Raw genomic sequence first — 57,671 nt, 5'->3', positions numbered from 1 at the left:
GTATGCAGCAGTTTCTTCACCTGCGGCCACTGGTGGCTGAGGCTGATCAATGCCAGCATGAAAAAGAACGACCAGATCACGCGATGGGTCAGGATTTCATCGGCGGGAACATAGTAGATAAGTTTGAAATAGGCTGGTGCGATGCCCCAGATAAAATAGGCGGCAAGAGCCAGAATAATCCCCAGCCGCGTTTGTTTTGCATCCATCGGTAAAATCCGTTACGCCAAAACAGCGATGTTACTCGATTTACGCCGATCAACCCACCATATACGTCGCCGTGGCGCTGGCGATATAAACCTGCTCTTCGTTATGTAATTCTACGCGGGCGACCGCCACTTTATTCCCGGCGCGCAGCAGGCTGCTGGTGGCGGTGAAGTGCTCTCCGCGGCCCGGCCGCAGGTAGTCGACGCGCAGGTCGATGGTGCCCATACGCGACAGGCGCTGGCGCAGCTCTTCTTCGTTGATGGTCTCATGGCGGGTCAGCGTACTGCCGACGCACACCAGGCCGGCGGCAACGTCCAGCGCCGAGGCGATCACGCCGCCGTGCAGAATGCTTTGCGCCCAGTTGCCGACCATCATAGGCTGGTTTTTAAAGCTCAGCTGGGCGAACTCTTTTTCGTAACGCTCTAACTTCAGGCCTAAGGCGCGGTTGAAAGGCATGTGGTCGACAAAAATTTCGCCTACCAGCTTAAGGGCGGCTTCGGCAGTAAGTTCAGACATGACGATGATATCCATTCGTTAATGAGATGTTGATTTTATGCTTCTAAAACGGTGATTACCACTTTCAGAACGGATAACCGGGCAGGGCGGTTATAAACAGGTAGAATGGGTCCGGGGTAAAACAGAAATAAAAATCACTCATTCAGGAGAACAGCAATGCGTATCTCTTTGGCCTGGCTGCTGGCGCTGGTTGCGCTCCCGGCCGGCGTTTTGGCGCAGGACGTGCCGATTAATCATCAGGTCCACGATACTCCCGCGGTGCGCGGCAGCATTATCGCTAACCTGCTACAGGATCATGATAATCCGTTCCTGCTCTATCCCTATGAGAGCAACTACTTGCTCTATACGTGGAGCAGCGATATCAACAAGGAAGCGATATCCAGCTATGACTGGGCGGAGAACGCCCGCAAAGATGAAGTGAAATTCCAGCTCAGCCTGGCCTTCCCGCTGTGGCGCGGGATCCTCGGTGATAATTCGCTGCTCGGTGCCTCCTATACGCAGAAATCCTGGTGGCAGCTCTCAAACAGCAAGGAGTCCGCGCCGTTTCGCGAAACGAACTATGAGCCGCAGCTGTTCCTCGGCTTTGCGACGGATTATCGGCTTGCCGGCTGGACGCTGCGCGATATTGAGGTAGGCTATAATCACGACTCCAACGGCCGCTCCGATCCCACCTCCCGCAGCTGGAATCGCCTGTATACCCGCCTGATGGCGCAAAACGGCAACTGGCTGGTGGAAGTGAAGCCCTGGTACGTTATCGGCAGCACCGATGATAACCCGGATATCACCAAATATATGGGCTATTACCGCCTGAAGGTCGGCTATCAGCTCGGTGAGGCAATTCTGAGCGCCCAGGGGCAATATAACTGGAACACCGGTTACGGTGGCGCCGAGCTGGGCGTGAGCTATCCGATCACCCGCCACGTGCGTTTCTACACCCAGGTCTACAGTGGTTATGGTGAATCGCTGATTGACTATAATTTTAACCAGACGCGTGTTGGCGTCGGTGTAACGCTCAACGATCTGTTTTAATCGTTGCACTCTGGCTCACGGGCGCTGAAAATAGCGCCTGTTTTCTTTTCAGGCAGGTGGGGTCAACGTGGCGCAGGCGGAAGTATTGAATCAAACAGTGCTGGCAAAGCAGGTTTTACAGGAAACCTTCGGCTACCAGCAGTTTCGCCCTGGCCAGGAAACCATTATCGACACGGCGTTGGGCGGGCGTGACTGCCTGGTTGTCATGCCCACCGGCGGCGGTAAATCGCTGTGCTATCAGGTACCGGCACTGGTACTGGGTGGCCTGACCGTCGTCGTGTCGCCGCTGATCTCGCTGATGAAAGATCAGGTCGACCAACTGCTGGCCAACGGCGTGGCCGCCGCCTGTCTTAACTCGACGCAGAGCCGCGAACAGCAGCAGGACGTGATGGCGGGCTGTCGCAACGGCCAGATCCGCCTGCTGTATATCGCCCCTGAGCGATTGATGCTGGATAACTTCCTCGAGCATCTCAGCCACTGGAACCTGGCGATGCTGGCGGTGGATGAAGCCCACTGTATTTCCCAATGGGGGCATGACTTCCGTCCGGAGTATGCCGCGCTGGGCCAGCTGCGTCAGCGCATGCCGCAGATCCCGTTTATGGCGTTGACGGCGACCGCCGATGACACCACCCGCCGCGATATTGTGCGCCTGCTGGGGCTGAACGACCCGCTGATTCAGGTCAGCAGCTTCGATCGCCCCAACATCCGCTATATGCTGATGGAGAAGTTTAAACCTCTCGATCAGCTGATGCGCTACGTGCAGGACCAGCGTGGCAAATCGGGCATCATCTACTGCAACAGCCGTTCGAAAGTGGAAGATACCGCCGCCCGTCTGCAAAGCCGGGGTATCAGCGCCGCGGCCTATCATGCCGGGTTGGAAAACGACATCCGGGCGGACGTGCAGGAAAAATTTCAGCGCGACGATCTGCAAATCGTCGTCGCGACCGTTGCCTTCGGCATGGGGATCAACAAACCCAACGTCCGCTTCGTGGTGCACTTCGACATTCCCCGCAATATTGAATCCTATTACCAGGAAACCGGGCGCGCCGGGCGCGATGGCCTGCCGGCAGAAGCGATGCTGTTTTACGATCCGGCCGATATGGCGTGGTTACGCCGCTGTCTGGAGGAGAAACCCGCCGGGCCGCTGCAGGATATTGAACGCCATAAGCTCAACGCGATGGGCGCGTTTGCCGAAGCGCAAACCTGCCGCCGCCTGGTGTTGCTGAACTATTTTGGCGAGGGGCGTCAGGAGCCGTGCGGTAACTGCGATATCTGCCTCGACCCGCCAAAACAGTACGACGGCTTAATGGACGCGCGTAAGGCGCTGTCGACCATTTACCGCGTGAATCAGCGCTTCGGGATGGGCTATGTGGTTGAGGTGCTGCGCGGGGCCAATAATCAGCGCATTCGCGAGATGGCCCATGACAAGCTGCCGGTGTACGGCATAGGTCGCGATCAGAGCCACGAGCACTGGGTGAGCGTGATTCGCCAGCTGATTCATCTCGGCCTGGTGACGCAAAATATTGCCCAGCATTCGGCGCTACAGCTGACCGAAGCCGCCCGTCCGGTACTGCGTGGCGAGGTGCCGCTGCAGCTCGCCGTGCCGCGTATCGTGGCGCTCAAACCGAAGGCGATGCAAAAAACCTTCGGCGGCAACTACGATCGCAAGCTGTTCGCCAAGCTGCGCAAGTTACGCAAGGCTATTGCCGACGAAGAGAATATCCCGCCGTATGTCGTCTTTAACGACGCGACGCTGATTGAAATGGCCGAGCAATCGCCGATCACCGCCGGTGAGATGCTGAGCGTCAACGGCGTGGGCACGCGGAAACTGGAGCGCTTCGGTAAAGAGTTTATGGCGCTGATCCGCGCCCATGTCGATGGTGAAGATGAGTAGTCAGCCGGGCCAAAAAGTGCCAGGATAGTTTCGGTCTTCACTATATTCCTGCTAGTAAAATAGCCTGTTAAGTAGGGTTCAATCATGCTGATGCTTTTCCTGACCGTCGCGCTGGTGCATATCATTGCGCTGATGAGTCCTGGCCCGGATTTTTTCTTTGTTTCTCAGACCGCCGTCAGCCGCTCTCGTAAAGAGGCGATGATGGGCGTGCTGGGCATTACCGTTGGCGTCATGGTCTGGGCGGGCGTGGCGCTGCTTGGCCTGCACCTGATTATCGAAAAAATGGCCTGGCTGCACACCATTATTATGGTCGGCGGCGGCCTGTATCTGTGCTGGATGGGGTATCAGATGCTGCGCGGCGCGCTGAAGAAAAGCGACGTCACGGCGGCGGAACCGCAGGTTGAACTGGCCCGCAGCGGGCGCAGCTTTTTGAAAGGGCTGCTGACAAACCTCGCCAACCCGAAGGCGATCATTTACTTCGGTTCCGTGTTCTCGCTGTTTGTCGGGGATGATGTTGGCGCGGGCGAGCGCTGGGGTATTTTCCTGCTGATCGTCCTTGAAACCCTGGCCTGGTTCACCGTCGTCGCCAGCCTGTTTGCGTTACCGACGATGCGTCGCGGGTATCAGCGCATGGCGAAATGGATCGACGGTATTGCCGGTACGCTGTTTGCCGGTTTCGGTATTCATCTGATTATTTCACGCTAAGCAGATATGTCCCGGTTCGCCTGAGGTAAACCGGGACGCACTTCTCAGGCATGGCGTGCGGAAGCCAGCAACGCCCCTACCAGCATAAATAACGATCCGAACACCTTGTTCAAGGCCTTCATCTGCTTTGGACCTTTAATCCATGCCGCAATCCGCTGCGCCAGCGTTGCGTAGCCAATCATGACGATGATATCCACCACGACGGTCGTGACGCCCAGCACCAGATACTGCATGAGCTGGGGCTGATCCGGCGTGATGAACTGTGGGAACAGCGCGGCCAGGAAGACAATGCTCTTCGGGTTGGTGAGGTTAACGAACACCGCGCGCTGGAATAGTTTCCCGCGCGTTTGTGCCTTCGCCAGGGTGTTGAGGTTGAGGGAACCCGCCGCCCGCCACTGCTGAATACCCAGCCAGATAAGATAGGCTGCCCCGGCCCATTTCAGCACTTCGAAGGCCAGCACAGAACGGGAAAACAGCGTTCCCAGCCCAATCCCGACGAGTACGATATGAATGGCCAGCCCGGCCTGTAAACCAGCAATAGAGGCGGCCGCGCCACGGTAGCCGTGGTTGATTGAGGTCGTCATGGTATTAATCGCCCCGGATCCCGGCGACAGGCTGAGAATGATAGATGTCAGCAGATAGGCGAACCACCACTCGAACGTCATGAGAAACTCCCTGATTGTCTGTTTTTATGCCACAATACGCTATTGTGTAAGCATTGTCTGATGCGCGATAAAAAAACGATTTTCAGTGGTTAACAGGGGTGTAAACCCGATGTTCAAGCAGCAAAAGGAGTGGGACACGCGAGAAAACGCGTTTGCGGCTTTTACGATGGGGCCACTTACCGATTTCTGGCGTCAGCGGGAAGAGGCGGAATTCAGGGGCGTAGATGATGTCCCGGTTCGCTTCGTGCGCTTTTGCGTCAAAGATAACGATCGGGTGGTGGTGATTTGCCCGGGGCGTATTGAAAGCTATGTGAAATACGCCGAACTGGCTTATGACCTGTTCCACAGCGGCTTTGACGTGATGATTATCGATCATCGCGGCCAGGGACGTTCCGGACGCATCCTCAACGACAGCCATCGCGGTCACGTGGTGCGCTTTAGCGATTATGTCGACGATCTGGCTGCGCTCTGGCAGCAGGAAGTCGCTCCCGGTCACTGGCGAAAACGGTTTATACTCGGCCATTCGATGGGGGGCGCGATCGCCACGTTATTTTTGCAGCGTCATCAGCCGCATTGTGATGCGATTGCGCTGTGCGCGCCGATGTTTGGCATTGTCATGCGTTTCCCTGACTGGATGGTGCGGCATATTCTCGACTGGGCTGAGGGCCATCAGCGCATTCGGGAAGAGTACGCGCTCGGTACCGGGCGCTGGCGGGCGTTGCCCTTCTCGGTCAACGTGTTGACGCACAGCCGTCAACGCTACCAGCGTAACCTGCGATTTTATGCCGATGAACCGCAGCTGCGCGTTGGCGGGCCAACCTATCACTGGGTACGTGAGGGCGTGCTTGCCGGCGAAGAAGCGCTGGCGGGCGTTGAGAAAGACACCACCCCGACATTGTTATTGCAGGCCGAAGAAGAACGGGTTGTCGATAACCGCATGCACGAGCGCTATTGCGAACGTCGTGCTGCAGCAGGTCATCCCTGCGAGGGTAATAAGCCGCTTGTCATAGAAGGGGCATACCATGAGATCCTTTTTGAAAAGGACGCCATGCGCTCAGTCGCGCTGAATGCCATCGTCGATTTTTTCACTCGACACAATTAGAGTCTGCCAGGACAGGCTCTTAATCCGGCGAAATGCTCGTCGCCCTGCTTAGAGGTTAAAATTTTTATGTACCAGGTTGTTGCATCTGACTTAGATGGCACGCTGCTTTCTCCCGATCACTACTTAACCCCCTACGCAAAAGAGACGCTGCAGCTGTTGACCGCGCGCGGTATCAATTTTGTCTTCGCAACCGGTCGCCATTACATCGATGTCGGGCAGATCCGCGATAATCTCGGTATTAAATCCTACATGATCACCTCCAACGGCGCGCGCGTGCACGATAGCGACGGGCAGCAGATCTTTGCGCATAACCTTGACCGCGATATCGCGGCCGATCTGTTTGAGATGATGCGTAACGACCCGAAAGTGGTGACCAACGTCTACCGTGAAGATGAGTGGTATATGAACCGCCATCGTCCGGAAGAGATGCGCTTTTTCAAAGAAGCGGTCTTCAACTACAAGCTGTATGAAGCGGGCGAGCTCGATCCGCAGGGGATCAGCAAAGTGTTCTTCACCTGCGAAGATCACGAGCATCTGCTGCCGCTGGAGCAGGCGATCAACGCGCGCTGGGGCGATCGCGTCAACGTCAGCTTCTCGACCCTGACCTGCCTGGAAGTGATGGCCGGCGGCGTGTCGAAGGGACATGCGCTGGAAGCGGTTGCCAAAATGCTCGGCTACCATCTGAAAGACTGCATCGCCTTTGGCGATGGCATGAACGATGCGGAAATGCTGTCGATGGCTGGCAAAGGCTGCATCATGCTGAACGCGCACCAACGGCTGAAAGACCTGCATCCGGAGCTGGAAGTGATCGGCAGCAACGCCGACGACGCGGTGCCGCACTACCTGCGCAATCTCTACCTCGGCTGATAAAGATTGACGACTGTTCATCTATTGTTCAGTTGTCAACCGAACTCTCCGCTACAATGAGTGCTCTTCTTCCTGAGAGACATTCATTGTGGCGCTACTGATTATCACCACTAACCTGTGGGCCTTTTCCTTTAGCCTGATCGGCGAATACCTGGCGGGTAGCGTCGATAGCTACTTCTCCGTGCTGATGCGGGTGGGGCTGGCGGCACTGGTGTTCCTGCCGTTTCTGCGTACCCGTGGGCAATCGCCGCGGACCATCGTGCTCTACATGCTGGTCGGCGCGATGCAGCTGGGCATCATGTATCTGCTGGCCTTCCGCGCCTATGTGTACCTGACGGTCTCTGAATTTCTGCTGTTTACCGTCTTCACGCCGCTCTATATCACCCTGATTTATGATCTGATCAGCGGGCGTAAGCTGCGCTGGGGATACCTGCTGAGCGCCGGGCTGGCGGTGCTGGGCGCGGCGATTATTCGCTATGACAAAGTGAGCGATCATTTCTGGACCGGCCTGCTGCTGGTTCAGCTGTCGAACCTCAGCTTTGCGATCGGCATGGTGGGCTATAAGCGGCTGATGGAGCTGCGTCCGATGCCGCAGCATAACGCCTTTGCCTGGTTCTATATGGGGGCCTTGCTGGTGGCGGTGGCGGCCTGGCTGATGCTCGGCAATCCGCAACGGCTGCCGACCACGACGCTACAGTGGAGCGTGCTGGTGTGGTTGGGCGTGGTGGCGTCGGGACTCGGCTACTTTATGTGGAACTACGGGGCGACGCAGGTGGATGCCGGCACGTTGGGCATCATGAACAACGTGCATGTGCCGGCCGGGCTGCTGGTTAACCTCGCCATCTGGCAGGAGCAGCCTCACTGGCCGAGCTTTATTATTGGGGCTCTGGTGATCCTGGCCTCACTGTGGGTCCATCGCCGTTGGGTCGCTCCGCACTCCGGACAAACGGCAAATGATCGCAAGCGTGGTTCCGCGCTGAGCGAATAAACGCTTCGGTGACCGGCTGACGCTGCTCGCCGTCGCGCACCGCGGCGTACAGTCGGCTCCACAGTCCTTCGCCCAGGGTTTTGGTGACCACCAGACCCTGGCGCTCAAAACTTTCTACGACCCAGTGCGGCAGGGCGGCGATGCCCATGCGTGCAGCAACCATCTGAATCAACAGCAACGTATTGTCGACGCTCTTCAGCTGCGGGCTGATCCCGGCCGGTTGCAGGAAATGGCGCCAGATATCCAGGCGACCACGCTGAACCGGATAAATCAGTAACAGCTCTGTCGCCAGGTCCTCTGGCGAAATGCGGGTTTTCGCTGCCAGCGGATGCTCCGGCGCGAGGACCAGGCGCACTTCATAATCAAACATCGGTGAATAGTGCAGGCCGCTGCGCGGCAGGATATCTGAGGTCATCACCAGATCCAGCTCGCTTTGCTGGAGGGCCGGCTGCGGGTCAAAGGTGACGCCAGAATGGAAATCCACTTCGACCTGCGGCCAGCGGGCGCGGAAATTCTCCAGCGCCGGGGTGAGCCACTGAATACAGCTATGGCACTCGATGGCGATGCGCAGGCGCGTTTGCAGCGGCTCGTGGCAATCCTGCAGCGCGCGGGTGATTTGCGGCAGCACCTGGTTTGCCAGCTGCAGCAGGATTTCCCCCTGCGGCGTGAAGCGCAGGGGCTGACTTTTACGCACAAACAGGCGGAAGCCAAGGCGTTGTTCCAGATCGCTGAACTGGTGGGACAGGGCGGACTGGGTTTGATGCAGGGCCGCCGCAGCGCCTGCCAGCGACCCGCTGTTCCGCAACGCCTGTAGCGTTTTCAGGTGTTTAATTTCGATCATGAAAGTCCTTCACTTCGGCATGAAAATGTTGCGCTTGAGGAAGATACAGTAACCTTCAATTATAGATGTGTAAACATCTGGACGTCTAAATCCTGTGTCTTTCGAATTTAGGGTGTGTTGGCTGCACTTCCTCACCCCGGTCACTTACTTCAGTAAGCTCCCGGGGAATGAGCAAGTTTGCCGCCTTCCCTAAATCCGAAATCCTTCGGATTCAAAATATTGAGGTCTTAAAAATGACAATTATTAATCATACCCTCGGTTTCCCTCGCGTTGGCCTTCGTCGCGAGCTGAAAAAAGCACAAGAGAGCTACTGGGCGGGTAATTCGACCCGTGAAGCGTTGCTGGCGGTGGGGCGCGAACTGCGCGCCCGTCATTGGGATCAGCAGAAGCAGGCGGGTATTGACCTGTTGTCGGTCGGGGATTTCGCCTGGTACGACCATGTTCTGACCACCAGCCTGCTGCTGGGTAACGTACCGGCTCGTCATCAGAACAAAGACGGTTCCGTCGATATCGACACCCTGTTCCGCATTGGCCGCGGTCGTGCGCCAACCGGTGAACCGGCGGCAGCGGCGGAAATGACCAAATGGTTTAACACCAACTACCACTACATGGTGCCGGAATTCAGCAAAGGTCAGGAATTTGCGCTGACCTGGACGCAGCTACTGGATGAGGTGGACGAAGCGCTGGCGCTCGGTCACAAGGTGAAACCAGTATTGCTTGGCCCGGTGACCTACCTGTGGCTCGGTAAAGTGAAAGGCGAGCAGTTTGACCGCCTGACCCTGCTGAACGACATTCTGCCGGTTTACCAGCAGGTGCTGGCGGAACTGGCAAAACGCGGCATTGAGTGGGTACAGATTGATGAGCCGGCGCTGGTGCTGGAGCTGCCGCAGGCGTGGCTGGACGCGTTCAAGCCAGCGTATGATGCGCTCTCAGGCCAGGTTAAGCTGCTGCTGACCACCTACTTTGAAGGTATCACCGCGAACCTCGAGACGATTGCTGACCTGGCGGTTCAGGGCCTGCACGTTGACCTGGTGCACGGTAAAGATGAGGTAGCGGCGTTGCACCAACGCCTGCCTGCCGACTGGCTGCTCTCTGCGGGCTTGATCAACGGTCGTAACGTCTGGCGCGCCGATCTGACCGAGAAGTATGCGCAGATCAAAGATATCGTCGGCAAACGCCCGCTGTGGATTGCCTCTTCCTGCTCCCTGCTGCACAGCCCGATCGACCTGAGCGTTGAAACTCGCCTCGATGCGGAAGTGAAAAGCTGGTTTGCCTTCGCCCTGCAAAAATGTGAGGAGCTATCCCTGCTGCGCGATGCCCTGAACAGCGGTGATACGGCCGCGCTGGAGGCGTGGAGCGCGCCGATTCAGGCCCGTCGCCACTCGACCCGGGTTCATAACGCGGCGGTAGAAAAACGTCTGGCGGCCATTACCGCTAAGGACAGCCAGCGCAACAGCCCGTACGCTGAACGTGCCGAGGCGCAGCGCAGCCGCTTCAACCTGCCGGCGTGGCCCACCACCACCATCGGCTCTTTCCCGCAGACGACCGAGATCCGCGGCCTGCGTCTGGACTTCAAAAAAGGTAATCTGGATGCTGGCAACTACCGCACCGGGATTGCCGAACATATTAAGCAAGCGATCGTTGAGCAGGAGCGCCTGGGGCTGGACGTTCTGGTGCACGGCGAAGCCGAGCGCAATGACATGGTGGAGTACTTCGGTGAGCACCTGGACGGCTTTATCTTCACCCAGAACGGCTGGGTACAGAGCTACGGTTCCCGCTGCGTGAAGCCGCCGGTGGTGATCGGCGATGTCAGCCGCCCGGAAGCCATTACCGTGGAGTGGGCGAAGTATGCACAGTCGCTGACCGACAAGCCGGTTAAGGGCATGCTGACCGGTCCGGTGACCATTCTGTGCTGGTCCTTCCCGCGTGAAGATGTCAGCCGCGAAACCATCGCCAAACAGATTGCCCTGGCGCTGCGTGACGAAGTGGCGGATCTGGAAGCCGCCGGTATCGGCATCATCCAGATTGATGAGCCGGCGCTGCGCGAAGGTCTGCCGCTCAAACGCAGCGACTGGGATGCGTATCTGCAGTGGGGCGTCGAGGCGTTCCGCATCAACGCCGCGGTGGCGCAGGATGATACTCAGATCCACACCCACATGTGTTACTGCGAGTTCAACGACATCATGGATTCCATCGCCGCCCTGGATGCCGATGTGATCACCATTGAGACGTCGCGTTCCGATATGGAACTGCTGGAATCGTTTGAAGAGTTCGAATACCCGAACGAAATCGGGCCGGGGGTGTATGACATTCACTCGCCGAACGTCCCCAGCGTAGAGTGGATCGAAGCGTTGCTGGAGAAAGCGGCGCAGCGTATCCCGGCTGAACGTCTGTGGGTCAACCCGGACTGCGGCCTGAAAACCCGCGGCTGGCCGGAAACCCGCGCGGCGCTGGCTAACATGGTAAAAGCCGCGCAGAACCTGCGCCAGGCGTAATTACCTCAGCTTATCCATCCCCAGAGGAGGCCCCGTGCCTCCTCTTTTTTTGCATTTTTCTTATTTTCCCCGCGCTTACCCCCTCCGTAAATTCGGATAAACGACAGGTCATTTTATGAGCTTACTCACAAATGTGATATCATTATATTGTTATAACAATTGCCGCCAAAATAATAAAAGGAACTTCTGTATGGACTACAACCAGGTAGGAAGCGCAATTGTGAAGCACTGTGGTGGCCTGTTGAATTTACAACATGTCACCAACTGTATGACCCGGGTACGGATGACTATCGGCGATCGGTCGCAGGTTGATATCGCGGCGCTGAAAAGTATCGACGGCGTGCTGGGGGTGGTGGAAGACGACACCTTGCAGGTGATTGTCGGGCCGGGCAAGTCGACAAAAGTCGCGGATGTGATTAACGACATGTTGAAGGCGCAGCCCGTCGGCGAAACCCCGCCCGGTGAGGCCACGCTGAGCGCGGTGGAGCAAAAGGGCACGCTGGCGCGGGCAAAAGCCAAAAAGCAGACCCGGACCAAAATTATTCTTAAGCACATTGCCAATATTTTCGTTCCCATTCTGCCGTCGCTGATCGCTGCCGGTATTCTGATGGGCATCAATAACGTCATTGTGAATTCGGCGGCCTCCTGGGCCCTGGCGAATCACGTTGTCGCGCTGGGCGATCTCTCGCCGACCCAGGTGGTGCTCGATCAACGGCATCTGCTTGGCCTCAGTCAGTTTCTCGATATTGTCTCGAAAGCGCTATTTGGCTTCCTCGCAATTTATACCGGTATGTCGGCGGCAAAAGAGTTTGGCGGCAATGCGATCATGGGCGGTCTGTTAGGGGGCGTGACGATGCTGCCGCAGCTGACTGCCTTTGGGCTGGTGCCGGGCCAGGGCGGGCTGATTGGCGTGATTTTTTGCGCCTGGCTGATGTGCCTGCTGGAAAAACGGGTGCGGCGGATCGTCCCGGATATTGTCGATGTGGTGGTGACGCCGACGATTGTGGTGGTGGTGATGGCGGCGGCGCTGCTGTTCGTCATTATGCCGGTGGCCGGAATTATCTCCGACGGCATTCTGCACGGGCTGAACGGTCTGCTTGCCGGCGGCGGCATTGCCGCAGGCTTTGTGCTCTCGGCGCTCTTTCCGTTCTTAATTTCGTTGGGCCTGCATCACGGCCTGTTCCCGGTGCATATCGAAATGATTAACGCCACCGGCCATGCGCCGCTGTTCGCGATCCAGATTATGTCCAATGCCGGGATGGTAGGGGCGGCGACGGCGGTACTGATGCTGACCCGCGATCCGGTCATGAAGAAAATAGCCAAAGGCGCCATTCCCACCTCCATTCTGGCCGTCGGCGAGCCAACGATTTTCGGCGTTAACATTCCCGCCGGCTTTGCCTTTATCACCGGTTCTATCGGGGCGGGATTTGGCGGCGTGATGGTGGTGCTACTGGGCGTCACGACCAACGGCATTGGCGCCGCCGGGCTGTCGGCGTTGCCGCTGATCGCCGACGGCAAATATTTGCAGTACATCATGGCGTGGTTGACCGGTTGTACCGCCGCTTTTGTGTTGACGTACATCGTCGGCAAAATCCGTGGTTACGACAAAGAAACGGCGTGAGAGAGGAAAAGGAGTAAAGCATGAAAGCCATAATGTTGATGTTCGATTCACTGAATAAGCAATTGCTGTCGGCTTACGGCAGCGATCGCGCCATCACGCCGAATTTTCAGCGCCTGCGGGAGCGCACGGTACGTTTTGACAACTTTTTTGTCGGGAGTATGCCCTGCATGCCGGCCCGCCGGGAGCTGCACACCGGGCGCTATAACTTTCTGCACCGTGGCTGGTCGCCGCTGGAGCCGTTTGATGATTCCGTCCCGGAAATACTGAAGAAAAACGGTATCCACAGCCATCTGGTTACCGACCATAAACACTACTGGCGTGACGGCGGCGCGACCTATCATTCGCGCTACAGCACCTTTGAGTTCGTGCGTGGTCAGGAGGGCGATGCCTGGAAAGGCGTCGTGGATAAGCCGCAATATCGGTATGAGTCCGGGGAACCGAACGAGATCAAGCAGCGGCGAATTGCCAGCCGGGTGCAGCATCAGATCAACGTCCAGTTCATGCAGAATGAAGAGGATCATCATCTGGCGAGGACGATCGGCAAGGGGCTGGAGTTTCTTGAAACCAACCATGCCAGCGATAACTGGTTCCTGCAGCTGGAATGTTTCGATCCGCATGAGCCGTTTTTCGTGCCGGAAAAATACCTGAAAATGTACGGGATCGACGATCCGTCGCAGTTTGACGGCTGGCCGCCATACTACTTTGTGACCGAAACCGATGAGCGCAAAAGCCTGATCCAGAAGTATTATATGGCGCTGTTGACCATGGTGGACGCCTATGTCGGCAAGGTGCTGGATTATATGGATCGTTACGATCTCTGGCAGGACACCTTGCTTATCGTCAATACCGACCACGGTTTCTTGCTTGGGGAGCATGAGTGGTGGGGTAAAAATATTATGCCGCTGTATAACGAAGTGGCAAATATTCCCTGCTTTATCTGGCATCCCCGGTGCGGTGGCGCGGGAGAATCGCGGCAGTCGCTGGCACAGACCATCGATCTTCCGGCGACGCTGCTGGATTACTTCGGGCTGGATAAACCAGCGGATATGCAGGGCCGGTCATTACTTCCGACGCTGCTCGACGATACGCCGGTGCGGGACTACGCGCTGTTTGGCTACCATGGCTGCCATATCAACATTACCGATGGCCGCTATGTGTATATGCGCTCGCCCGTTGAGCAGGGTATTGATGGTCTGTACGAGTACACGCTGATGCCGACCCGTATCAATCGCCGCTTTACGCCGCAGGAGCTTGAAAAGACGACGCTGCACCCGCCATTCGCCTTCACCAAGGGCTGTCCGGTGATGAAGATCCCCGCGGAGTCGGTGATGACCAGAGGGGCCGATCGCTTTGGTCACCGTCTGTATGACAGCGCGGCGGACCCGGCCCAACTGACGCAATGTCGTGATGAAAGCGTGGCGCAGCGGCTGAGTGAGCAGATGATAGAGATGATGCGGGAAAGCGATGCCCCTGCTGAGCTTTATCCGCGCTATGGATTGACCGGGTCACCGGCGGCGCTGCTGGGGCTGGACCCGAACATCCTGCCAGAGCTTGCCGGGTTTGCGCCGCAGGTCCGTTATGGCCTGTTTGCGCTGCTGCAGCATCTGGAAGGGAGCGGGCAGTTCGATTTGGCGCAGAGGCTACAGGCGGCCTGCCGGGCCGACTGGGATCGGGAAAATCTGTGGGCCTTCGTGCATAACCAGGTTCCGCAGGAGCAGCATCAGAGCGTGTACTATAAGATGGCGTTAGAAATGCGACTGGACTGAGTGGTATCCCCGGCGACGGCCGGGGAAAAAGGAGTAGAAGTAGATGAAAGAAGAGCTGGATTATTCCCGGGGCGCGAAACCTTTATACGCCCAGCTATACGACATCCTGCTGGAGAGGCTGAAAACCGGCACCTACAAAAAAAATGATGTGCTGCCCACGGAAGCGGAGTTTGAAGAGCTGTTTGGCGTCAGCCGGATCACCGCGCGCCGCGCGCTGGCGGAACTGGTTGCGAAAGGGCTGGTAAAGCGCCAGGCGGGTATCGGTACGATGGTGATCAGCACCTCGGAGAAACAGGGGGTCAAAACCCGCATTCGCTTAGTGGATGGGCAGCAGCAACATCCTATCTCGCGTAATAACCTGAAGCTGGAGCTCCTGCTGCCGCCTGAGCCGATCGCGCGTGAGTTTGGCCTGGCGCCAGATGGCATGCTCTATCGCCTGACCCGCACCATCTTCCGGCAAAATGAGCTGCCTGCTCAGGTGAACTATATCTGGCTGACCCCGCGTCTGGGGACATTGACGCTGGACATCTTCGACGGCGGCTTGTACAGCATGCTGGAGAAAAATAACGAAAATATTGAAAGCTTTCAGGATGTAATTACCGCGGAGCTGCCGACGGAAAGCGACTGCGCCATTCTGCAGATTAGCGCCTCTGAGCCGCTGCTGGTGAAAACCCGTAAAGGCTATAACGACCGGGGCGAGCTGGTGGAGTTTGGCATCGCCAGACATATCGCCAGCTGCTACCAGTATATTGTCGAGAACAGCCGATGAAATGGCTAAGCCAGGGGAAGGCGCCGGATTATCGTTTTTCGCTGGCGAATGAGCGAACGTTCCTTGCCTGGATCCGCACCGCGCTGGCCTTTATGGCGGCGGCGATTGGGATCGACCAGCTGGCGACAAACTTTGCCTCCGCGCATGCCCGCGAGCTACTGGTCAGTGGTTTAAGCCTCACGGCGGCGCTGCTGGCCTGGTACGCGTACCGGCGCTGGGCCGGCAACGAACGTGCGATGCGCACAGGCGCTGATTTAGCCTACCCCAGAATGCTGATCTGGCTCAGTAGCGGGCTGGCGATCGCCATCTTGCTGACGCATGCGGTGCTGTTTCTGCGATGACGATGACCCGTCGGCCCCGTGACCCAGGACTTCAGCCGGAGCGCACCGCGCTCTCCTGGCAAAGAACTACCTTTTGCGTGTTGCTCCTCGCCCTGGCCGCGACGCGCGGCGGGTTTTCTCGTGGCGAGATGGCGGTGGCTGCCCTTGGCGGCATCGCCGCCGCGCTGGCGGTCGTGCTGATGGTGGTCTCGTATTGCCGTCAAAAGCAGGCGGTCATGGAGCGAGAGCTCACCACCCACTCTTCGCTGCTGGTTAAGCGACTGCTGAGCATCATCCTGAGCCTGGTCGCCCTGTCGCTGGTGCTTCCGGCGTTGCTCAGGCTGTAATGAAAAGGATAGATCTGCGATGACAATCACCGGATGCCACGTGATGGCGAAGCCCACGGGATCGGTATGTAATATCGACTGTACGTACTGCTTCTATCTGGAGAAAGAGGCGCTGTATCCCGAGCGCAATACCCACTGGCAGATGTCTGACGAGACTCTGGAACGCTATATTCGTCAGCATATTGACGCCCAGGCGGGAGATAGCGTGACCTTTGCCTGGCAGGGCGGCGAGCCGACCATGATGGGGCTGGCGTTTTTCCGCCGCGTCATGGCGTTGTGCGACAAATATGCCGGCGGGAAAAAGATAACCCACGCGCTGCAAACCAACGGGATCCTGCTGGATGACGCATGGGCGCGTTTTTTTGCCGAACATCGCTTTTTGATTGGCCTGTCGATAGATGGCCCCGCAGCGCTGCATAACCAGTATCGTGTGAACCGGGCCGGAAAGGGCACCCATGACCGGGTCATGGCGGCGATGTCGCTGCTCAAAGCCCATCACGTTGAATTTAATACCTTAACCGTCGTCGGCAAACACAACGTTGAGCATGCCCTTGAGGTGTATGAATTCCTGGTTGCGGCAGGTTCGCGCTATATCCAGTTTATTCCGCTGGTTGAACGGCTGAGCAATGACGCTTCGTCGGCGCTGCAGCTGGTGCTGCCCGGCGAAAGCGCCGCAAGGCTTGCCCCGTGGACCGTACCGTCGTGGCAGTTTGGCGACTTTCTCTGCCAGATTTTCGATCTGTGGGTCCGGCGCGATGTCGAGCGGGTCTCCGTGCAGATGTTCGACGTGGCGCTGGCGGCCTGGGCCGGGCAACCGCCGGTGCTTTGTGTCCATTCGGCAACCTGCGGCCACGCTTTTGCCCTCGAATCAAATGGCGATCTGTATAACTGCGATCATTTTGTCTACCCGGAACATAAGCTGGGCAATATTCATCAGCAAACCATCCACGAGCTTAACCATAGCGAACAGGCGATCGCCTTCGGGCAGGCTAAAGAAGATCGCTTAACCGCAGACTGTCGTCGTTGCGAGTTTCGTCCGGTATGCCACGGTGGCTGCCCGAAGCACCGGTTCGCGGTCTCGCCGGGCGGCCATCCGGGCCACAACTACCTGTGTGCGGGCTATAAGCACTTTTTCAAACATATCACTCCGTATATGAACGCCTGGCAGCAGCTGCAGGAAAATGGCTACCCGCCGTCAGCGATCGCGCAATGGCTGGCACACGAGGCACAGCAGGCGCCAACGGCGGCGAAGCGCAACGATCCCTGCCCGTGCGGGAGCGGCCGCAAGTACAAAAGATGTTGTGGGTCGTAGCCTCAGCGCGGCGGGAAAATGCGGCACTGGCCTGCGAAATCGTCCCGGCTGGGCTACGCTTAGCGGCACGATATAGGCCAATCCTGTAAGCCAACCATTTCCGGGAGCGAACGATGACCGGGCACGACGACTCAACGCGCACTTTACGTTTTGCCATTAACCTCGGGAACCCGGTTCTCGCCACCTTATTGCCCGATAACACACCGGGTGGGATCTCCGTCGCGCTCGCCAGCAAGCTGGCCGCTGAGTGCGGTCGCGAAGCGCGGTTTATCACCTGGCCGACGGCCGGAAAAGTGGTGGAAGCTGCCCTGCAGGACCAGTGGGATATTGCCTTCCTGGCGATAGACCCCGCTCGGGAAGACGCGCTGTGCTTCACCCGGCCCTATATCACCATTGAAAGCACCCTGATGGTCAGAGATGCCAATGAGATTCGCTCTGTGCAAGAGATGGACAAGCCTGGGGTGACGATTAACGTCGGCAAAGGGGCTGCCTATGAGCTGTATCTGATTCGAACCTTAAAGCAGGCGACGATGCGGCAGTACGCCACGTCCCAGGAGGCGATCCGCGCGTTTATCGACGGTGAGGGGGATATGGTTGCCGGCATTCGTCAGCCGCTCTGCGGCGTGGCGCAGCAATACCCGCAGTTTCGCGTCCTGCCCGATAGCTTCAGTCAGATACAGCAGGCGATTTGCGTACCGCGTACCCGGCTCCAGCACTACGCTTTTATCCGAGATTGCCTGGCAAGGTGGCTCGATGACGGGACGATTGCCGATATGATTCACCACCATATCGGCAACCGGTAGCGGCTTAAGCGCGTTTGCCACCGTACTGGGCAAACCATGCCAGCATGCGCTGCCAGCCGTCTTTGGCTGACTCTTCATGGTAGCTGGCGCGATAATCGGCATTAAAGGCGTGATCGGCTTCCGGGTAGACGATGATTTCCGCTTTGGCGTTGGCGGCACGTAGCGCCTGACGCATGGTCTCCACCGTATCCTGCGGAATGCTGGCATCTTTGCCGCCGTACAGTCCCAGAACCGGCGCGTTGAGATCGACCGCGATATCCACCGGATAATTCGGCGTGTTCAGGGTTTTCTGGCCCACCAGTTTCCCGTACCAGGCCACCGCCGCTTTCAGCTGCGGATTGTGTGCGGCATACAGCCAGGTGATGCGACCGCCCCAGCAGAAGCCGGTGATCAGCAGCCGATGGGCATCGCCTTCGTGACGCGCGGCCCAGCTGGCAACATGGTCGAGGTCTGCCAGTACCTGAGCATCCGGCACTTTGCTGACCAGTTCCTGGAACAGCGTGGGGATGTCGGTGTAATCATTGGGATCGCCCTGGCGGAAGTAGAGTTCTGGTGCGATCGCCAGATATCCTTCCTGTGCCAGACGGCGGCAAATATCGCGGATATGTTCATGAACGCCGAAAATCTCCTGCACCACGATGACGACCGGCAGCAGGCCATCAACGTTTTTCGGGCGAGCGTGGTACGCCGGCATATTCTCTCCCTGAGTCGGGATCGACGTTTCGCCGGTGATAATGCTCTCCTCCGAGGTATGAACAGCGGTAGAAGCGTGCGGCGTGGCTGCAGGCGCAAAGCCAGGTTGCTTGGTTGTGGTCATGGTATTCTCCGTACCCTTTAATTATTAGCGCACCGATAACTATAGACCCTAAATACTGCAATAGACGTTATCGATCGGACGTTAACGAACCACACTGCCTCAAACAGACTATCTTTTGTTCAGGCTCGGTGAATATAACTTGTTAATGTGATGTTTATCACTTTTTAATGGAAAATCATTGCAATGATTTTCATCTGTAGTGATTAGCATCACAAAACTATGCGGATAGCTTCTGTAAAGTACCGTTTTGCTTCTGCTGATAATTCGACCCACAGAGGAGTTTTTTATGTCTAAGTCTGATGTTTTTCATCTCGGCCTCACCAAAAACGATTTACAAGGGGCTACGCTGGCTATCGTCCCTGGCGATCCGGAGCGTGTGGAAAAGATCGCCGCGCTGATGGATAAGCCGGTTAAGCTGGCATCTCATCGCGAATTTACCTCCTGGCGTGCCGAGCTCGATGGCAAGCCGGTTATCGTGTGCTCCACCGGTATCGGTGGCCCGTCCACCTCCATCGCCGTTGAAGAACTGGCTCAACTGGGGGTTCGTACTTTCCTGCGTATCGGCACCACCGGCGCAATCCAGCCGCACATCAATGTCGGCGACGTGCTGGTGACCACCGCATCCGTGCGCCTTGACGGCGCGAGCCTGCACTTTGCACCCATGGAATATCCGGCAGTAGCTGACTTTGCGTGCACCACTGCGCTGGTTGAAGCGGCGAAATCGATCGGCGCGACCACGCATATTGGCGTAACCGCATCGTCTGATACTTTCTACCCAGGCCAGGAGCGTTACGACACCTTCTCAGGTCGCGTCGTTAACCGCTTCAAAGGCTCGATGGAAGAGTGGCAGTCAATGGGCGTGATGAACTACGAAATGGAATCAGCGACGCTGCTGACCATGTGCGCCAGCCAGGGCCTGCGCGCCGGGATGGTGGCCGGGGTTATCGTGAACCGTACCCAGCAGGAAATTCCGAATGCTGAAACCATGAAGAAAACAGAAAGCCACGCGGTAAAAATCGTGGTGGAAGCGGCTCGCCGCCTGCTGTAGTTTCCCCTCTATTCATGCCAGGCCGGATCTTCCGGCCTTTCTTTTTTGCGCAGCGCCTCGCAGGAAATTCCTTTTCAACTGGACGTTTGTACAGCACAATTCTATTTTTGTGCCGTAAGCCGTTGCCGCAGGGGGCGTTGTGGATATCTCGATTATGATAAGTGCCATCGTGGCGCTGGCCGTCGGGCTGGTTGCTGGATGGCTGGCGACCAAAGCCAGAGCCGACCAAATCCGTGCCGATCTGATCGAAGAGCGTCGTGAGCTGGATATTGAGCTCAGCGCCGCGCGCCAGCAACTGGTACAGGAGGCCCACTGGCGCGATGAATGCGAGCTGCTGAACAACGAGCTGCGCAGCCTGCGTGAAATCAACACCTCGCTGGAGGCCGACCTCCGCGAGGTCACCACTCGTCTTGAATCCACCCGCATGCACGCGGAAGATAAAATCCGCCAGATGGTCAACAGCGAGCAGCGCCTGAGCGAGCAGTTTGAAAACCTGGCAAACCGCATTTTTGAACACAGCAACCGCCGCGTGGATGAACAGAACCGGCAGAGCCTGCACGGCCTGCTGACGCCGTTACGTGAACAGCTGGACGGTTTCCGCCGCCAGGTGCAGGATAGTTTTGGTCAGGAGGCGCGCGAGCGGCATACCCTGGCGCATGAAATTCGCAACCTGCAGCAGCTGAATGCCCAGATGGCTCAGGAGGCGCTGAACCTGACCCGGGCGCTCAAAGGGGATAACAAAACCCAGGGCAACTGGGGCGAAGTGGTGTTAACCCGCGTGCTGGAGGCATCCGGGCTGCGCGAGGGTTACGAGTACCAGACCCAGGTGAGCATCGAAACGGAAGGTCGTTCGCGCATGCAGCCCGATGTGATCGTCCGTCTGCCGCAGGGGAAAGACGTGGTCGTTGATGCAAAAATGACCCTCGTCGCCTATGAACGCTATTTTAACGCCGAAGATGACTACACCCGCGAGGCGGCGCTGCAGGAACATATCGCCTCGGTGCGTAACCATATTCGTTTGCTGGGGCGCAAAGACTATCAACAGCTGCCTGGCCTGCGTTCGCTCGACTATGTCCTGATGTTTATCCCCGTTGAGCCGGCATTCCTGCTGGCGATAGACCGCCAACCTGAACTGATCACCGAAGCGCTGAAGCACAACATCATGCTGGTCAGCCCGACCACGCTGCTGGTGGCGCTGCGCACGATTGCCAACCTCTGGCGCTATGAACACCAGAGCCGTAATGCACAGAAAATCGCCGAGCGTGCAGGGCGTCTGTACGACAAAATGCGGCTGTTCGTCGACGATATGTCGGCCATCGGACAGAGCCTCGACAAAGCGCAGGATAACTATCGCCAGGCGATGAAAAAGCTGGCCTCCGGGCGCGGCAACCTGCTGGTGCAGGCCGAGTCCTTCCGTGAACTGGGCGTGGAGGTCAAGCGCGAGATTAATCCTGATTTAGTTGAACAGGCGACCGCCCAGGATGATGAATATCGTTCTGAAGAGGACGAAAACGCGCTGGAAGATAACGAATTTATGTCCGATCCGGCCCACCAGAAGATGTCTGCGGAGCCCTCTACGCCACGTTGAAGCGTATGGGAAATGCGCTGAATCTGTTACACTCGACGAACATTTTCTTGATAAGCAGGCATTGAGATGGTTGAGGATTCACAAGAAACGACGCACTTTGGTTTTCAGACGGTAGCCAAAGAGCAGAAGGCGGACATGGTGGCACATGTATTCCATTCTGTGGCCGCGAAATATGATGTTATGAATGATCTGATGTCGTTCGGTATTCATCGCTTGTGGAAGCGTTTCACCATTGATTGCAGCGGCGTGCGCCGTGGTCAGACTGTACTGGATCTGGCGGGTGGCACCGGTGACCTGACGGCGAAGTTCTCCCGTCTGGTGGGTGAAACGGGTCGCGTTATGCTGGCCGATATCAACGACTCAATGTTAAAAATGGGCCGCGAAAAGCTGCGTAATATCGGTATCGTCGGCAACGTAGAGTACGTTCAGGCGAACGCAGAAGCGCTGCCGTTTGCCGATAACACCTTTGACTGCATCACAATTTCGTTCGGTTTACGTAACGTCACGGATAAAGACAAAGCGCTGCGTTCCATGTATCGCGTGCTGAAGCCGGGCGGACGCCTGCTGGTGCTGGAATTCTCGAAGCCGGTCATTGAGCCGCTCAGCAAAGCCTATGATGCCTACTCCTTCCATGTGCTGCCGCGCGTAGGGGAACTGGTCGCGAAAGATGGTGAAAGCTACCGCTACCTGGCCGAATCTATCCGAATGCATCCGAATCAGGACACCCTGAAATCCATGATGCAGGACGCCGGTTTTGAAAGCGTTGACTACTACAACCTGACGGCGGGTATCGTTGCGCTGCACCGCGGCTATAAGTTCTGACAGGAGGGAGCCTATGCCTTTCACACCGCTGGTCACCGCCGGCATTGAAACCACCCTCAATACTTTTCTCTGGCGGGACAAAGCGTTAAAACCTGCTCGTCAGCGCCTGTTGGGGAAAGTGCTGCGCGTTGAGCTCAAAGAGCTGTCGACGCCGGTCGTGCTGGTTTTCAGTGAACGCCAGATCGACGTACTGGGGGCCTGGGAAGGCGATGCCGACTGTACGGTGATGACCCGTCTCAGCGTGTTGCCGCAGCTGCGGAATCGCCAACAGCTGACCGCACTTATCCGCAGCGGTGACCTGGAAGTGCAGGGCGACCTGCAGGTGGTGCAGAACATGGTGGCATTATGCGACCTGGCAGAGTTCGACCCCGCGGAACTGCTGGCACCCTATACCGGCGATATCGTCGCGGAAGGTTTCAGTAAACTGTTTCGTTCCGGGGCACGCTTTCTGTTACACGGCGCGCAACGCCAGCAGCGCTATGTCGCTGAGGCGTTGACCGAAGAGTGGCGTCTGGCACCGGGACCGCTGGAAATGGCGTGGTTTGGTGAAGAGACGGCCGCGGTAGAACGCACCCTTGCTGCTTTGGAAAAACGGCTGGAAACGCTGGAGGGCAAATGACGCCAGGAGAATTACGGCGCCTGTATCTTATCATCCGCACCTTTTTGAGTTACGGGCTTGATGAGCTCATTCCCAAAATGCGTATTACGCTCCCGCTACGCCTCTGGCGGCGGACGCTGTTCTGGATGCCGAACCGCCATAAAGACAAACCACTCGGTGAACGTTTACGCCTGGCGCTACAGGAGCTGGGGCCGGTGTGGATCAAGTTCGGTCAGATGCTCTCCACCCGCCGCGACATGTTTCCGCCGCAGATTGCCGATCAGCTTGCGTTGTTGCAGGATCGTGTGGTGCCGTTTGATGGCCAACTGGCTAAGCAGCAGATTGAGCAGGCGATGGGCGGTCTGCCCGTCGATGCATGGTTTGATGATTTCTCGATTGAACCACTGGCGTCAGCCTCGATTGCGCAGGTGCATACCGCACGCCTGAAAGCTAACGGCAAAGAGGTCGTTATCAAGGTGATCCGCCCGGACATCGTGCCGGTGATCAAAGCGGACATGAAGCTTATCTACCGCCTGGCGCGCTGGGTGCCACGGCTGTTACCCGACGGCCGCCGTCTGCGCCCGCAGGAAGTGGTTCGCGAATACGAAAAAACGCTGCTGGATGAACTCAACCTGTTGCGTGAATCGGCAAACGCGATTCAGCTACGGCGCAACTTTGAAGACAGCCCGATGCTCTATGTACCGGAGGTCTACTCCGATTACTGCAGCGAAAACATGATGGTGATGGAGCGGATTTACGGGATCCCGGTCTCTGACATTGACGCGCTGAACGCACAGGGCACCAACATGCAGCTGCTGGCCGAGCGTGGCGTGCAGGTCTTTTTCACCCAGGTCTTCCGTGACAGCTTCTTCCATGCGGACATGCATCCGGGCAATATTTTCGTCAGCTACGACCACCCGGAGAACCCACAGTACATCGGGATTGACTGCGGCATTGTGGGCTCGTTGAACAAAGAAGATAAACGCTATCTGGCGGAAAACTTTATCGCCTTTTTCAACCGCGATTACCGCAAAGTGGCCGAGCTGCACGTCGATTCAGGCTGGGTTCCACCGGACACCAACGTGGAAGAGTTTGAGTTTGCCATCCGTACGGTTTGCGAACCCATCTTCGAAAAGCCGCTGGCGGAAATTTCGTTTGGCCATGTTCTGCTGAACCTGTTTAACACCGCCCGGCGCTTCAATATGGAAGTCCAGCCGCAGCTGGTGTTGTTGCAGAAAACATTACTTTACGTAGAAGGGTTAGGCCGCCAGCTCTATCCTCAGTTAGACTTATGGAAAACGGCGAAACCTTTCCTTGAGTCGTGGATTAAAGATCAGGTTGGCATTCCGGCACTGGTGCGTGCGTTTAAAGAAAAAGCGCCGTTCTGGATTGAAAGAATGCCGGAAATCCCTGAGCTGGTGTATCAGACGTTGCAGCAGAGCCGACAGTTGCAGACCAGCGTGGATACCATCGTGCGCGACTTCCAGGTGCGACATGTGCGCCAGGGACAGTCCCGATATCTGTTTGGTATAGGTGCGGTTCTGTTACTGAGTGGTACGCTGCTGTTCATCCATCGCCCGGAATGGGGCATGATGCCGGGCTGGCTGATGGCCGCAGGCGTCGTCTCGTGGTTGATTGGCTGGCGGAAAACGCGCTGACAGGTATTGTCTTTTTTATCGCGCATGCGTTGTGGCATGGAGTCATGCGAGTGGCCTGACACTGAGGCGGCCCGCGGGTTGACGTGTATAATGCGTGCTAATTCTTCATCATCTGTCATAGGGGAATGTGTATGGGTGGTATCAGTATTTGGCAGTTGTTAATTGTTGTCGTCATTGTGGTTCTGCTTTTCGGGACGAAAAAGCTGAGCTCGCTGGGGTCGGATTTAGGTGCATCGATTAAAGGCTTTAAAAAAGCCATGAGCGATGAAGATAAGCCTGAAAAATCCGAGCCGGATGCAGATTTCGCGGCGAAATCCATCGCCGATAAGCCGGATGATGCGAAAAAAGACGAAGCAAAACGCCACGACAAAGAGCAGGTGTAATTCGTGTTCGATATCGGTTTTAGTGAACTGCTGCTGGTGTTCGTTATTGGCCTCATTGTACTGGGGCCTCAGCGGCTACCCGTCGCGGTAAAAACGGTGGCCAGCTGGATTCGTACGCTACGGTCTCTGGCGGCTACCGTGCAAAATGAGATAACTCAGGAACTAAAACTGCAGGAGTTCCAGGATAGCCTGAAGAAAGTCGAAAAGGCGAGCCTGGATAACCTGACGCCGGAGCTGAAAGCATCCATGGATGAGCTGCGTGAAGCCGCGGAATCCATGAAGCGCTCCTATACCGCTCACGACCCTGAGAAAACCAGCGACGAAGCACACACGATCCATAACCCGGTGGTGAAGGGGAGTGAAGCACAGCGCCAGGACATTACGCCAGCCACGGCTGAGCACCAGGCCAGTGCACCTGTACATGCACCGGAAGAGCCCGTTGCCGATGCGCACGCCGCGGCGCCAGCTGAACCTCTCCCGGCCGCCGCTAAAGAAAAAGTGGCGGTAACCGCTTCCGACTCCACTCCTGCATCAAGTGATAAATCGTAACCATGGGCGTAGAAGATACTCAACCGCTAATCTCGCATTTGATTGAGCTGCGCAAGCGCCTGATCAATAGCATCGTCGCGATTCTGGTGATTTTTCTGGCGTTGGTTTACTTCGCCAACGATATCTATCAACTGGTCTCGGCTCCGCTGATTCGACAGATGCCGGTGGGCGCGACAATGATCGCGACCGACGTGGCGTCTCCGTTTTTTACACCGATCAAATTGACCTTTATGGTTTCGGTGATTCTGTCTGTGCCGGTCATTCTTTATCAGGTCTGGGCTTTTGTTGCGCCAGCACTGTATAAGCATGAACGCCGACTGGTGATGCCGCTGCTGGTTTCCAGTACGCTGCTGTTCTATATCGGCATGGCGTTTGCCTATTTTGTCGTTTTCCCGCTGGCGTTTGGCTTCCTGACGCACGCGGCGCCGGAAGGGGTACAGGTTTCTACCGATATCCGCAGCTATCTCGATTTTGTCATGGCGCTGTTTATCGCCTTTGGCGTGTCGTTTGAAGTGCCGGTGGCGATTGTCCTGCTGTGCTGGGTCGGGGTCACTACGCCGGAAGACCTGCGGAAGAAGCGCCCGTACGTTCTGGTGGGGGCCTTTGTCGTCGGCATGCTGTTGACGCCGCCGGATGTCTTCTCGCAAACCTTGCTGGCGATTCCGATGTACTGCCTGTTTGAGGTCGGGGTCTTTTTTGCCCGGTTCTATACCGGGAAACGCATGACGCGTGACGAGGATGCCGCCGCAGAAGAGGCGGGGAGCAAAGAAGAGTAATCAACCGCCCGTCAGGGCGGTTGTCATATGGGAGTAGCGATGTTTGATATCGGCGTCAATCTGACCAGTTCACAGTTTTCACGCGATCGCGATGAGGTGGTAGCCCGCGCTCAGGCCGCAGGCGTGACGGGTATGTTGATTACCGGGACTAACCTGCACGAAAGCGAACAGGCCCGGGAAATGGCGCTTGGCTATGGCCATTGCTGGTCAACGGCAGGCGTCCATCCGCATGACAGCAGCAGCTGGACGGCATCGGTGGCGGAGGCGGTATTTCAGCTGGCGCGCCAGCCGGAAGTGGTCGCCGTCGGCGAATGCGGCCTGGATTTTAACCGCAACTTTTCAACGCCTCAGGAGCAGGAAGCCGCCTTCAGCGCACAGCTGGCGCTGGCCGCAGAGCTGGCGATGCCGGTGTTTTTACACTGCCGCGATGCCCACGAACGCTTTCTGACGCTACTGACCCCATGGCTGGACAAGCTGCCAGGCGCGGTGCTGCACTGCTTCACCGGAACCCGTGACGAAATGCAGGCGTGTGTGGACCACGGCCTGTATATCGGGATCACCGGCTGGGTGTGTGATGAACGACGCGGGCTTGAGCTGCGTAACCTGCTACCGGACATCCCGGCAGAACGGCTACTGATTGAAACGGATGCCCCGTATTTACTGCCTCGTGATCTGAGCCCGAAACCGGCCTCCCGCCGTAACGAACCCGCTCACCTGCCACATATTCTGGCAAGTATTGCGGGATGGCGTGGTGAGGAGGCACAGCGGCTGGAAGAGATAACGGATACCAATGTCAGAACGCTTTTTGGCATCCGCTTTTAACGTGGCAGTCAGACTTTATGGAAGTCGGTGTTTTTGACGCTTTGCAGAACCTGCTTGTTAAGCAGATTCAGGAGCAACATCGAACGCGCTTCGCCGTCCGGTTCGGTGAAGATGGCCTGCAGGCCTTCAAACGCGCCGTCGGTAATCAGTACGGCATCGCCCTGATGCGGTGTCTCCGGGTCGGTGATACCTTCCGGCTTGTAGATCGACAGCTGATGAATGACGGCGGACGGCACCATAGCCGGCTGGGCGCCAAAGCGTACGAAACTGTTCACGCCACGGGTGGCACTGATGGTCGTGGTGTGGATAATTTCGGGATCGAACTCGACGAACAGATAGTTGGGGAACAAAGGTTCACTGACTGTAGTGCGTTTACCTCGGACGATTTTTTCCAGCGCGATCGTCGGCATCAGGCAATTCACAGCCTGTCGCTCGAGATGTTCCTGGGCCCGCTGGAGCTGCCCACGTTTGCAATACAGTAAATACCAAGCTTGCATAATAACTCTTTCCACTCTATTAGCAGCAAGCATAACAAAAGCCTGGAGCGATCGCGAAAGCCAATACCCGTGAAATTAAAAATTCCATATTCTTTCACGCTACTTTAACAAAAGTACAGCATGGCACCGGCGAACACCGTATAATCAGCCGCCTGTATAGAGGTCAATAACAACTCCATGAAATACCATGATCTACGCGACTTTCTGACATTACTGGAGCAGCAGGGCGAACTTAAAAGAATCTCCCTGCCGGTCGATCCGCATCTTGAGATCACCGAAATTGCCGATCGTACTTTACGTGCCGGCGGCCCGGCCCTGCTGTTTGAAAATCCCAAAGGCTACACCATGCCGGTCCTGTGTAATCTGTTTGGCACGCCGCGTCGCGTCGCCATGGGGATGGGGCAGGAAGATGTCAGCTCGCTGCGGGAAGTGGGTAAGTTACTGGCCTTCCTGAAAGAGCCCGAACCCCCGAAAGGCTTTCGCGATCTGTTCGATAAGCTGCCGCAGTTTAAGCAGGTGTTGAATATGCCGACGAAACGTCTGCGCGGCGCCCCCTGCCAACAAAAAATCATTGAAGGCGACAACGTCGATCTGACGCGCATCCCGATCATGACCTGCTGGCCGGAAGATGCCGCGCCGCTGATCACCTGGGGACTGACGGTCACTCGCGGTCCGCACAAAGAGCGGCAGAACCTCGGGATCTATCGCCAGCAGCTGATTGGCAAGAATAAGCTGATCATGCGCTGGCTTTCGCATCGCGGCGGCGCGCTGGACTTCCAGGAGTGGTGCGCGGCTCATCCAGGCGAGCGTTTCCCGGTCTCCGTGGCGCTGGGCGCCGATCCGGCAACGATTCTGGGCGCGGTGACGCCGGTTCCTGATACCCTTTCAGAATATGCCTTTGCCGGTCTGCTACGCGGCACGAAAACCGAAGTGGTGAAGTGCATTTCTAACGATCTTGAAGTGCCCGCCAGCGCGGAAATTGTGCTCGAAGGCTATATCGAACCGGGTGAACTGGCGCCGGAAGGGCCGTATGGCGACCATACCGGCTACTACAACGAAGTGGACAGCTTCCCGGTCTTTACCGTGACGCATATTACCCAGCGCGAAGACGCCATTTACCACTCCACCTACACCGGCCGTCCGCCGGATGAACCTGCGGTGCTGGGCGTGGCGCTGAATGAAGTGTTCGTGCCGATTCTGCAAAAGCAGTTCCCGGAAATTGTCGATTTTTATCTGCCGCCGGAAGGCTGTTCTTATCGCCTGGCCGTGGTCACGATGAAAAAACAGTACGCCGGTCACGCGAAACGCGTAATGATGGGCGTGTGGTCGTTTTTACGCCAGTTTATGTACACTAAGTTCGTGATCGTCTGCGATGATGACGTTAATGCACGCGACTGGAACGATGTGATCTGGGCGATTACTACCCGTATGGACCCAGCTCGTGATACGGTACTGGTAGAAAATACGCCAATCGATTATCTGGATTTTGCCTCGCCGGTTTCCGGTCTGGGTTCAAAAATGGGGCTGGATGCCACAAATAAATGGCCTGGCGAAACCCAGCGTGAATGGGGTCGTCCAATCAAGAAAGATCCTGAGGTGACGGCACGCATCGACGCCATCTGGGATGAGCTGGCTATCTTTAAATAATAGTAAGCGGGGCTAACGCCGCTGTTTTGCTCTATAGACCCGACAGAGGGGACGCATGACAACCTTAAGCTGTAAAGTGACCTCGGTGGAGGCGATTACCGATACCGTATATCGCGTTCGATTAGTGCCGGAAGCGGCATTTTCTTTCCGCGCTGGTCAGTATTTGATGGTGGTAATGGATGAGCGCGATAAGCGCCCGTTCTCTATGGCTTCCACACCGTCGGAACAGGAATGTATTGAACTGCATATCGGCGCTTCTGAGCTCAACCTGTATGCGATGGCGGTGATGGATCGCATTCTGAAAGAGCGTGAAATTGAGGTTGATATCCCGCATGGTGAGGCCTGGCTGCGCGAAGACGAAGATCGTCCGCTGATTCTCATTGCCGGGGGCACCGGGTTCTCCTATGTGCGTTCTATTCTGCTGACGGCGCTGGCGCAGAATCCTCAGCGGGACATCGCTGTTTACTGGGGTGGCCGCGAAGCGAAGCACCTCTACGATCTGGCGGAACTGGAAGCGCTGAGCGTGGAACATCCGGGTCTGCGGGTGGAGCCGGTGGTTGAACAGCCGGAAGAAGACTGGCGCGGCCGTTCCGGCACCGTGTTGACCGCGGTACTGCAGGATTACGGTACGCTGGCGGAGCATGATATCTATATTGCCGGTCGCTTCGAGATGGCCAAAATTGCCCGTGAGCTGTTCTGCAATGAGCGTAACGCCCGTGAAGATCGCCTGTTCGGCGATGCGTTTGCCTTTATCTGATGCCTTCCTCTCTCTTCGGGGAGAGGACCAGGGATGACAGAAATAAAAAACCCGCCCCTGACAGGCGGGAAAAACGGCAACTAAACTCTTCCCCGTCCGCCTTTACGCTGTCTCTTTGTTGGCTGCCCTCGCATACCCCGGTCACATAGTTATCTATGCTTCCGGGGATGTGCTCAGTTGCCGCCGCAATACAGCGCAAATGCGTGAGGGGATATTTTCCCGATTAAACCCGTTCGAATACCGTCGCGATCCCCTGACCCAGCCCGATACACATGGTGGCCAGACCAAACTGGGCGTCTTTCCGCTCCATCTGATTAATCAGGGTCGTGCTGATACGCGCGCCGGAACATCCCAGCGGATGACCCAGAGCGATCGCGCCGCCGTTGAGGTTGATCTTCTCGTCGATCTGCTCCATCAGCCCAAGATCTTTAATGCACGGCAGGATCTGTGCGGCGAAGGCTTCGTTCATTTCAAACACGTCGATATCGTTCACTGATAGCCCGGCTTTTTTCAGCGCCAGTTTTGAGGCTGGTACCGGACCGTAGCCCATAATCGAAGGGTCACAGCCGACCACCGCCATGGCGCGAATACGTGCACGAGGTGTCAGCCCCAGTTCGCGGGCGCGGGTTTCGCTCATTAACAGCATGGCGGCAGCGCCGTCCGACAATGCCGATGAGGTTCCTGCCGTCACGGTACCGGTCACCGGGTCGAATGCTGGTCTCAGCGTCGACAGTGCTTCCACGGTGGTTTCCGGGCGGATCACTTCATCATAGTTAAATGACTTCAGTACGCCGTCGGCATCATGGCCGCCCGTCGGGATGATTTCCGCTTTGAATGCGCCGGACTGCGTGGCTGCCCATGCCCGGGCGTGGGAGCGCGCGGCGAACTGGTCCTGCATTTCCCGGCTAATGCCGTGCAGGCGCGCCAGCATTTCGGCGGTCAATCCCATCATGCCGGCCGCTTTTGCGACATTGCGGCTCAGCCCCGGGTGAAAATCGACGCCGTGGCTCATCGGGACGTGGCCCATATGTTCCACTCCGCCAATCAGACAGACGCTGGCGTCTCCGGTCATGATCATTCTGGCGGCGTCATGCAGCGCCTGCATCGATGATCCGCACAGGCGGTTGACCGTCGTCGCCGGTACCGAGTGCGGGATTTCGGCGAGGAGCGCGGCATTACGCGCAATATTGAAACCTTGCTCCAGCGTTTGTTGCACGCAGCCCCAGTAGATATCGTCAATCGCGGACGGATCCAGCGACGGGTTACGCGACAGCAGGCTACGCATCAGGTGCGCGGAGAGATCTTCCGCGCGCACGTGGCGAAAAGCGCCGCCCTTCGAACGGCCCATCGGGGTGCGAACTGCATCAACAATGACAACCTGTTCCATTGTGACTCCTTAAGCCGTTTTCAGAACACCCGCCGGGCGGGCTGGTTCTACCGGAGGATAGTAGGGTTCGTTATGGCCCGCTTTATTACGCAGACCTTCCGGGACGTCATACAACGGACCGAGTTGCTGGTACTGCTGCGCCATATCGAGGTATTTTGCGCTGCCGAGGGTATCCAGCCAGCGGAAGGCGCCGCCGTGGAACGGCGGGAAGCCGAGGCCATAAACCAGCGCCATATCCGCTTCGGCCGGGCTGGCAATGATGCCTTCTTCCAGACAGCGCACCACTTCGTTGACCATCGGAATCATCATGCGGGCGATAATTTCTTCATCGCTGAAGTCGCGTTTTGCCTGGCTCACATCGGCCAGCAGGGCATCAACGGCCGGGTCTTCTTCTTTCTTCGGCTTACCTTTACTGTCTGCCTGATAGCGCCAGAAGCCGAGACCATTTTTCTGACCAAAGCGGCTGGCGTCGAACAGGGCATCAATGGCGTCGCGGTAATCTTTTTGCATGCGCTGCGGGAAACCGGCAGCCATGACGGCCTGCGCATGGTGTGCGGTATCGATGCCAACGACGTCCAGCAGGTATGCCGGGCCCATCGGCCAGCCAAACACTTTCTCCATCACCTTATCGACTTTGCGGAAGTCGGCGCCATCGCGTAAGAGCTGGCTGAAGCCGGCGAAGTAAGGGAACAGCACGCGGTTGACGAAGAAGCCGGGGCAGTCATTGACCACAATCGGCGTTTTGCCCATTTTGCTGGCCCATGCCACCACTTTGGCGATGGTTTTATCCGAGGTTTTCTCGCCGCGAATGACTTCAACCAGCGGCATGCGATGCACCGGGTTAAAGAAGTGCATGCCGCAGAAGTTTTCCGGTCGTTGCAGGACGCTGGCCAGCTCACCGATCGGAATCGTTGAGGTATTGGAAGCCAGTACCGTATCCGGGCGTACTTTCTCTTCGGTTTCCGCCAGCACGGCCTTTTTCACTTTCGGGTTTTCGACGACGGCTTCCACCACGACGTCAACGCGTTCAAAACCGGTGTAATCCAGGGTAGGGTGAATCGTACCGATCACGCCTGCCAGTTTCAGACCGTCAATTTTCCCGCGCTCAAGCTGCTTGTTGAGCAGTTTGGCGGCTTCGTTCATCCCAAGCGTCAGTGATTTATCATTAATATCCTTCATGATCACCGGCACGCCTTTCCAGGCGGACTGGTAGGCAATCCCGCCCCCCATGATCCCGGCGCCCAGTACCGCGGCCTGTTGCGGAGTCTCAACGTCTTTGGTCAGCTTCTTCGCTTTGGCTTTGACGTACTGATCGTTGAGGAAAATACCCACCAGTGCCCGGGCTTCTTTGGTGTGCGCCAGCGGGACAAAGCTTTGGTTTTCCAGATTGAGCGCTTCTTCACGGCCGAAACGGGCGGCCGCTTCGATGGTTTTTACCGCCGTTATCGGTGCCGGATAGTGTTTGCCAGCGGTCTGCGCAACCATGCCTTTGGCGATGGTGAAGCTCATGGTGGCTTCAATCTTGCTGAGTTTCAGCGGCTCCAGCTTCGGCTGACGTTTGGCTTTCCAGTCCAGATCGCCGTTGATGGCCTGACGAAGAATGGCGATCGCGCCATCACGCAGTTTCTCCGGTTTGACAACCCCATCCACCAGGCCAATTTTCAACGCCTGATCGGCGCTGACATCTTTACCGGCAGCGATAATTTCCAGCGCGCTATCGGCGCCGAGCAGGCGCGGAAGACGCACCGAACCACCGAAGCCCGGCATGATACCCAGTTTGGTTTCCGGCAAGCCGATGCGTAGATCCGGGGTAGCCAGGCGATAGTCCGTCGCGAGAACGCATTCGCAACCGCCGCCCAGCGCATAGCCGTTCACCGCTGAAATCGTGGGAACCGGCAAATCTTCCAGGCGATTAAAGACGCTGTTGGCAAAATGCAGCCACTGGCTGAGCTGTTCCTGTGGTACCAGGAACAGGGAAAGGAATTCGGTAATGTCGGCACCGACGATAAAGGCCGCTTTTTCTGAACGCAGCAGCAGCCCCTTGAGATCTTTTTGCTTTTCGAGCACGTCCAGCGCGTCACCGAGGCTGGCTACGGTTGCGGTGTCGAGCTTGTTCACCGAGCCGGGGGCATCGAACACCAGTTCGGCAATGCCATCTTCCAGCCAGTCGAGGTATAGGTTGTCGCCTTTGTAGAGCATGTCAGTCTCCTGAATCCAGCAATGTGATCTGGTCGTACCAGATGAAACGGAGTGTGGGATTTATGTTAAAGAATTGCAAATGAGTCTTTAAATAAATGCTGGTCTGATCACACCCGGCGGAAATCACCCTGCCTGAGGCCAATGTGCTAAGATGCGGAACATCACGATCCAATAAAAGCAAAGGATGAAAGATGGAATCACTAGCCGCGCTCTATAAAAATCATATCGTTACCCTACAAGAACGTACCCGTGATGCTTTAGCGCGTTTTAAGCTCGATGCGTTACTGATTCACTCTGGTGAGCTGGTCAACGTCTTCCTCGACGATCATCCGTATCCCTTTAAGGTCAACCCGCAATTTAAATCCTGGGTACCGGTGACCCAGGTGCCAAACTGCTGGCTGCTGGTGGATGGCGTCAACAAGCCGAAATTGTGGTTCTATCTGCCGGTGGATTACTGGCATAACGTGGAACCGCTGCCGACCTCTTTCTGGACGGAAGAAGTTGAAGTGATCGCGCTGCCGAAAGCGGACGGTATTGGTAGCCAGCTGCCGGCAGCACGCGGCAACATCGGCTATATCGGGCCGGTACCGGAGCGGGCGCTGGGTCTGGATATCGCCGCCGAAAATATCAACCCGAAAGGGGTGATCGATTACCTGCACTACTACCGCTCTTATAAAACCGATTATGAACTGGCCTGCATGCGCGAAGCGCAGAAATCGGCGGTGAATGGCCACCGTGCCGCTCATGAAGCCTTCCTTTCAGGAATGAGCGAGTTCGATATTAACCAGGCCTACCTGACGGCTACCGGCCACCGCGATACCGATGTGCCTTACAGCAATATCGTGGCACTGAACGAACATGCTTCCGTGCTGCACTACACCAAACTGGATCACCGTGCACCGGCAGATGCGCGCAGCTTCCTGCTGGATGCCGGGGCGGAATATAACGGCTACGCAGCCGACCTGACCCGCACCTGGGCTGCGCACAGCGACAATGACTATGCGCATCTGATTAAAGACGTCAACGATGAGCAACTGGCGCTGATTAGCACCATGAAAGCGGGCACCAGCTATGTGGATTACCATATCCAGTTCCATCAGCGCATCGCGAAGCTGCTGCGTAAGCACCAGATCGTCACCAACATGAGCGAAGAAGCGATGGTGGAAAACGACCTCACCGGGCCGTTTATGCCGCACGGCATTGGTCACCCGCTGGGTTTACAGGTTCATGATGTGGCGGGGTTCATGCAGGATGATTCAGGCACGCATCTGGCGGCGCCGTCGAAGTATCCGTATCTGCGCTGCACTCGCATTCTGCAGCCGCGTATGGTGCTGACGATTGAGCCGGGTATCTACTTTATTGAATCTCTGCTGGCGCCGTGGCGCGAAGGGCAGTTCAGCAAACACTTCAACTGGCAGAAAATTGACGCGCTGAAGCCGTTTGGTGGGATCCGTATTGAAGATAACGTCGTCATTCACGAAAACAGTGTTGAAAATATGACGCGTGACCTGAAACTGGCGTAATGGATAGCTGGTTGATACCGGCCGCGCCGGTTACCTTCGTTGAAGAGATTAAAAAGAGTCGCTTTATCACGCTGTTGGCACATACCGACGGCGTGGTTGCGGCGAAAGCCTTTGTGGAGTCCGTCAGGGCAGAGCACCCGGACGCCCGTCACCATTGTGTGGCGTGGGTGGCCGGGCCACCCAATGACTCGCAGCAGCTGGGGTTCTCTGACGATGGCGAACCGGCGGGGACGGCTGGTAAGCCGATGCTGGCGCAGCTGATGGGCAGCGGCGTTGGCGAAATAACCGCCGTGGTGGTGCGCTACTACGGCGGGATTTTGTTGGGCACCGGTGGTCTGGTCAAAGCCTACGGTGGCGGCGTGCATCAGGCGCTTGCTGAGCTAACAACTCAGCGCAAGACGCCGTTAACCGCATATACTTTGCAGTGTGAATACGGGCAGTTAGCCGGGATTGAAACGCTGTTGGCTCAGTTCTCAGGACGCATTGTCGAAAGCGAATATCAGGCGTTCGTCCAGCTCAGAGTGGCGCTTCCGCAAGCTGAAGTGGCCTCTTTTTCGACAAAACTGGCTGATTTTAGTCGTGGTTCGTTGCAATTATTAAAGATTGACGAATAATCCCCACCTGATTTTTTGCATATCAAAGGAAGCGCCAGAGATGCATTTTCGCGCGATAACCCGAATCGTTGGACTGCTGGTCATTTTATTTTCGGGGACCATGATCCTGCCGGGATTAGTGGCCCTGATATACCGCGATGGCGCGGGACGGGCGTTTACCCAGACCTTTTTTGTCGCGCTGGCGATTGGTTCTCTATTATGGTGGCCGAACCGCCGTGAAAAGGGGGAGCTGAAATCCCGCGAAGGTTTTCTGATCGTTGTGCTCTTCTGGACCGTGCTGGGCAGCGTCGGTGCGCTACCGTTTATTTTTGCCGAGCAGCCGAACCTGACCATCACCGATGCGTTCTTTGAATCCTTCTCAGGCCTGACCACCACCGGGGCAACCACGCTGGTGGGGCTGGATTCGTTACCTCACGCTATTTTGTTCTATCGCCAGATGCTGCAGTGGTTTGGCGGTATGGGGATCATTGTACTGGCGGTCGCGATACTGCCGATACTGGGCGTCGGGGGAATGCAGTTGTATCGGGCAGAAATGCCCGGGCCGCTAAAAGACAATAAAATGCGTCCCCGTATTGCCGAAACGGCAAAAACCCTGTGGCTCATCTATGTCCTGTTAACCGTGGCCTGCGCGCTGGCGTTATGGTTTGCGGGGATGCCGGCATTTGACGCCATCGGCCATAGCTTTGCGACTATCGCGATCGGCGGTTTTTCTACTCATGATGCTAGCGTGGGGTATTTTAACAGCCCGACCATCAACACGATTATCGCGATTTTCCTGCTGATTTCCGGCTGTAACTACGGTCTGCACTTTTCGTTGCTGAGCGGACGCAGCCTGAGGGTGTACTGGCGTGACCCTGAATTCCGCATGTTTATTGGCGTCCAGTTGACGCTGGTGGTGATCTGCACGCTGGTGCTCTGGCTGCATGACGTCTACAGCTCGGCACTGACCACGGTCAATCAGGCCTTTTTCCAGGTGGTGTCGATGGCTACCACCGCGGGCTTTACCACCGATAGCATCGCCCGATGGCCGCTGTTCCTTCCGGTCCTGTTATTGTGCTCGGCATTTATCGGCGGCTGCGCCGGTTCGACGGGCGGCGGTCTGAAAGTGATTCGTATCCTGCTGCTGTTTAAACAGGGGAACCGCGAACTTAAACGGCTGGTGCACCCAAATGCGGTATACAGCATTAAGTTAGGCAACCGTGCACTACCTGAACGTATTCTGGAAGCGGTATGGGGATTCTTCTCCGCCTATGCGCTGGTCTTTATTATCAGTATGCTGGCTATCATCGCGACCGGCGTGGATGACTTCTCTGCTTTTGCCTCGGTCGTGGCGACGCTTAATAACCTGGGACCAGGGCTTGGCGTGGTAGCGGATAACTTCGCGACAATGAACCCGGTCGCGAAATGGATCTTGATTGCTAATATGCTGTTTGGTCGTCTGGAAGTGTTCACCTTACTGGTGCTCTTTACCCCCACTTTCTGGCGCGAATAACAGGAGTGCTTGTGAAAACGTTGATTCTATTTTCCACCCGTGACGGGCAGACCCGCGAAATTGCCTCCTTTCTGGCGTCTGAACTGAAAGAGCTGGGCGTTGATTCAGATACGGTTAATCTAAACCGTACCCTGGACGTCGAATGGCAGCATTACGATCGCGTGGTGATTGGCGCGTCGATTCGCTACGGGCACTTTCATCCGGCGGTGGACCGCTTTGTGAAGAAACACCTTTCGTCGTTGCAGGCACGGCCCGGCGCATTTTTCTCGGTGAACCTGGTGGCACGTAAACCAGAGAAGCGCACGCCACAAACGAACAGCTATACGCGCAAGTTCCTGCTCAACTCGCCGTGGCAGCCGCAGCGTAGCGCGGTGTTCGCCGGCGCGCTGCGTTATCCGCGTTATCGCTGGTACGACCGCTTTATGATTCGCCTGATTATGAAGATGACCGGCGGTGAAACGGATACTAGTAAAGAAGTGGTGTATACCGACTGGAAGCAGGTAGCCAATTTTGCGCGGGAAATCGCACAAATGACGCGCAAATAGCGCGTAAAATCGGCGTCATGGCGGGAATTTGAGCGGTTGAAAAGTTTTTTTAAAACAGGGCTTGTCAACGTCTCAGAACTCCCTATAATGCGCCTCCACTGACACGGAACAACGGCAAGCAAGCCGCCGGGTCAGCAGGGTTTCTCCGGAAATTCTGACAGAGAAAAGCGAAAACAAATGCTTGACTCTGAATGAGGAAAACGTATTATACGGGACCTCGCAACGGTGAGCGAAAGCCGCGTTGCACTGCTCTTTAACAATTTATCAGACAATCTGTGTGGGCACTCAAAGTGACATGGATTCTTAACGTCCTCGGACGAAAAATGAATACCAAGTCTCTGAGTGAACATACGTAATTCATTACGAAGTTTAATTCACGAGCATCAAACTTAAATTGAAGAGTTTGATCATGGCTCAGATTGAACGCTGGCGGCAGGCCTAACACATGCAAGTCGAGCGGTAGCACAGAGAGCTTGCTCTCGGGTGACGAGCGGCGGACGGGTGAGTAATGTCTGGGAAACTGCCTGATGGAGGGGGATAACTACTGGAAACGGTAGCTAATACCGCATAACGTCGCAAGACCAAAGTGGGGGACCTTCGGGCCTCATGCCATCAGATGTGCCCAGATGGGATTAGCTAGTAGGTGGGGTAATGGCTCACCTAGGCGACGATCCCTAGCTGGTCTGAGAGGATGACCAGCCACACTGGAACTGAGACACGGTCCAGACTCCTACGGGAGGCAGCAGTGGGGAATATTGCACAATGGGCGCAAGCCTGATGCAGCCATGCCGCGTGTATGAAGAAGGCCTTCGGGTTGTAAAGTACTTTCAGCGAGGAGGAAGGCATTAAGGTTAATAACCTTAGTGATTGACGTTACTCGCAGAAGAAGCACCGGCTAACTCCGTGCCAGCAGCCGCGGTAATACGGAGGGTGCAAGCGTTAATCGGAATTACTGGGCGTAAAGCGCACGCAGGCGGTCTGTTAAGTCAGATGTGAAATCCCCGGGCTCAACCTGGGAACTGCATTTGAAACTGGCAGGCTTGAGTCTTGTAGAGGGGTGTAGAATTCCAGGTGTAGCGGTGAAATGCGTAGAGATCTGGAGGAATACCGGTGGCGAAGGCGGCCCCCTGGACAAAGACTGACGCTCAGGTGCGAAAGCGTGGGGAGCAAACAGGATTAGATACCCTGGTAGTCCACGCTGTAAACGATGTCGACTTGGAGGTTGTTCCCTTGAGGAGTGGCTTCCGGAGCTAACGCGTTAAGTCGACCGCCTGGGGAGTACGGCCGCAAGGTTAAAACTCAAATGAATTGACGGGGGCCCGCACAAGCGGTGGAGCATGTGGTTTAATTCGATGCAACGCGAAGAACCTTACCTACTCTTGACATCCAGAGAACTTAGCAGAGATGCTTTGGTGCCTTCGGGAACTCTGAGACAGGTGCTGCATGGCTGTCGTCAGCTCGTGTTGTGAAATGTTGGGTTAAGTCCCGCAACGAGCGCAACCCTTATCCTTTGTTGCCAGCGGTTCGGCCGGGAACTCAAAGGAGACTGCCAGTGATAAACTGGAGGAAGGTGGGGATGACGTCAAGTCATCATGGCCCTTACGAGTAGGGCTACACACGTGCTACAATGGCATATACAAAGAGAAGCGACCTCGCGAGAGCAAGCGGACCTCATAAAGTATGTCGTAGTCCGGATTGGAGTCTGCAACTCGACTCCATGAAGTCGGAATCGCTAGTAATCGTAGATCAGAATGCTACGGTGAATACGTTCCCGGGCCTTGTACACACCGCCCGTCACACCATGGGAGTGGGTTGCAAAAGAAGTAGGTAGCTTAACCTTCGGGAGGGCGCTTACCACTTTGTGATTCATGACTGGGGTGAAGTCGTAACAAGGTAACCGTAGGGGAACCTGCGGTTGGATCACCTCCTTACCTGAAAGAACCTGCCTTTGTAGTGTCCACACAGATTGTCTGATGAAAAATAAGCAGTAAAACATCTCTGCAGGCTTGTAGCTCAGGTGGTTAGAGCGCACCCCTGATAAGGGTGAGGTCGGTGGTTCAAGTCCACTCAGGCCTACCAAATTCGCTACCGTGCTGCGTTATGGCGACGCTCGCATACTTCAGTATGCTTCGTGTCACCACGCCTTGCCCGATATCGAATTACGGTAAACAGAGATGGCAATTACGATGGGGTTATAGCTCAGCTGGGAGAGCGCCTGCCTTGCACGCAGGAGGTCTGCGGTTCGATCCCGCATAGCTCCACCATCCTTTACTGCGATTAACAAGAAAACTTCAGAGTGTACCTGAAAAGGTATGCTGCGAAGTTTTGCTCTTTAAAAATCTGGATCAAGCTGAAAATTGAAACGACACACTGTTTCCTTTCTCCGTAATAAGAAAGGAAAAATGGTGTGTTCGAGTCTCTCAAATTTTCGCAATGCGGACTGTTTTACGAAACAGCTTCGGGTTGTGAGGTTAAGCGACTAAGCGTACACGGTGGATGCCCTGGCAGTCAGAGGCGATGAAGGACGTGCTAATCTGCGATAAGCGTCGGTAAGGTGATATGAACCGTTATAACCGGCGATTTCCGAATGGGGAAACCCAGTGTGTTTCGACACACTATCGTTAAGTGAATACATAGCTTAACGAAGCGAACCGGGGGAACTGAAACATCTAAGTACCCCGAGGAAAAGAAATCAACCGAGATTCCCCCAGTAGCGGCGAGCGAACGGGGAGGAGCCCAGAGTCTGAATCAGCGCGTGTGTTAGTGGAACGGTCTGGAAAGTCCGGCGGTACAGGGTGATAGCCCCGTACACTAAAATGCACACGTTGTGAACTCGAAGAGTAGGGCGGGACACGTGGTATCCTGTCTGAATATGGGGGGACCATCCTCCAAGGCTAAATACTCCTGACTGACCGATAGTGAACCAGTACCGTGAGGGAAAGGCGAAAAGAACCCCGGCGAGGGGAGTGAAAAAGAACCTGAAACCGTGTACGTACAAGCAGTGGGAGCCTACTTGTTAGGTGACTGCGTACCTTTTGTATAATGGGTCAGCGACTTATATTCTGTAGCAAGGTTAACCGTATAGGGGAGCCGCAGGGAAACCGAGTCTTAACTGGGCGTTAAGTTGCAGGGTATAGACCCGAAACCCGGTGATCTAGCCATGGGCAGGTTGAAGGTTGGGTAACACTAACTGGAGGACCGAACCGACTAATGTTGAAAAATTAGCGGATGACTTGTGGCTGGGGTGAAAGGCCAATCAAACCGGGAGATAGCTGGTTCTCCCCGAAAGCTATTTAGGTAGCGCCTCGTGAACTCATCTTCGGGGGTAGAGCACTGTTTCGGCTAGGGGGTCATCCCGACTTACCAACCCGATGCAAACTACGAATACCGAAGAATGTTATCACGGGAGACACACGGCGGGTGCTAACGTCCGTCGTGAAGAGGGAAACAACCCAGACCGCCAGCTAAGGTCCCAAAGTCACAGTTAAGTGGGAAACGATGTGGGAAGGCACAGACAGCCAGGATGTTGGCTTAGAAGCAGCCATCATTTAAAGAAAGCGTAATAGCTCACTGGTCGAGTCGGCCTGCGCGGAAGATGTAACGGGGCTAAACTGTGCACCGAAGCTGCGGCAGCGACACTATGTGTTGTTGGGTAGGGGAGCGTTCTGTAAGCCGTTGAAGGTGGCCTGTGAGGGTTGCTGGAGGTATCAGAAGTGCGAATGCTGACATAAGTAACGATAAAGCGGGTGAAAAGCCCGCTCGCCGGAAGACCAAGGGTTCCTGTCCAACGTTAATCGGGGCAGGGTGAGTCGACCCCTAAGGCGAGGCCGAAAGGCGTAGTCGATGGGAAACAGGTTAATATTCCTGTACTCGGTGTTACTGCGAAGGGGGGACGGAGAAGGCTATGTTAGCCGGGCGACGGTTGTCCCGGTTTAAGCATGTAGGCGGGAAGTTTAGGTAAATCCGGACTTCTGTTAACGCTGAGGTGTGATGACGAGGCACTACGGTGCTGAAGTAACAAATGCCCTGCTTCCAGGAAAAGCCTCTAAGCATCAGGTAACATCAAATCGTACCCCAAACCGACACAGGTGGTCAGGTAGAGAATACCAAGGCGCTTGAGAGAACTCGGGTGAAGGAACTAGGCAAAATGGTGCCGTAACTTCGGGAGAAGGCACGCTGATGGTAAGTGAAGCGACTTGCTCGTGGAGCTGAAATCAGTCGAAGATACCAGCTGGCTGCAACTGTTTATTAAAAACACAGCACTGTGCAAACACGAAAGTGGACGTATACGGTGTGACGCCTGCCCGGTGCCGGAAGGTTAATTGATGGGGTTATCCGTAAGGAGAAGCTCTTGATCGAAGCCCCGGTAAACGGCGGCCGTAACTATAACGGTCCTAAGGTAGCGAAATTCCTTGTCGGGTAAGTTCCGACCTGCACGAATGGCGTAATGATGGCCAGGCTGTCTCCACCCGAGACTCAGTGAAATTGAACTCGCTGTGAAGATGCAGTGTACCCGCGGCAAGACGGAAAGACCCCGTGAACCTTTACTATAGCTTGACACTGAACATTGAGCCTTGATGTGTAGGATAGGTGGGAGGCTTTGAAGCGTGGACGCCAGTCTGCGTGGAGCCAACCTTGAAATACCACCCTTTAATGTTTGATGTTCTAACGTAGACCCGTAATCCGGGTTGCGGACAGTGTCTGGTGGGTAGTTTGACTGGGGCGGTCTCCTCCCAAAGAGTAACGGAGGAGCACGAAGGTTAGCTAATCCTGGTCGGACATCAGGAGGTTAGTGCAATGGCATAAGCTAGCTTGACTGCGAGCGTGACGGCGCGAGCAGGTGCGAAAGCAGGTCATAGTGATCCGGTGGTTCTGAATGGAAGGGCCATCGCTCAACGGATAAAAGGTACTCCGGGGATAACAGGCTGATACCGCCCAAGAGTTCATATCGACGGCGGTGTTTGGCACCTCGATGTCGGCTCATCACATCCTGGGGCTGAAGTAGGTCCCAAGGGTACGGCTGTTCGCCGTTTAAAGTGGTACGCGAGCTGGGTTTAGAACGTCGTGAGACAGTTCGGTCCCTATCTGCCGTGGGCGCTGGAGAATTGAGGGGGGCTGCTCCTAGTACGAGAGGACCGGAGTGGACGCATCACTGGTGTTCGGGTTGTCATGCCAATGGCATTGCCCGGTAGCTAAATGCGGAAAAGATAAGTGCTGAAAGCATCTAAGCACGAAACTTGCCCCGAGATGAGTTCTCCCTGACTCCTTGAGAGTCCTGAAGGAACGTTGAAGACTACGACGTTGATAGGTCGGGTGTGTAAGCGTAGCGATACGTTGAGCTAACCGATACTAATGAACCGTGAGGCTTAACCTTACAACGCCAAAGCTGTTTTGGTGATTAGAGAGAAGATTTTCAGCCTGATACAGATTAGTCAATATGTCTTTAAGACGTGTTGATAACAGAATTTGCCTGGCGGCGATAGCGCGGTGGTCCCACCTGACCCCATGCCGAACTCAGAAGTGAAACGCCGTAGCGCCGATGGTAGTGTGGGGTCTCCCCATGTGAGAGTAGGGAACTGCCAGGCATCAAATAAAGCAAAGGGCTCAGTCGAAAGACTGGGCCTTTTGTTTTTGTCTGCGATTTAGCCGGGAAAGGTGTTTCCGGGCCATCAGACAGCTCAGAAGCCCATCCTGACGGATGGACTTTTTGCGTTTTAGCTTTATGTTTAGCCTTATGGCGTCACAAAACAACACCGCATCGCACGACACCCATCCCGCCGCATTCAAACAAGCCTTCCCACAGCAGATACGGTAAACTAGTCCGGATTTTGCATCAGGAAGCCACTATGAATCATTCTCTCAAACCCTGGAACACCTTTGGCATCGACCGTACAGCCAAAGTCATTGTACGTGCTGATAATGAACAGCAGCTATTGTCTGCCTGGCAGAGAGCCACAGCAGAAGATCAGCCCGTTTTGATCCTCGGTGAAGGGAGCAATGTGCTGTTCCTGAAGGATTATGCCGGTACGGTTATTATTAACCGCATCATGGGGATTGAGGTCACGGAAACACCTGAAGCCTGGCTCTTGCACGTTGGTTCCGGGGAAAACTGGCACCAACTGGTACAGTTTACGCTGGAGAATGACATGCCGGGCCTGGAAAACCTTGCCTTGATTCCTGGCTGCGCAGGGTCTTCCCCAATCCAGAATATCGGCGCGTATGGCGTTGAACTCCAACGTGTTTGTCATTATGTCGATTGTATCGAGCTGGCGAGCGGCCGTAAGCAACGTCTTTCCGCCAGCGAGTGCCGTTTTGGCTATCGTGACAGCATCTTCAAGCATGAGTATCAGGATCGCTATGCCATTGTTGCGGTGGGACTTCGTCTGTCCAGAACCTGGCATCCGGTATTAACGTACGGTGACCTGACTCGCCTGGACCCACAGACCGTGACGCCACGTCAGGTATTTGATGCCATTTGCCATATGCGCATGACAAAACTTCCAGATCCGAAAGTAAACGGCAATGCCGGCAGCTTCTTTAAGAACCCTGTTATCAGCGCGGAGCAAAGCCAGGCGCTGCTGGCAGCGTTCCCAAATGCGCCACATTACCCACAGGCGGATGGCAGTATGAAACTGGCCGCGGGCTGGCTAATCGATCAATGCCAGCTTAAAGGGAAAACCATCGGCGGAGCTGCGGTGCATCGCCAGCAGGCGCTGGTCTTAATCAATGACAAAGATGCAACCAGCGATGATGTTGTTCAGCTGGCCCACTACGTACGCCAGCAGGTCGGCGAGAGATTCAATGTCTGGCTACAGCCGGAAGTCCGTTTTATTGGCACTACCGGCGAAGTGAATGCCGAGGAGACCATTGCGTGAGAGATAATACAATCCCCCTGACATTGATATCCATTTTAGCCGATGGCGAGTTTCATTCCGGAGAGCAACTGGGCGAACGTCTGGGAATGAGCCGGGCGGCCATCAATAAACATATTCAGACATTGCGTGACTGGGGCGTTGATGTCTTTACCGTCCCTGGCAAGGGTTACAGTTTGCCGGAGCCTATCCAGTTATTAGATGAAGACAGCATTGCTGCACAGATCGAACATGGCCGGGTAACGGTTCTTCCGGTCATTGATTCGACGAACCAGTATTTGCTCGATCGCCTCAACGAACTGCAATCCGGGGATGCGTGCGTCGCCGAGTATCAGCAGGCGGGGCGTGGCCGCCGAGGGCGGAAGTGGTTCTCACCCTTTGGGGCAAATCTTTATCTTTCGATGTACTGGCGCCTGGAGCAGGGGCCTGCCGCGGCTATTGGCCTGAGTCTGGTCATCGGTATTGTTATTGCCGAAGTTCTCCAGAGCCTGGGGGCAGATAAAGTTCGCGTGAAGTGGCCTAACGATCTCTACCTGCAGGATCGTAAACTGTCGGGTATTCTGGTCGAACTGACGGGAAAAACTGGCGATGCGGCGCAGATCGTGAGCGGAGCAGGGATCAATCTGGCCATGCGCCGCGTTGAGTCTGACGTGGTGAATCAGGGCTGGATCAGCCTGCAGGAAGCCGGGGTATCTATCGATCGTAACACCCTGGCCGCACGGCTGATCAAAGAACTGCGTGCCGGCCTGCAGCTGTTCGAGCAGGATGGTCTGGCTCCTTATCTTGCGCGTTGGGAAAAACTGGATAATTTCCTCAATCGGCCGGTAAAGCTTATTATTGGTGATAAAGAAATCTTTGGGATTTCGCGCGGTATCGATACTCAAGGGGCATTGTTGCTTGAGCAGGATGGCGTTATCAAGCCATGGGTCGGCGGTGAAATATCGCTGCGTAGCGCAGAATAAACCAAATAAAAAGGGAGCCTGAGCTCCCTTTTTATTATGTACCTGATTACTTCCGCAGTCGGACCTGATCGACCGAATGGTTCGCGCTTTTGGTCATGATTAAACTAGCGCGCTCTCGGGTTGGAAGTATATTTTCTTTAAGATTCAACAGATTAATTTCATTCCATAATGAGGTAGCAATATTCACAGCCTCATCTTTGGAAAGCTTCGCATAATTATGGAAATAAGAATCCGGATCGGTGAATGCCCCTTCACGGAATTTTAAGAAGCGGTTGATATACCATGTTTTCAACAGTTCTTCTGGCGCATCGACATATATAGAGAAATCAACGAAGTCAGAAACGAATACATGGTGCGGGTCATGGGGATAATCCATGCCACTCTGTAAGACATTCAACCCTTCAAGAATCAATATATCTGGTTGCGCCACTGTCTTATCGCCTTCAGGAATCACATCATAAATAAGATGGGAATAAACCGGGGCGGTAGCGGTCGGTAAGCCAGATTTCAAATCAGAAACAAATTTCACCAGCCGATGCATGTCGTAGGATTGCGGGAAGCCTTTCTTCTTCATCAATCCGCGCTCTTTCAGTACGGCGTTCGGATGTAAGAAGCCATCAGTCGTAATCAATTCAACATGACGATGTTCCGGCCAGCGGCTAAGCAGCGCCTGTAATACGCGTGCGGTCGTGCTTTTACCTACCGCAACGCTTCCGGCAATACTGATGATATACGGGATGCGCTGACCATTAGTACCGAGGAATTGCTCCAGCACGGCCTGACGGCGCAGGTTGGAACTGATATAGAAATTAAGCAAACGCGACAGCGGCAAATAGATCTCTGCAACTTCTTCAAGGGAAAGATCTTCGTTGATGCCTTTTAACCGCGTGATTTCTTCCTCTGTCAGCGTCATCGGAACGGAATCACGAAGTGCAGCCCATTGGTTGCGGTTAAATTGTAGATAAGGTGTCATTAACGTCTGCTCTTTTTTGCTCATAAGCATGTTCTTAGCATCGCCAAATCAGAAGTTGCGAGGGATGCTTCACACAAGTTAATCAGGACAATGGGCAGGAGGGTAACACCAGATTGCGAGGAATAATAAGAAAAAAACTCATCGAATGATGCTTTCTAATGCAGACATCACAAGAGCGGGGTGTGTTGCTCATTATGCGTCACTCGCCTGCAGCAATGTAGTCCCTGTTCGTCTGAAAGCGCATAGAGAGGATGGCGCGCGCAGACGCTGGTCAGGATATAAGTGGGTTTTGGCTGTCGGGAGACGATAAGAAACACCATCGTCCGGCCAGGGAATACCTTTGCTGGCATAAATAGCGAGGATGACTGGACGTTTTAATGCGAAGGGATGCCGGTTTTTTGTACGTCATTGATTGAAATTACACCGTTTTTCCACGTTTGAGCACAAAATATGAGCGATGGAACATTTTATGCAATTTTTTAGTTGCATGAATGCGTATGTCTCCCTAAAATGCGCGCTACTTGATGCCGACTTAGCTCAGTAGGTAGAGCAACTGACTTGTAATCAGTAGGTCACCAGTTCGATTCCGGTAGTCGGCACCATCAAGTGCCTGGTGGGGTTCCCGAGCGGCCAAAGGGAGCAGACTGTAAATCTGCCGTCATCGACTTCGAAGGTTCGAATCCTTCCCCCACCACCATCTTTCGGCAACGCTTTGCGGAGCCAGAGTTGCTTGGTTAAACTAAACAACTCAAACAAGAAAAAGAGAGAACTCTCTTTTTTTTGTTATAGAAAGAACTGGGTAGCCGAGTTTCAGGATGCGGGCATCGTATAATGGCTATTACCTCAGCCTTCCAAGCTGATGATGCGGGTTCGATTCCCGCTGCCCGCTCCAGACGTGCTGATATGGCTCAGTTGGTAGAGCGCACCCTTGGTAAGGGTGAGGTCCCCAGTTCGACTCTGGGTATCAGCACCACTTCTTTATCTCTCCTTCCCTGTTTCTCTCTGTTTATTGCATTCAACAAGTCGGGCATGTTGCCCGGTTGATGTGGTGATATCACCGATTTATCCGTGTCTTAGAGGGACAATCGATGTCTAAAGAAAAGTTTGAACGTACAAAACCGCACGTTAACGTCGGTACTATCGGCCACGTTGACCATGGTAAAACAACGCTGACTGCTGCAATCACTACCGTTCTGGCTAAAACCTACGGTGGTTCTGCTCGTGCATTCGACCAGATCGATAACGCACCAGAAGAAAAAGCTCGTGGTATCACCATCAACACTTCCCACGTTGAATATGACACCCCGACTCGCCACTACGCACACGTAGACTGCCCGGGCCACGCCGACTATGTTAAAAACATGATCACCGGTGCTGCGCAGATGGACGGCGCGATCCTGGTTGTTGCTGCGACTGACGGCCCGATGCCGCAGACTCGTGAGCACATCCTGCTGGGTCGTCAGGTAGGCGTTCCTTACATCATCGTGTTCCTGAACAAATGCGACATGGTTGATGACGAAGAGCTGCTGGAACTGGTTGAGATGGAAGTGCGTGAGCTGCTGTCTCAGTACGACTTCCCGGGCGACGACACTCCGATCATCCGTGGTTCTGCTCTGAAAGCGCTGGAAGGCGACGCAGAGTGGGAAGCTAAGATCGTTGAGCTGGCTGGCTACCTGGATTCTTACATCCCGGAACCAGAGCGTGCGATTGACAAGCCGTTCCTGCTGCCGATCGAAGACGTATTCTCCATCTCCGGCCGTGGTACTGTTGTTACCGGTCGTGTAGAGCGCGGTATCGTTAAAGTTGGCGAAGAAGTTGAAATCGTTGGTATCAAAGAGACTGCTAAGTCTACCTGTACTGGCGTAGAAATGTTCCGCAAACTGCTGGACGAAGGCCGTGCTGGTGAGAACGTTGGTGTTCTGCTGCGTGGTATCAAACGTGAAGAAATCGAACGTGGTCAGGTACTGGCTAAGCCGGGTTCCATCAAGCCGCACACCAAATTCGAATCTGAAGTGTACATCCTGTCCAAAGATGAAGGCGGCCGTCATACTCCGTTCTTCAAAGGCTACCGTCCGCAGTTCTACTTCCGTACAACTGACGTGACTGGTACCATCGAACTGCCGGAAGGCGTAGAGATGGTAATGCCGGGCGACAACATCAAAATGGTTGTTACCCTGATTCACCCGATCGCGATGGACGATGGTCTGCGTTTCGCAATCCGTGAAGGCGGCCGTACCGTTGGCGCTGGCGTGGTAGCAAAAGTTCTCGGCTAATCGCTGATAACATTTGACGCAATGCGCAATAAAAGGGCATCATTTGATGCCCTTTTTGTACGCTTTCGAACCAGAACCTGGCTCATCAGTGATTTTTTTTGCCATAATCATTGCTGAGACAGGCTCTGTAGAGGGCGTTGAGTCCGAAACGCAACAGAGCATTTCGGTTTGGTTGCCTCGCTCTCGCGGGGCAAAATTATTTGTCTGAATTCTTGTGACAGGTTGGTTTATGAGTGCGAATACCGAAGCTCAAGGGAGCGGGCGCGGCCTGGAAACGATGAAGTGGCTGATCGTTGCTGCGCTGCTGATTGTGGCCATCGTAGGCAACTTCCTTTATCGTGACATTATGCTAGCACTGCGTGCGCTGGCCGTAGTGGTTCTGATCGCTGCTGCCGGTGGCGTCGCGCTGTTAACCACTAAAGGTAAGGCGACCGTGGCGTTTGCCCGTGAAGCGAGAACCGAAGTCCGCAAGGTTATCTGGCCAACTCGCCAGGAAACGCTGCACACCACGCTGATTGTTGCTGCGGTTACTGCGGTAATGTCACTGATCCTGTGGGGGCTGGATGGTATTCTGGTTCGCCTGGTATCCTTTATCACTGGCCTGAGGTTCTGAGATGTCTGAAGCTCCTAAAAAACGTTGGTACGTCGTTCAGGCGTTTTCCGGTTTTGAAGGTCGCGTAGCTACCTCGTTGCGTGAACATATCAAATTACACAATATGGAAGAGCTGTTTGGCGAAGTCATGGTACCGACCGAAGAAGTGGTCGAGATCCGTGGTGGCCAGCGCCGCAAAAGCGAGCGCAAATTCTTCCCGGGTTATGTTCTGGTCCAGATGGTCATGAACGACGCAAGCTGGCACCTGGTGCGTAGCGTGCCACGCGTGATGGGCTTTATCGGCGGTACTTCTGACCGTCCGGCACCGATCAGCGATAAAGAAGTTGACGCTATCATGAACCGCCTGCAGCAGGTTGGCGATAAGCCGCGTCCTAAAACGCTGTTCGAGCCGGGTGAAATGGTTCGTGTTAGCGATGGTCCGTTCGCTGACTTCAACGGTGTTGTTGAAGAAGTTGACTACGAGAAGTCCCGTCTGAAGGTTTCTGTATCTATCTTTGGCCGTGCAACTCCGGTTGAACTGGACTTCGCTCAGGTAGAGAAAGCCTAACCGGCGATCAAAAAAGCAGCGATTTAATCGTTGCATGAGGCGCGAAATTGACATACAATTTCGCGCCTTTTGTTTTTATGGGCCATGGGTTCATAAAACGATATTGATAACGGGGAGCCTTTTCTGAAGGCGTTATACCCAAACGAGGAAATTTAAATGGCTAAGAAAGTACAAGCCTACGTCAAGCTGCAGGTTGCAGCTGGTATGGCAAACCCGAGCCCGCCGGTTGGTCCAGCACTGGGTCAGCAGGGTGTGAACATCATGGAATTCTGTAAAGCGTTCAACGCCAAAACTGAATCCCTGGAAAAAGGTCTGCCGATCCCGGTTGTTATTACCGTTTACGCTGACCGTTCCTTTACCTTTGTTACCAAGACCCCGCCGGCTGCTGTTCTGCTGAAGAAAGCTGCAGGCATCAAGTCTGGTTCCGGTAAGCCGAACAAAGATAAAGTTGGTAAAATTTCCCGCGCTCAGCTGCAGGAAATCGCGCAGACCAAAGCTGCCGACATGACTGGTTCCGACATTGAAGCGATGACTCGCTCCATCGAAGGTACTGCACGTTCCATGGGCCTGGTAGTGGAGGACTAAGAAATGGCTAAACTGACCAAGCGTATGCGCGTGATCCGTGACAAAGTTGATGCAACTAAACAGTACGACATCAACGAAGCTATTGCTCTGCTGAAAGAGCTGGCCACTGCTAAATTTACTGAAAGCGTAGACGTAGCCGTTAACCTCGGCATCGACGCTCGTAAATCTGACCAGAACGTCCGTGGCGCGACTGTACTGCCGCACGGTACTGGCCGTTCCGTTCGCGTAGCCGTATTTGCCCAGGGCCCGAACGCTGAAGCTGCTAAAGCTGCAGGCGCCGAGCTGGTAGGTATGGAAGATCTGGCTGACCAGATCAAAAAAGGCGAAATGAACTTTGACGTTGTTATTGCTTCCCCGGATGCAATGCGCGTTGTTGGCCAGCTGGGCCAGGTTCTGGGTCCGCGTGGCCTGATGCCAAACCCGAAAGTTGGTACTGTAACTCCGAACGTTGCTGAAGCAGTTAAGAATGCTAAAGCAGGTCAGGTTCGTTATCGTAACGACAAAAACGGCATCATCCACACTACCATCGGTAAAGTGGACTTTGACGCTGACAAACTGAAAGAAAACCTGGAATCTCTGCTGGTTGCGCTGAAAAAAGCTAAACCGACTCAGGCGAAAGGCGTGTACATCAAGAAAGTCAGCCTCTCCACCACCATGGGTGCTGGTGTTGCCGTTGATCAGGCTGGTCTGAGCGCGTCTGCGAACTAAGATTAGCTTTACGTGGGTGGTGGTTTTGTCTACAATACTACCCCCATGTTTCTGCTAACTTCGGTTAGACAGAGAAAAACAGATTTGTTCGTTGGAGCCTGGCCTATCCAGGCCTCCGTCGAAGACCGCAGGTGTTTCGTCAGAAACTTAATCCCCTGCGTAGACGGTGACAGAACGCTAAGATTATTTTTGGATACTCTGGCTTGTTTCTGCTCACCGTATTAAGACGCTCTACTCGTTGAGTAGGGTGAAGTGAGTTCCAGAGCATGAGCTCTGGCAAACATCCAGGAGCAAAGCTAATGGCTTTAAATCTTCAAGACAAACAAGCGATTGTTGCTGAAGTCAGCGAAGTAGCCAAAGGCGCGCTGTCTGCAGTAGTTGCGGATTCCCGCGGCGTAACTGTAGATAAAATGACTGAACTGCGTAAAGCAGGTCGTGAAGCTGGCGTTTACATGCGTGTTGTTCGTAACACCCTGCTGCGCCGCGTCGTTGAAGGTACTCCTTTCGAGTGCCTGAAAGACACGTTTGTTGGTCCGACCCTGATTGCATACTCTATGGAACACCCGGGCGCTGCTGCTCGTCTGTTCAAAGAGTTCGCGAAAGCGAATGCAAAATTTGAGGTCAAAGCTGCAGCCTTTGAAGGTGAGCTGATCCCGGCGTCGCAAATCGACCGCCTGGCAACTCTGCCGACCTACGAAGAAGCAATTGCACGCCTGATGGCAACCATGAAAGAAGCTTCGGCTGGCAAACTGGTTCGCACTCTGGCTGCTGTACGCGATGCGAAAGAAGCTGCTTAATCGCAGTTATCTTTATAAAACGCTCGCTTACGTATAAACTTATTCTGATATTCAGGAACAATTTAAATGTCTATCACTAAAGATCAAATCATTGAAGCAGTATCCGCTATGTCCGTAATGGACGTTGTTGAGCTGATCTCTGCAATGGAAGAAAAATTCGGTGTTTCCGCTGCTGCTGCTGTAGCTGTAGCTGCTGGCCCGGCTGAAGCTGCTGAAGAAAAAACTGAATTCGACGTAATTCTGAAAGCTGCTGGCGCTAACAAAGTTGCTGTAATCAAAGCAGTACGTAGCGCAACTGGCCTGGGTCTGAAAGAAGCTAAAGACCTGGTAGAATCTGCACCTGCTGCCCTGAAAGAAGGCATCAGCAAAGATGACGCAGAAGCACTGAAAAAATCTCTGGAAGAAGCTGGCGCTGAAGTTGAAGTTAAATAAGCCAACCTTTCCGGTTGCAGCTTGAGTAATCAAGCTGATGGCTGGTGACTATTTAGTCACCAGCCTTTTTGCGCTGTAAGGCGCCAGTAGCATTTCACACTGTTTGACTGCTGGTTGTCCTGACAATGCATGTTTCTATCGACGACTTAATATACTGCGACAGGGTGCTCGCTCTGTGTAAATCGCGACGAAATGGTTTAAGCGTGATAGCAACAGGTATTGCGGAAAGTGTTCCATTTTCCGGTCCACAAAATAGTGTTGCATAAAAAACTGCCTTTTTGAGGCAGACGGGTCGACTTGTCAGCGAGCTGAGGAACCCTATGGTTTACTCCTATACCGAGAAAAAACGTATTCGTAAGGATTTTGGTAAACGTCCACAAGTTCTGGACATACCTTATCTCCTTTCTATCCAGCTTGATTCGTTCCAGAAGTTTATCGAGCAAGATCCTGAAGGGCAATATGGTCTGGAAGCAGCCTTCCGTTCCGTATTCCCGATTAAAAGCTACAGCGGTAATTCCGAGCTGCAATACGTCAGCTACCGTCTGGGCGAACCTGTTTTTGATGTTAAAGAATGTCAGATCCGTGGCGTGACCTATTCGGCACCGCTGCGCGTAAAACTGCGTCTGGTGATCTACGAGCGTGAAGCGCCGGAAGGCACCGTTAAAGACATTAAAGAACAAGAAGTCTACATGGGCGAAATTCCGCTCATGACCGACAACGGTACCTTTGTTATCAACGGTACTGAGCGTGTTATCGTTTCTCAGCTGCACCGTAGCCCGGGCGTCTTCTTTGACAGTGACAAAGGTAAGACCCACTCTTCCGGTAAGGTCCTGTATAACGCACGTATCATCCCTTACCGCGGTTCCTGGCTGGACTTCGAATTCGATCCGAAAGACAACCTGTTTGTCCGTATCGACCGTCGTCGTAAGCTGCCGGCTACTATCATCCTGCGCGCGCTGAATTACACCACTGAGCAGATCCTTGACCTGTTCTTCGAAAAAGTGGTCTTTGAAATTCGCGACAACAAGCTGCAGATGGAGCTGATTCCGGAGCGTCTGCGTGGTGAAACGGCGTCCTTCGACATCGAAGCCAACGGTAAAGTCTACGTTGAGAAAGCCCGTCGCATTACCGCTCGCCATATCCGTCAGCTGGAAAAAGACGATATCAAGCATATCGAAGTTCCGGTTGAATATATCGCGGGTAAAGTTGCTGCTAAAGATTATGTCGATACAGCGACTGGCGAACTGATCTGCCCGGCGAACATGGAGCTGAGCCTGGACCTGCTGGCCAAACTGAGCCAGTCCGGTCATAAGCGCATTGAAACTCTGTTCACCAACGATCTCGATCACGGTGCGTACATGTCTGAGACTGTACGTGTCGACCCGACCAACGATCGTCTGAGCGCACTGGTAGAAATCTACCGTATGATGCGCCCGGGTGAGCCGCCGACTCGTGAAGCGGCTGAAAGCCTGTTTGAGAACCTGTTCTTCTCCGAAGACCGCTACGATCTGTCCGCGGTTGGTCGTATGAAGTTCAACCGTTCTCTGCTGCGCGACGAAATCGAAGGTTCCGGTATCCTGAGCAAAGACGACATCATCGAAGTGATGAAGAAGCTCATCGATATCCGTAACGGTAAAGGCGAAGTCGATGATATCGACCACCTCGGCAACCGTCGTATCCGTTCCGTTGGCGAAATGGCGGAAAACCAGTTCCGCGTTGGCCTGGTCCGTGTAGAGCGTGCGGTGAAAGAGCGTCTGTCTCTGGGCGATCTGGATACCCTGATGCCTCAGGATATGATCAACGCCAAGCCGATTTCTGCAGCAGTGAAAGAGTTCTTTGGTTCCAGCCAGCTGTCTCAGTTTATGGACCAGAACAACCCGCTGTCTGAGATTACGCACAAACGTCGTATCTCCGCACTGGGCCCAGGCGGTCTGACCCGTGAACGTGCAGGCTTTGAAGTTCGAGACGTACACCCGACTCACTACGGTCGCGTATGTCCAATCGAAACGCCTGAAGGTCCGAACATCGGTCTGATCAACTCCCTGTCGGTCTATGCACAGACGAACGAATATGGCTTCCTCGAGACGCCGTACCGTAAAGTCACCGACGGTGTTGTTACCGACGAAATTCACTACCTGTCTGCTATTGAAGAAGGCAACTACGTTATCGCTCAGGCGAACTCCAACCTGGATGACGAAGGCCACTTTGTAGAAGACCTGGTAACCTGCCGTAGCAAAGGCGAATCGAGCCTCTTCAGCCGTGACCAGGTTGACTACATGGACGTTTCCACCCAACAGGTGGTTTCCGTCGGTGCGTCCCTGATCCCGTTCCTGGAACACGATGACGCCAACCGTGCATTGATGGGTGCGAACATGCAACGTCAGGCGGTTCCGACTCTGCGTGCTGATAAGCCGCTGGTTGGTACCGGTATGGAACGTGCTGTAGCCGTTGACTCCGGTGTTACTGCGGTAGCTAAACGTGGCGGTCTGGTTCAGTACGTGGATGCTTCCCGTATCGTTATCAAAGTTAACGAAGACGAGATGTACCCGGGCGAAGCAGGTATCGACATCTATAACCTGACCAAGTACACCCGTTCTAACCAGAACACCTGCATCAACCAGATGCCATGTGTCTCTCTGGGTGAGCCAATTGAGCGCGGCGACGTGCTGGCTGACGGTCCGTCCACCGACCTCGGTGAACTGGCGCTCGGTCAGAACATGCGCGTAGCGTTCATGCCGTGGAACGGTTACAACTTCGAAGACTCCATCCTCGTCTCCGAGCGTGTGGTTCAGGAAGATCGTTTCACCACGATTCATATCCAGGAACTGGCATGTGTGTCCCGTGACACCAAGCTGGGGCCGGAAGAGATCACCGCTGATATCCCGAACGTGGGTGAAGCTGCGCTCTCCAAACTGGACGAATCCGGTATCGTTTACATCGGTGCAGAAGTGACCGGCGGCGACATTCTGGTTGGTAAGGTGACCCCGAAAGGTGAAACCCAGCTGACCCCAGAAGAGAAACTGCTGCGTGCGATCTTCGGCGAGAAAGCGTCTGACGTTAAAGACTCTTCTCTGCGCGTACCAAACGGTGTTTCCGGTACTGTTATCGACGTTCAGGTCTTTACCCGCGATGGCGTAGAAAAAGACAAACGTGCGCTGGAAATCGAAGAAATGCAGCTGAAGCAGGCTAAGAAAGACCTGTCTGAAGAACTGCAGATCCTCGAAGCTGGCCTGTTCGGTCGTATCTACGCGGTGCTGGTTGCCGGTGGTGTTGAAGCTGAGAAGCTCGACAAGCTGCCGCGCGATCGCTGGCTGGAACTGGGCCTGACCGACGAAGAGAAACAAAATCAGCTGGAACAGCTGGCTGAGCAGTACGACGAACTGAAACACGAGTTCGAGAAAAAACTCGAAGCGAAACGCCGCAAAATCACTCAGGGCGACGATCTGGCACCGGGCGTGCTGAAGATTGTTAAAGTGTATCTGGCCGTTAAACGTCAGATTCAGCCTGGTGATAAAATGGCAGGTCGTCACGGTAACAAGGGTGTTATCTCTAAGATCAACCCGATCGAAGATATGCCGCACGATGCGAACGGTACGCCGGTCGATATCGTACTGAACCCGCTGGGCGTACCGTCTCGTATGAACATCGGTCAGATCCTGGAAACTCACCTGGGTATGGCTGCGAAAGGTATCGGCGAGAAAATCAACGCCATGCTCAAGCAGCAGCAGGAAGTTGCCAAGCTGCGTGAATTCATCCAGAAAGCGTATGACCTGGGTACCGACGTTCGTCAGAAAGTCGACCTGAATACCTTCACTGATGATGAAGTACTGCGTCTGGCTGAGAACCTGAAAAAAGGTATGCCGATCGCAACGCCGGTCTTCGACGGTGCGAAAGAAGCTGAAATTAAAGAGCTGCTGCAACTCGGCGGTCTGCCATCTTCTGGCCAGATCACCCTGTTCGACGGCCGTACCGGTGAGCAGTTTGAGCGTCAGGTAACCGTAGGTTACATGTATATGCTGAAACTGAACCACCTGGTCGACGATAAGATGCACGCTCGTTCCACCGGTTCTTACAGCCTGGTTACTCAGCAGCCGCTGGGTGGTAAGGCACAGTTCGGTGGTCAGCGCTTCGGTGAGATGGAAGTATGGGCGCTGGAAGCTTACGGCGCAGCTTACACCCTGCAGGAAATGCTCACCGTTAAGTCTGATGACGTGAACGGTCGTACCAAGATGTATAAAAACATCGTGGACGGCAACCATCAGATGGAACCAGGCATGCCAGAGTCCTTCAACGTACTGTTGAAAGAGATTCGTTCGCTGGGTATCAACATCGAACTGGAAGACGAGTAACTCTCGCTCAAACAGGTCACTGGTGCCGGGGTAATACCCGGTGCCAGATTGTGCTAACTCCGACGGGAGCAAATCCGTGAAAGACTTATTAAAGTTTCTGAAAGCGCAAACTAAAACCGAAGAGTTTGATGCGATCAAAATTGCTCTGGCATCGCCAGACATGATCCGTTCATGGTCTTTTGGTGAAGTTAAAAAGCCGGAAACCATTAACTACCGTACGTTCAAACCAGAACGTGACGGCCTTTTCTGTGCGCGTATTTTCGGGCCAGTAAAAGACTACGAGTGCCTGTGCGGTAAGTACAAGCGCCTGAAACACCGTGGTGTGATTTGCGAGAAGTGCGGCGTTGAAGTGACCCAGACTAAAGTGCGTCGTGAGCGCATGGGCCACATCGAACTGGCATCTCCGACTGCCCACATCTGGTTCCTGAAGTCGCTGCCGTCCCGTATCGGCCTGCTGCTGGATATGCCGCTGCGTGATATCGAACGTGTTCTGTACTTCGAATCTTATGTGGTTATCGAAGGCGGCATGACTAACCTGGAACGTAACCAGATCCTGACTGAAGAGCAGTATCTGGATGCGCTGGAAGAGTTCGG

At 55.0% G+C, this 57,671-nt stretch carries 49 protein-coding genes, 6 tRNA genes and 3 rRNA genes (2 of these 58 cut by a window edge); 49 read left to right on the top strand and 9 right to left on the bottom strand.

Translation table 11 applies throughout. From position 1 onward, the window contains the following. Both rarD and yigI read right to left on the bottom strand, forming a co-directional pair. Window positions 1-206: the 5' end (the start) of an EamA family transporter RarD gene (gene rarD, locus HF679_RS17485; RefSeq protein WP_154145219.1), read on the bottom strand. It extends 688 nt beyond the left edge of the window; only the first 206 of its 894 coding nucleotides appear in the window; it begins with the start codon at window positions 204-206; its stop codon lies off the left edge, out of view. Between the two features lie 49 nt (window positions 207-255). Continuing rightward, on the bottom strand, window positions 256-720 hold the full coding sequence (gene yigI / locus HF679_RS17480) for an acyl-CoA thioesterase YigI (protein WP_123758146.1): 465 nt from the start codon (window positions 718-720) through the stop codon (window positions 256-258). 156 nt (window positions 721-876) lie between these two features. On the opposite strand from yigI, the gene pldA reads away from it, so the two are divergent. The 3 genes from pldA (at window position 877) to rhtC (ending at window position 4,348) form a co-directional block, all read left to right on the top strand. Beyond that, window positions 877-1,749: a phospholipase A gene (pldA, locus tag HF679_RS17475; protein WP_187042255.1), complete on the top strand. Its 873-nt coding sequence runs from the start codon at window positions 877-879 to the stop codon at window positions 1,747-1,749. A gap of 67 nt (window positions 1,750-1,816) precedes the next feature. Next, window positions 1,817-3,643, top strand: a complete 1,827-nt coding sequence (gene recQ, locus HF679_RS17470) for an ATP-dependent DNA helicase RecQ (RefSeq protein WP_187042254.1) — start codon at window positions 1,817-1,819, stop codon at window positions 3,641-3,643. Between the two features lie 84 nt (window positions 3,644-3,727). Next, the gene (rhtC, locus tag HF679_RS17465; protein WP_123758102.1) at window positions 3,728-4,348 is read left to right on the top strand and encodes a threonine export protein RhtC; all 621 of its coding nucleotides are present in this window, start codon (window positions 3,728-3,730) and stop codon (window positions 4,346-4,348) included. Window positions 4,349-4,392: 44 nt separating this feature from the next. Here rhtC and rhtB read toward each other — a convergent pair whose 3' ends face one another. After that, on the bottom strand, window positions 4,393-5,013 hold the full coding sequence (rhtB, locus tag HF679_RS17460; protein WP_123758101.1) for a homoserine/homoserine lactone efflux protein: 621 nt from the start codon (window positions 5,011-5,013) through the stop codon (window positions 4,393-4,395). A gap of 109 nt (window positions 5,014-5,122) precedes the next feature. Here rhtB and pldB point away from each other — a divergent pair, with 109 nt between their 5' ends. The 3 genes from pldB (at window position 5,123) to HF679_RS17445 (ending at window position 7,970) form a co-directional block, all read left to right on the top strand. Further along, the gene (gene pldB, locus HF679_RS17455) at window positions 5,123-6,115 is read left to right on the top strand and encodes a lysophospholipase L2 (RefSeq protein WP_123758100.1); all 993 of its coding nucleotides are present in this window, start codon (window positions 5,123-5,125) and stop codon (window positions 6,113-6,115) included. A gap of 66 nt (window positions 6,116-6,181) precedes the next feature. Further along, window positions 6,182-6,982, top strand: a complete 801-nt coding sequence (yigL, locus tag HF679_RS17450) for a sugar/pyridoxal phosphate phosphatase YigL (protein ID WP_154145223.1) — start codon at window positions 6,182-6,184, stop codon at window positions 6,980-6,982. Between the two features lie 88 nt (window positions 6,983-7,070). After that, a complete protein-coding gene (locus HF679_RS17445) occupies window positions 7,071-7,970 on the top strand; it encodes a carboxylate/amino acid/amine transporter (RefSeq protein WP_187042253.1) in 900 nt (299 codons plus the stop codon). Here HF679_RS17445 and metR read toward each other — a convergent pair. Further along, entirely contained in the window at window positions 7,858-8,811 is a 954-nt protein-coding gene (gene metR / locus HF679_RS17440) for an HTH-type transcriptional regulator MetR (protein ID WP_123758097.1), read from the bottom strand. The two genes, HF679_RS17445 and metR, sit on opposite strands and share 113 nt — an antisense overlap. A 233-nt stretch (window positions 8,812-9,044) precedes the next feature. Here metR and metE point away from each other — a divergent pair, with 233 nt between their 5' ends. From metE to HF679_RS17400, 8 genes are all read left to right on the top strand, one after another. Further along, window positions 9,045-11,306, top strand: coding sequence for a 5-methyltetrahydropteroyltriglutamate--homocysteine S-methyltransferase (gene metE, locus HF679_RS17435; RefSeq protein WP_187042252.1), 2,262 nt, complete (start codon window positions 9,045-9,047; stop codon window positions 11,304-11,306). Window positions 11,307-11,496: 190 nt separating this feature from the next. Then, complete coding sequence (locus tag HF679_RS17430; protein WP_123758096.1) at window positions 11,497-12,927, top strand: PTS transporter subunit EIIC; 1,431 nt, start codon at window positions 11,497-11,499, stop codon at window positions 12,925-12,927. A 20-nt stretch (window positions 12,928-12,947) separates the two neighbouring features. Further along, a complete protein-coding gene (locus tag HF679_RS17425) occupies window positions 12,948-14,693 on the top strand; it encodes a sulfatase (protein WP_123758095.1) in 1,746 nt (581 codons plus the stop codon). Between the two features lie 43 nt (window positions 14,694-14,736). Further along, entirely contained in the window at window positions 14,737-15,462 is a 726-nt protein-coding gene (locus HF679_RS17420) for a GntR family transcriptional regulator (protein ID WP_187042251.1), read from the top strand. After that, on the top strand, window positions 15,459-15,803 hold the full coding sequence (locus tag HF679_RS17415) for a YidH family protein (protein WP_123758093.1): 345 nt from the start codon (window positions 15,459-15,461) through the stop codon (window positions 15,801-15,803). The genes HF679_RS17420 and HF679_RS17415 overlap by 4 nt, the downstream gene beginning before the upstream one ends. After that, window positions 15,800-16,129: a DUF202 domain-containing protein gene (locus HF679_RS17410; protein WP_123758092.1), complete on the top strand. Its 330-nt coding sequence runs from the start codon at window positions 15,800-15,802 to the stop codon at window positions 16,127-16,129. The genes HF679_RS17415 and HF679_RS17410 overlap by 4 nt, the downstream gene beginning before the upstream one ends. Before the next feature lie 19 nt (window positions 16,130-16,148). Continuing rightward, window positions 16,149-17,441 carry an anaerobic sulfatase maturase gene (locus tag HF679_RS17405; RefSeq protein ID WP_123758091.1) on the top strand — a complete coding sequence of 431 codons (1,293 nt, stop codon included), beginning with the start codon at window positions 16,149-16,151 and terminating at the stop codon, window positions 17,439-17,441. Window positions 17,442-17,554: 113 nt separating this feature from the next. Further along, complete coding sequence (locus HF679_RS17400; protein WP_123758090.1) at window positions 17,555-18,244, top strand: transporter substrate-binding domain-containing protein; 690 nt, start codon at window positions 17,555-17,557, stop codon at window positions 18,242-18,244. 4 nt (window positions 18,245-18,248) lie between these two features. Here the strand turns inward: HF679_RS17400 and HF679_RS17395 are convergent, their stop codons facing one another. Beyond that, entirely contained in the window at window positions 18,249-19,061 is an 813-nt protein-coding gene (locus HF679_RS17395) for a dienelactone hydrolase family protein (RefSeq protein ID WP_123758089.1), read from the bottom strand. Window positions 19,062-19,347: 286 nt separating this feature from the next. Here HF679_RS17395 and udp point away from each other — a divergent pair, with 286 nt between their 5' ends. The 9 genes from udp (at window position 19,348) to tatD (ending at window position 27,305) form a co-directional block, all read left to right on the top strand. After that, complete coding sequence (udp, locus tag HF679_RS17390) at window positions 19,348-20,109, top strand: uridine phosphorylase (RefSeq protein ID WP_123758088.1); 762 nt, start codon at window positions 19,348-19,350, stop codon at window positions 20,107-20,109. A gap of 139 nt (window positions 20,110-20,248) precedes the next feature. Then, window positions 20,249-21,697, top strand: a complete 1,449-nt coding sequence (gene rmuC / locus HF679_RS17385) for a DNA recombination protein RmuC (RefSeq protein ID WP_174510368.1) — start codon at window positions 20,249-20,251, stop codon at window positions 21,695-21,697. 66 nt (window positions 21,698-21,763) lie between these two features. Beyond that, window positions 21,764-22,519: a bifunctional demethylmenaquinone methyltransferase/2-methoxy-6-polyprenyl-1,4-benzoquinol methylase UbiE gene (ubiE, locus tag HF679_RS17380; protein WP_123758086.1), complete on the top strand. Its 756-nt coding sequence runs from the start codon at window positions 21,764-21,766 to the stop codon at window positions 22,517-22,519. A 13-nt stretch (window positions 22,520-22,532) separates the two neighbouring features. Then, window positions 22,533-23,138, top strand: a complete 606-nt coding sequence (locus HF679_RS17375) for an SCP2 domain-containing protein (protein WP_123758085.1) — start codon at window positions 22,533-22,535, stop codon at window positions 23,136-23,138. Continuing rightward, on the top strand, window positions 23,135-24,775 hold the full coding sequence (ubiB, locus tag HF679_RS17370; protein ID WP_154145227.1) for a ubiquinone biosynthesis regulatory protein kinase UbiB: 1,641 nt from the start codon (window positions 23,135-23,137) through the stop codon (window positions 24,773-24,775). The genes HF679_RS17375 and ubiB overlap by 4 nt, the downstream gene beginning before the upstream one ends. Window positions 24,776-24,906: 131 nt before the next feature. Next, complete coding sequence (gene tatA, locus HF679_RS17365) at window positions 24,907-25,158, top strand: Sec-independent protein translocase subunit TatA (RefSeq protein WP_123758083.1); 252 nt, start codon at window positions 24,907-24,909, stop codon at window positions 25,156-25,158. Window positions 25,159-25,161: 3 nt separating this feature from the next. Beyond that, a complete protein-coding gene (gene tatB / locus HF679_RS17360; RefSeq protein WP_123758082.1) occupies window positions 25,162-25,707 on the top strand; it encodes a Sec-independent protein translocase protein TatB in 546 nt (181 codons plus the stop codon). Window positions 25,708-25,709: 2 nt separating this feature from the next. Next, complete coding sequence (gene tatC / locus HF679_RS17355) at window positions 25,710-26,483, top strand: Sec-independent protein translocase subunit TatC (RefSeq protein ID WP_123758081.1); 774 nt, start codon at window positions 25,710-25,712, stop codon at window positions 26,481-26,483. A 27-nt stretch (window positions 26,484-26,510) separates the two neighbouring features. Then, window positions 26,511-27,305 carry a 3'-5' ssDNA/RNA exonuclease TatD gene (tatD, locus tag HF679_RS17350; protein WP_187042250.1) on the top strand — a complete coding sequence of 265 codons (795 nt, stop codon included), beginning with the start codon at window positions 26,511-26,513 and terminating at the stop codon, window positions 27,303-27,305. A gap of 8 nt (window positions 27,306-27,313) precedes the next feature. Here the strand turns inward: tatD and rfaH are convergent, their stop codons facing one another. Then, complete coding sequence (gene rfaH, locus HF679_RS17345; protein WP_154145228.1) at window positions 27,314-27,802, bottom strand: transcription/translation regulatory transformer protein RfaH; 489 nt, start codon at window positions 27,800-27,802, stop codon at window positions 27,314-27,316. 177 nt (window positions 27,803-27,979) lie between these two features. Between rfaH and ubiD the strand changes: the two genes are divergently transcribed. Then, window positions 27,980-29,449, top strand: a complete 1,470-nt coding sequence (ubiD, locus tag HF679_RS17340) for a 4-hydroxy-3-polyprenylbenzoate decarboxylase (protein ID WP_154145229.1) — start codon at window positions 27,980-27,982, stop codon at window positions 29,447-29,449. A 55-nt stretch (window positions 29,450-29,504) separates the two neighbouring features. After that, window positions 29,505-30,206, top strand: coding sequence for an NAD(P)H-flavin reductase (gene fre, locus HF679_RS17335; RefSeq protein ID WP_123758077.1), 702 nt, complete (start codon window positions 29,505-29,507; stop codon window positions 30,204-30,206). A gap of 223 nt (window positions 30,207-30,429) precedes the next feature. Here fre and fadA read toward each other — a convergent pair whose 3' ends face one another. Together fadA and fadB are read right to left on the bottom strand one after the other, a co-directional pair. Continuing rightward, window positions 30,430-31,593 (bottom strand): acetyl-CoA C-acyltransferase FadA, encoded by a 1,164-nt coding sequence (gene fadA, locus HF679_RS17330; protein ID WP_123758075.1) that lies wholly within the window; start codon window positions 31,591-31,593, stop codon window positions 30,430-30,432. A 9-nt stretch (window positions 31,594-31,602) separates the two neighbouring features. Next, window positions 31,603-33,792, bottom strand: a complete 2,190-nt coding sequence (gene fadB, locus HF679_RS17325) for a fatty acid oxidation complex subunit alpha FadB (RefSeq protein WP_123758074.1) — start codon at window positions 33,790-33,792, stop codon at window positions 31,603-31,605. 191 nt (window positions 33,793-33,983) lie between these two features. Here fadB and pepQ point away from each other — a divergent pair, with 191 nt between their 5' ends. From pepQ to birA, 11 genes are all read left to right on the top strand, one after another. Then, a complete protein-coding gene (gene pepQ, locus HF679_RS17320; RefSeq protein ID WP_123758072.1) occupies window positions 33,984-35,315 on the top strand; it encodes a Xaa-Pro dipeptidase in 1,332 nt (443 codons plus the stop codon). Continuing rightward, window positions 35,315-35,929 carry an IMPACT family protein gene (locus HF679_RS17315; RefSeq protein ID WP_123758071.1) on the top strand — a complete coding sequence of 205 codons (615 nt, stop codon included), beginning with the start codon at window positions 35,315-35,317 and terminating at the stop codon, window positions 35,927-35,929. Before pepQ ends, HF679_RS17315 begins: the two co-directional genes overlap by 1 nt. 40 nt (window positions 35,930-35,969) lie before the next feature. Further along, window positions 35,970-37,421: a Trk system potassium transporter TrkH gene (gene trkH / locus HF679_RS17310; RefSeq protein WP_123758070.1), complete on the top strand. Its 1,452-nt coding sequence runs from the start codon at window positions 35,970-35,972 to the stop codon at window positions 37,419-37,421. 11 nt (window positions 37,422-37,432) lie between these two features. Continuing rightward, window positions 37,433-37,966: a menaquinone-dependent protoporphyrinogen IX dehydrogenase gene (gene hemG / locus HF679_RS17305; RefSeq protein WP_123758069.1), complete on the top strand. Its 534-nt coding sequence runs from the start codon at window positions 37,433-37,435 to the stop codon at window positions 37,964-37,966. 391 nt (window positions 37,967-38,357) lie between these two features. Further along, window positions 38,358-39,897 (top strand): 16S ribosomal RNA (locus HF679_RS17300). A 71-nt stretch (window positions 39,898-39,968) separates the two neighbouring features. Continuing rightward, a tRNA-Ile gene (locus tag HF679_RS17295) sits at window positions 39,969-40,045 on the top strand. Between the two features lie 109 nt (window positions 40,046-40,154). Further along, a tRNA-Ala gene (locus HF679_RS17290) sits at window positions 40,155-40,230 on the top strand. Window positions 40,231-40,435: 205 nt separating this feature from the next. Then, window positions 40,436-43,340: ribosomal RNA gene (locus HF679_RS17285) — 23S ribosomal RNA — on the top strand. Window positions 43,341-43,435: 95 nt separating this feature from the next. Beyond that, window positions 43,436-43,551: ribosomal RNA gene (gene rrf, locus HF679_RS17280) — 5S ribosomal RNA — on the top strand. Together the 16S, 23S and 5S rRNA genes with 2 tRNA genes alongside form the textbook arrangement of a ribosomal RNA operon. Window positions 43,552-43,812: 261 nt before the next feature. Continuing rightward, window positions 43,813-44,841, top strand: coding sequence for a UDP-N-acetylmuramate dehydrogenase (gene murB / locus HF679_RS17275; protein ID WP_123753641.1), 1,029 nt, complete (start codon window positions 43,813-43,815; stop codon window positions 44,839-44,841). Next, entirely contained in the window at window positions 44,838-45,800 is a 963-nt protein-coding gene (gene birA, locus HF679_RS17270) for a bifunctional biotin--[acetyl-CoA-carboxylase] ligase/biotin operon repressor BirA (RefSeq protein WP_123753640.1), read from the top strand. Before murB ends, birA begins: the two co-directional genes overlap by 4 nt. A gap of 46 nt (window positions 45,801-45,846) precedes the next feature. Here birA and coaA read toward each other — a convergent pair whose 3' ends face one another. Then, window positions 45,847-46,797 (bottom strand): type I pantothenate kinase, encoded by a 951-nt coding sequence (gene coaA, locus HF679_RS17265; protein ID WP_123753639.1) that lies wholly within the window; start codon window positions 46,795-46,797, stop codon window positions 45,847-45,849. A 502-nt stretch (window positions 46,798-47,299) separates the two neighbouring features. On the opposite strand from coaA, the gene HF679_RS17260 reads away from it, so the two are divergent. The 13 genes from HF679_RS17260 to rpoC form a co-directional block, all read left to right on the top strand. Next, window positions 47,300-47,375 (top strand) — tRNA-Thr (locus tag HF679_RS17260). Window positions 47,376-47,385: 10 nt separating this feature from the next. Then, window positions 47,386-47,470: transfer RNA gene (locus HF679_RS17255), tRNA-Tyr, on the top strand. 120 nt (window positions 47,471-47,590) lie between these two features. Next, window positions 47,591-47,665 (top strand) — tRNA-Gly (locus HF679_RS17250). A gap of 5 nt (window positions 47,666-47,670) precedes the next feature. Beyond that, window positions 47,671-47,746: transfer RNA gene (locus HF679_RS17245), tRNA-Thr, on the top strand. Between the two features lie 115 nt (window positions 47,747-47,861). Further along, window positions 47,862-49,046, top strand: a complete 1,185-nt coding sequence (gene tuf, locus HF679_RS17240) for an elongation factor Tu (RefSeq protein ID WP_187042249.1) — start codon at window positions 47,862-47,864, stop codon at window positions 49,044-49,046. A gap of 229 nt (window positions 49,047-49,275) precedes the next feature. Next, window positions 49,276-49,659 carry a preprotein translocase subunit SecE gene (gene secE / locus HF679_RS17235; protein WP_123758148.1) on the top strand — a complete coding sequence of 128 codons (384 nt, stop codon included), beginning with the start codon at window positions 49,276-49,278 and terminating at the stop codon, window positions 49,657-49,659. A gap of 1 nt (window position 49,660) precedes the next feature. Further along, a complete protein-coding gene (gene nusG, locus HF679_RS17230) occupies window positions 49,661-50,206 on the top strand; it encodes a transcription termination/antitermination protein NusG (RefSeq protein WP_002438628.1) in 546 nt (181 codons plus the stop codon). A 156-nt stretch (window positions 50,207-50,362) separates the two neighbouring features. Further along, the gene (gene rplK / locus HF679_RS17225) at window positions 50,363-50,791 is read left to right on the top strand and encodes a 50S ribosomal protein L11 (RefSeq protein ID WP_004097640.1); all 429 of its coding nucleotides are present in this window, start codon (window positions 50,363-50,365) and stop codon (window positions 50,789-50,791) included. Between the two features lie 3 nt (window positions 50,792-50,794). Further along, window positions 50,795-51,499, top strand: coding sequence for a 50S ribosomal protein L1 (gene rplA / locus HF679_RS17220; protein WP_123758149.1), 705 nt, complete (start codon window positions 50,795-50,797; stop codon window positions 51,497-51,499). 299 nt (window positions 51,500-51,798) lie between these two features. Then, window positions 51,799-52,296, top strand: a complete 498-nt coding sequence (gene rplJ / locus HF679_RS17215) for a 50S ribosomal protein L10 (protein ID WP_004097644.1) — start codon at window positions 51,799-51,801, stop codon at window positions 52,294-52,296. A 66-nt stretch (window positions 52,297-52,362) separates the two neighbouring features. Further along, complete coding sequence (rplL, locus tag HF679_RS17210; RefSeq protein ID WP_004118416.1) at window positions 52,363-52,728, top strand: 50S ribosomal protein L7/L12; 366 nt, start codon at window positions 52,363-52,365, stop codon at window positions 52,726-52,728. A gap of 320 nt (window positions 52,729-53,048) precedes the next feature. Next, window positions 53,049-57,077, top strand: a complete 4,029-nt coding sequence (rpoB, locus tag HF679_RS17205; protein WP_123758150.1) for a DNA-directed RNA polymerase subunit beta — start codon at window positions 53,049-53,051, stop codon at window positions 57,075-57,077. Between the two features lie 76 nt (window positions 57,078-57,153). Continuing rightward, a protein-coding gene (rpoC, locus tag HF679_RS17200) for a DNA-directed RNA polymerase subunit beta' (protein WP_123758151.1) crosses the window boundary here: on the top strand, window positions 57,154-57,671 show its beginning. 3,706 nt of this gene lie beyond the right edge of the window; only the first 518 of its 4,224 coding nucleotides appear in the window; it begins with the start codon at window positions 57,154-57,156; its stop codon lies beyond the right edge, outside the window.

The sequence above is a fragment of the Enterobacter sp. JUb54 genome (assembly GCF_014298075.1).
GTDB lineage: Bacteria > Pseudomonadota > Gammaproteobacteria > Enterobacterales > Enterobacteriaceae > Klebsiella > Klebsiella lignicola.
Note: the sequence above shows the minus strand (reverse complement) of the source record. Positions and strands in the feature narration are given on the sequence as shown.

Bases quoted from the DNA above. Each gene is read 5' to 3' on its own strand.
- HF679_RS17420 (WP_187042251.1), top strand. From the start codon at position 14,737: ATGAAAGAAGAGCTGGATTATTCCCGGGGCGCGAAACCTTTATACGCC.
- fre (WP_123758077.1), top strand. From the start codon at position 29,505: ATGACAACCTTAAGCTGTAAAGTGACCTCGGTGGAGGCGATTACCGAT.
- tatA (WP_123758083.1), top strand. From the start codon at position 24,907: ATGGGTGGTATCAGTATTTGGCAGTTGTTAATTGTTGTCGTCATTGTG.
- HF679_RS17375 (WP_123758085.1), top strand. From the start codon at position 22,533: ATGCCTTTCACACCGCTGGTCACCGCCGGCATTGAAACCACCCTCAAT.
- yigL (WP_154145223.1), top strand. From the start codon at position 6,182: ATGTACCAGGTTGTTGCATCTGACTTAGATGGCACGCTGCTTTCTCCC.
- HF679_RS17315 (WP_123758071.1), top strand. From the start codon at position 35,315: ATGGATAGCTGGTTGATACCGGCCGCGCCGGTTACCTTCGTTGAAGAG.
- pldA (WP_187042255.1), top strand. From the start codon at position 877: ATGCGTATCTCTTTGGCCTGGCTGCTGGCGCTGGTTGCGCTCCCGGCC.
- metE (WP_187042252.1), top strand. From the start codon at position 9,045: ATGACAATTATTAATCATACCCTCGGTTTCCCTCGCGTTGGCCTTCGT.
- HF679_RS17400 (WP_123758090.1), top strand. From the start codon at position 17,555: ATGACCGGGCACGACGACTCAACGCGCACTTTACGTTTTGCCATTAAC.
- HF679_RS17410 (WP_123758092.1), top strand. From the start codon at position 15,800: ATGACGATGACCCGTCGGCCCCGTGACCCAGGACTTCAGCCGGAGCGC.
- rplL (WP_004118416.1), top strand. From the start codon at position 52,363: ATGTCTATCACTAAAGATCAAATCATTGAAGCAGTATCCGCTATGTCC.
- murB (WP_123753641.1), top strand. From the start codon at position 43,813: ATGAATCATTCTCTCAAACCCTGGAACACCTTTGGCATCGACCGTACA.
- metR (WP_123758097.1), bottom strand. From the start codon at position 8,811: ATGATCGAAATTAAACACCTGAAAACGCTACAGGCGTTGCGGAACAGC.
- ubiE (WP_123758086.1), top strand. From the start codon at position 21,764: ATGGTTGAGGATTCACAAGAAACGACGCACTTTGGTTTTCAGACGGTA.
- tatD (WP_187042250.1), top strand. From the start codon at position 26,511: ATGGGAGTAGCGATGTTTGATATCGGCGTCAATCTGACCAGTTCACAG.
- pldB (WP_123758100.1), top strand. From the start codon at position 5,123: ATGTTCAAGCAGCAAAAGGAGTGGGACACGCGAGAAAACGCGTTTGCG.
- ubiD (WP_154145229.1), top strand. From the start codon at position 27,980: ATGAAATACCATGATCTACGCGACTTTCTGACATTACTGGAGCAGCAG.
- fadB (WP_123758074.1), bottom strand. From the start codon at position 33,792: ATGCTCTACAAAGGCGACAACCTATACCTCGACTGGCTGGAAGATGGC.
- fadA (WP_123758075.1), bottom strand. From the start codon at position 31,593: ATGGAACAGGTTGTCATTGTTGATGCAGTTCGCACCCCGATGGGCCGT.
- rpoB (WP_123758150.1), top strand. From the start codon at position 53,049: ATGGTTTACTCCTATACCGAGAAAAAACGTATTCGTAAGGATTTTGGT.
- udp (WP_123758088.1), top strand. From the start codon at position 19,348: ATGTCTAAGTCTGATGTTTTTCATCTCGGCCTCACCAAAAACGATTTA.
- tuf (WP_187042249.1), top strand. From the start codon at position 47,862: ATGTCTAAAGAAAAGTTTGAACGTACAAAACCGCACGTTAACGTCGGT.
- rfaH (WP_154145228.1), bottom strand. From the start codon at position 27,802: ATGCAAGCTTGGTATTTACTGTATTGCAAACGTGGGCAGCTCCAGCGG.
- ubiB (WP_154145227.1), top strand. From the start codon at position 23,135: ATGACGCCAGGAGAATTACGGCGCCTGTATCTTATCATCCGCACCTTT.
- tatC (WP_123758081.1), top strand. From the start codon at position 25,710: ATGGGCGTAGAAGATACTCAACCGCTAATCTCGCATTTGATTGAGCTG.
- HF679_RS17430 (WP_123758096.1), top strand. From the start codon at position 11,497: ATGGACTACAACCAGGTAGGAAGCGCAATTGTGAAGCACTGTGGTGGC.
- rplA (WP_123758149.1), top strand. From the start codon at position 50,795: ATGGCTAAACTGACCAAGCGTATGCGCGTGATCCGTGACAAAGTTGAT.
- rplK (WP_004097640.1), top strand. From the start codon at position 50,363: ATGGCTAAGAAAGTACAAGCCTACGTCAAGCTGCAGGTTGCAGCTGGT.
- coaA (WP_123753639.1), bottom strand. From the start codon at position 46,797: ATGAGCAAAAAAGAGCAGACGTTAATGACACCTTATCTACAATTTAAC.
- rhtB (WP_123758101.1), bottom strand. From the start codon at position 5,013: ATGACGTTCGAGTGGTGGTTCGCCTATCTGCTGACATCTATCATTCTC.
- rplJ (WP_004097644.1), top strand. From the start codon at position 51,799: ATGGCTTTAAATCTTCAAGACAAACAAGCGATTGTTGCTGAAGTCAGC.
- secE (WP_123758148.1), top strand. From the start codon at position 49,276: ATGAGTGCGAATACCGAAGCTCAAGGGAGCGGGCGCGGCCTGGAAACG.
- HF679_RS17425 (WP_123758095.1), top strand. From the start codon at position 12,948: ATGAAAGCCATAATGTTGATGTTCGATTCACTGAATAAGCAATTGCTG.
- nusG (WP_002438628.1), top strand. From the start codon at position 49,661: ATGTCTGAAGCTCCTAAAAAACGTTGGTACGTCGTTCAGGCGTTTTCC.
- HF679_RS17395 (WP_123758089.1), bottom strand. From the start codon at position 19,061: ATGACCACAACCAAGCAACCTGGCTTTGCGCCTGCAGCCACGCCGCAC.
- HF679_RS17405 (WP_123758091.1), top strand. From the start codon at position 16,149: ATGACAATCACCGGATGCCACGTGATGGCGAAGCCCACGGGATCGGTA.
- pepQ (WP_123758072.1), top strand. From the start codon at position 33,984: ATGGAATCACTAGCCGCGCTCTATAAAAATCATATCGTTACCCTACAA.
- yigI (WP_123758146.1), bottom strand. From the start codon at position 720: ATGTCTGAACTTACTGCCGAAGCCGCCCTTAAGCTGGTAGGCGAAATT.
- HF679_RS17415 (WP_123758093.1), top strand. From the start codon at position 15,459: ATGAAATGGCTAAGCCAGGGGAAGGCGCCGGATTATCGTTTTTCGCTG.
- rhtC (WP_123758102.1), top strand. From the start codon at position 3,728: ATGCTGATGCTTTTCCTGACCGTCGCGCTGGTGCATATCATTGCGCTG.
- trkH (WP_123758070.1), top strand. From the start codon at position 35,970: ATGCATTTTCGCGCGATAACCCGAATCGTTGGACTGCTGGTCATTTTA.